The 54,759-nt window shown below is 73.0% G+C and carries 55 protein-coding genes (1 of these 55 running past the window's edge); 30 read left to right on the forward strand and 25 right to left on the reverse strand.

Annotated elements, in window-relative coordinates:
• Positions 1–660: the 3' portion of an LLM class oxidoreductase gene (locus PV342_RS00735; protein ID WP_500315557.1), read on the forward strand. The gene continues 330 nt to the left of window position 1, outside the view; 660 of the gene's 990 nt are visible here — the last part of the coding sequence; its start codon lies off the left edge, out of view; its stop codon occupies positions 658–660.
• Positions 661–720: 60 nt separating this feature from the next.
• Here PV342_RS00735 and PV342_RS00740 read toward each other — a convergent pair whose 3' ends face one another.
• From PV342_RS00740 to PV342_RS00760, 5 genes are all read right to left on the reverse strand, one after another.
• Complete coding sequence (locus PV342_RS00740) at positions 721–3,060, reverse strand: glycoside hydrolase family 65 protein (RefSeq protein WP_400797145.1); 2,340 nt, start codon at positions 3,058–3,060, stop codon at positions 721–723.
• Positions 3,057–3,800, reverse strand: coding sequence for an HAD family hydrolase (locus PV342_RS00745; RefSeq protein WP_391579781.1), 744 nt, complete (start codon positions 3,798–3,800; stop codon positions 3,057–3,059). Before PV342_RS00745 ends, PV342_RS00740 begins: the two co-directional genes overlap by 4 nt.
• A 271-nt stretch (positions 3,801–4,071) precedes the next feature.
• A complete protein-coding gene (locus tag PV342_RS00750) occupies positions 4,072–4,590 on the reverse strand; it encodes a YrhB domain-containing protein (protein WP_386993853.1) in 519 nt (172 codons plus the stop codon).
• Entirely contained in the window at positions 4,587–5,162 is a 576-nt protein-coding gene (locus PV342_RS00755; protein ID WP_500315558.1) for an SRPBCC family protein, read from the reverse strand. Before PV342_RS00755 ends, PV342_RS00750 begins: the two co-directional genes overlap by 4 nt.
• A 143-nt stretch (positions 5,163–5,305) precedes the next feature.
• Positions 5,306–5,968 (reverse strand): TetR/AcrR family transcriptional regulator, encoded by a 663-nt coding sequence (locus PV342_RS00760; RefSeq protein ID WP_360999440.1) that lies wholly within the window; start codon positions 5,966–5,968, stop codon positions 5,306–5,308.
• A gap of 71 nt (positions 5,969–6,039) precedes the next feature.
• Here PV342_RS00760 and PV342_RS00765 point away from each other — a divergent pair, with 71 nt between their 5' ends.
• Positions 6,040–6,840 carry an SDR family NAD(P)-dependent oxidoreductase gene (locus PV342_RS00765; RefSeq protein ID WP_500315559.1) on the forward strand — a complete coding sequence of 267 codons (801 nt, stop codon included), beginning with the start codon at positions 6,040–6,042 and terminating at the stop codon, positions 6,838–6,840.
• A gap of 113 nt (positions 6,841–6,953) precedes the next feature.
• Here the strand turns inward: PV342_RS00765 and PV342_RS00770 are convergent, their stop codons facing one another.
• On the reverse strand, positions 6,954–7,643 hold the full coding sequence (locus tag PV342_RS00770) for a FadR/GntR family transcriptional regulator (protein WP_500315560.1): 690 nt from the start codon (positions 7,641–7,643) through the stop codon (positions 6,954–6,956).
• Positions 7,644–7,838: 195 nt separating this feature from the next.
• Between PV342_RS00770 and PV342_RS00775 the strand changes: the two genes are divergently transcribed.
• The 5 genes from PV342_RS00775 (at position 7,839) to PV342_RS00795 (ending at position 12,872) form a co-directional block, all read left to right on the forward strand.
• Positions 7,839–8,432, forward strand: coding sequence for a hypothetical protein (locus tag PV342_RS00775; RefSeq protein WP_500315561.1), 594 nt, complete (start codon positions 7,839–7,841; stop codon positions 8,430–8,432).
• 2 nt (positions 8,433–8,434) lie between these two features.
• The gene (locus tag PV342_RS00780; RefSeq protein WP_500315678.1) at positions 8,435–9,106 is read left to right on the forward strand and encodes a DUF5987 family protein; all 672 of its coding nucleotides are present in this window, start codon (positions 8,435–8,437) and stop codon (positions 9,104–9,106) included.
• A complete protein-coding gene (locus PV342_RS00785) occupies positions 9,103–10,752 on the forward strand; it encodes an FAD-dependent oxidoreductase (protein WP_500315562.1) in 1,650 nt (549 codons plus the stop codon). The genes PV342_RS00780 and PV342_RS00785 overlap by 4 nt, the downstream gene beginning before the upstream one ends.
• 33 nt (positions 10,753–10,785) lie before the next feature.
• Positions 10,786–11,730, forward strand: a complete 945-nt coding sequence (locus PV342_RS00790; RefSeq protein ID WP_500315563.1) for a MerR family transcriptional regulator — start codon at positions 10,786–10,788, stop codon at positions 11,728–11,730.
• 164 nt (positions 11,731–11,894) lie between these two features.
• Positions 11,895–12,872: an ABC transporter permease gene (locus tag PV342_RS00795; protein WP_386993844.1), complete on the forward strand. Its 978-nt coding sequence runs from the start codon at positions 11,895–11,897 to the stop codon at positions 12,870–12,872.
• 19 nt (positions 12,873–12,891) lie between these two features.
• Here PV342_RS00795 and PV342_RS00800 read toward each other — a convergent pair whose 3' ends face one another.
• A complete protein-coding gene (locus tag PV342_RS00800; RefSeq protein WP_500315564.1) occupies positions 12,892–13,686 on the reverse strand; it encodes an SDR family NAD(P)-dependent oxidoreductase in 795 nt (264 codons plus the stop codon).
• A 55-nt stretch (positions 13,687–13,741) separates the two neighbouring features.
• Between PV342_RS00800 and PV342_RS00805 the strand changes: the two genes are divergently transcribed.
• Together PV342_RS00805 and PV342_RS00810 are read left to right on the forward strand one after the other, a co-directional pair.
• Entirely contained in the window at positions 13,742–15,148 is a 1,407-nt protein-coding gene (locus PV342_RS00805; RefSeq protein ID WP_392606595.1) for an amidase, read from the forward strand.
• Positions 15,149–15,153: 5 nt separating this feature from the next.
• The gene (locus PV342_RS00810; protein ID WP_018563802.1) at positions 15,154–15,723 is read left to right on the forward strand and encodes a TetR/AcrR family transcriptional regulator; all 570 of its coding nucleotides are present in this window, start codon (positions 15,154–15,156) and stop codon (positions 15,721–15,723) included.
• Positions 15,724–15,735: 12 nt separating this feature from the next.
• Here PV342_RS00810 and PV342_RS00815 read toward each other — a convergent pair whose 3' ends face one another.
• Entirely contained in the window at positions 15,736–16,296 is a 561-nt protein-coding gene (locus PV342_RS00815) for an ester cyclase (RefSeq protein WP_329183538.1), read from the reverse strand.
• Positions 16,297–16,427: 131 nt separating this feature from the next.
• On the opposite strand from PV342_RS00815, the gene PV342_RS00820 reads away from it, so the two are divergent.
• From PV342_RS00820 to PV342_RS00835, 4 genes are all read left to right on the forward strand, one after another.
• Complete coding sequence (locus tag PV342_RS00820; RefSeq protein ID WP_386993839.1) at positions 16,428–17,042, forward strand: TetR/AcrR family transcriptional regulator; 615 nt, start codon at positions 16,428–16,430, stop codon at positions 17,040–17,042.
• A gap of 146 nt (positions 17,043–17,188) precedes the next feature.
• A complete protein-coding gene (locus tag PV342_RS00825) occupies positions 17,189–17,458 on the forward strand; it encodes a hypothetical protein (protein ID WP_158689909.1) in 270 nt (89 codons plus the stop codon).
• A gap of 213 nt (positions 17,459–17,671) precedes the next feature.
• Entirely contained in the window at positions 17,672–17,818 is a 147-nt protein-coding gene (locus tag PV342_RS00830) for a hypothetical protein (RefSeq protein ID WP_386993838.1), read from the forward strand.
• A gap of 48 nt (positions 17,819–17,866) precedes the next feature.
• Positions 17,867–18,445, forward strand: coding sequence for a chloramphenicol phosphotransferase CPT family protein (locus PV342_RS00835; protein ID WP_500315565.1), 579 nt, complete (start codon positions 17,867–17,869; stop codon positions 18,443–18,445).
• Here PV342_RS00835 and PV342_RS00840 read toward each other — a convergent pair.
• Positions 18,435–19,274 (reverse strand): helix-turn-helix transcriptional regulator, encoded by an 840-nt coding sequence (locus PV342_RS00840; protein WP_386993836.1) that lies wholly within the window; start codon positions 19,272–19,274, stop codon positions 18,435–18,437. The genes PV342_RS00835 and PV342_RS00840 overlap by 11 nt on opposite strands.
• A 253-nt stretch (positions 19,275–19,527) precedes the next feature.
• Positions 19,528–19,920 (reverse strand): SRPBCC family protein, encoded by a 393-nt coding sequence (locus PV342_RS00845; protein WP_018563809.1) that lies wholly within the window; start codon positions 19,918–19,920, stop codon positions 19,528–19,530.
• A gap of 173 nt (positions 19,921–20,093) precedes the next feature.
• On the opposite strand from PV342_RS00845, the gene PV342_RS00850 reads away from it, so the two are divergent.
• A complete protein-coding gene (locus PV342_RS00850; RefSeq protein ID WP_391579766.1) occupies positions 20,094–21,074 on the forward strand; it encodes a D-cysteine desulfhydrase family protein in 981 nt (326 codons plus the stop codon).
• A gap of 13 nt (positions 21,075–21,087) precedes the next feature.
• Here the strand turns inward: PV342_RS00850 and PV342_RS00855 are convergent, their stop codons facing one another.
• Both PV342_RS00855 and PV342_RS00860 read right to left on the reverse strand, forming a co-directional pair.
• A complete protein-coding gene (locus tag PV342_RS00855) occupies positions 21,088–21,849 on the reverse strand; it encodes an alpha/beta fold hydrolase (protein ID WP_500315566.1) in 762 nt (253 codons plus the stop codon).
• A complete protein-coding gene (locus tag PV342_RS00860; protein ID WP_500315567.1) occupies positions 21,846–23,036 on the reverse strand; it encodes an MFS transporter in 1,191 nt (396 codons plus the stop codon). The genes PV342_RS00855 and PV342_RS00860 overlap by 4 nt, the downstream gene beginning before the upstream one ends.
• Before the next feature lie 72 nt (positions 23,037–23,108).
• Between PV342_RS00860 and PV342_RS00865 the strand changes: the two genes are divergently transcribed.
• Both PV342_RS00865 and PV342_RS00870 read left to right on the forward strand, forming a co-directional pair.
• The gene (locus PV342_RS00865; protein ID WP_329183524.1) at positions 23,109–23,867 is read left to right on the forward strand and encodes a DeoR/GlpR family DNA-binding transcription regulator; all 759 of its coding nucleotides are present in this window, start codon (positions 23,109–23,111) and stop codon (positions 23,865–23,867) included.
• A gap of 4 nt (positions 23,868–23,871) precedes the next feature.
• The gene (locus tag PV342_RS00870; RefSeq protein WP_500315568.1) at positions 23,872–24,471 is read left to right on the forward strand and encodes an HAD family hydrolase; all 600 of its coding nucleotides are present in this window, start codon (positions 23,872–23,874) and stop codon (positions 24,469–24,471) included.
• Between the two features lie 41 nt (positions 24,472–24,512).
• On the opposite strand, the gene PV342_RS00875 is transcribed toward PV342_RS00870, so the two are convergent.
• The 3 genes from PV342_RS00875 to PV342_RS00885 form a co-directional block, all read right to left on the reverse strand.
• Positions 24,513–24,950 (reverse strand): Fur family transcriptional regulator, encoded by a 438-nt coding sequence (locus PV342_RS00875; RefSeq protein ID WP_500315569.1) that lies wholly within the window; start codon positions 24,948–24,950, stop codon positions 24,513–24,515.
• A gap of 78 nt (positions 24,951–25,028) precedes the next feature.
• Positions 25,029–25,238 (reverse strand): DUF2180 family protein, encoded by a 210-nt coding sequence (locus PV342_RS00880; protein ID WP_329183520.1) that lies wholly within the window; start codon positions 25,236–25,238, stop codon positions 25,029–25,031.
• A 256-nt stretch (positions 25,239–25,494) separates the two neighbouring features.
• Positions 25,495–25,983 carry a carboxymuconolactone decarboxylase family protein gene (locus PV342_RS00885; protein WP_500315570.1) on the reverse strand — a complete coding sequence of 163 codons (489 nt, stop codon included), beginning with the start codon at positions 25,981–25,983 and terminating at the stop codon, positions 25,495–25,497.
• Between the two features lie 125 nt (positions 25,984–26,108).
• Here PV342_RS00885 and PV342_RS00890 point away from each other — a divergent pair, with 125 nt between their 5' ends.
• Positions 26,109–27,035, forward strand: coding sequence for a pirin family protein (locus tag PV342_RS00890; protein WP_018563819.1), 927 nt, complete (start codon positions 26,109–26,111; stop codon positions 27,033–27,035).
• A 55-nt stretch (positions 27,036–27,090) separates the two neighbouring features.
• On the opposite strand, the gene PV342_RS00895 is transcribed toward PV342_RS00890, so the two are convergent.
• On the reverse strand, positions 27,091–27,942 hold the full coding sequence (locus PV342_RS00895) for a formate/nitrite transporter family protein (RefSeq protein WP_500315571.1): 852 nt from the start codon (positions 27,940–27,942) through the stop codon (positions 27,091–27,093).
• A gap of 531 nt (positions 27,943–28,473) precedes the next feature.
• Between PV342_RS00895 and PV342_RS00900 the strand changes: the two genes are divergently transcribed.
• Positions 28,474–29,313 (forward strand): IclR family transcriptional regulator domain-containing protein, encoded by an 840-nt coding sequence (locus PV342_RS00900; protein WP_500315572.1) that lies wholly within the window; start codon positions 28,474–28,476, stop codon positions 29,311–29,313.
• 44 nt (positions 29,314–29,357) lie between these two features.
• On the opposite strand, the gene PV342_RS00905 is transcribed toward PV342_RS00900, so the two are convergent.
• Genes PV342_RS00905 through PV342_RS00915 form a run of 3 tightly spaced genes read right to left on the reverse strand, consistent with a single transcriptional unit; the run spans position 29,358 to position 32,231 of the window.
• The gene (locus PV342_RS00905; RefSeq protein ID WP_433427892.1) at positions 29,358–30,215 is read right to left on the reverse strand and encodes a dioxygenase family protein; all 858 of its coding nucleotides are present in this window, start codon (positions 30,213–30,215) and stop codon (positions 29,358–29,360) included.
• A gap of 2 nt (positions 30,216–30,217) precedes the next feature.
• Positions 30,218–31,048: a citryl-CoA lyase gene (locus PV342_RS00910; protein ID WP_386993828.1), complete on the reverse strand. Its 831-nt coding sequence runs from the start codon at positions 31,046–31,048 to the stop codon at positions 30,218–30,220.
• On the reverse strand, positions 31,041–32,231 hold the full coding sequence (locus tag PV342_RS00915; RefSeq protein ID WP_386993827.1) for a CaiB/BaiF CoA transferase family protein: 1,191 nt from the start codon (positions 32,229–32,231) through the stop codon (positions 31,041–31,043). The genes PV342_RS00910 and PV342_RS00915 overlap by 8 nt, the downstream gene beginning before the upstream one ends.
• Before the next feature lie 256 nt (positions 32,232–32,487).
• Between PV342_RS00915 and PV342_RS00920 the strand changes: the two genes are divergently transcribed.
• The 5 genes from PV342_RS00920 to PV342_RS00940 all read left to right on the forward strand — a co-directional run bounded on the left by PV342_RS00920 (position 32,488) and on the right by PV342_RS00940 (position 38,907).
• Positions 32,488–33,939 carry an amidohydrolase family protein gene (locus tag PV342_RS00920; protein ID WP_400797080.1) on the forward strand — a complete coding sequence of 484 codons (1,452 nt, stop codon included), beginning with the start codon at positions 32,488–32,490 and terminating at the stop codon, positions 33,937–33,939.
• Between the two features lie 46 nt (positions 33,940–33,985).
• Positions 33,986–34,513, forward strand: a complete 528-nt coding sequence (locus PV342_RS00925) for a DoxX family protein (protein ID WP_400797077.1) — start codon at positions 33,986–33,988, stop codon at positions 34,511–34,513.
• A 105-nt stretch (positions 34,514–34,618) separates the two neighbouring features.
• On the forward strand, positions 34,619–35,836 hold the full coding sequence (locus PV342_RS00930; RefSeq protein WP_386993823.1) for a phospholipase D-like domain-containing protein: 1,218 nt from the start codon (positions 34,619–34,621) through the stop codon (positions 35,834–35,836).
• A gap of 211 nt (positions 35,837–36,047) precedes the next feature.
• Complete coding sequence (locus PV342_RS00935; RefSeq protein ID WP_500315573.1) at positions 36,048–37,511, forward strand: amidase family protein; 1,464 nt, start codon at positions 36,048–36,050, stop codon at positions 37,509–37,511.
• A gap of 355 nt (positions 37,512–37,866) precedes the next feature.
• Positions 37,867–38,907 (forward strand): serine/threonine-protein kinase, encoded by a 1,041-nt coding sequence (locus tag PV342_RS00940; protein ID WP_500315574.1) that lies wholly within the window; start codon positions 37,867–37,869, stop codon positions 38,905–38,907.
• A gap of 4 nt (positions 38,908–38,911) precedes the next feature.
• On the opposite strand, the gene PV342_RS00945 is transcribed toward PV342_RS00940, so the two are convergent.
• Positions 38,912–40,063, reverse strand: a complete 1,152-nt coding sequence (locus PV342_RS00945) for a right-handed parallel beta-helix repeat-containing protein (protein ID WP_500315575.1) — start codon at positions 40,061–40,063, stop codon at positions 38,912–38,914.
• 236 nt (positions 40,064–40,299) lie between these two features.
• On the opposite strand from PV342_RS00945, the gene PV342_RS00950 reads away from it, so the two are divergent.
• Positions 40,300–40,710 carry a DUF3662 domain-containing protein gene (locus PV342_RS00950; RefSeq protein ID WP_360999384.1) on the forward strand — a complete coding sequence of 137 codons (411 nt, stop codon included), beginning with the start codon at positions 40,300–40,302 and terminating at the stop codon, positions 40,708–40,710.
• 28 nt (positions 40,711–40,738) lie between these two features.
• On the opposite strand, the gene PV342_RS00955 is transcribed toward PV342_RS00950, so the two are convergent.
• Together PV342_RS00955 and PV342_RS00960 are read right to left on the reverse strand one after the other, a co-directional pair.
• Complete coding sequence (locus PV342_RS00955; protein ID WP_386993818.1) at positions 40,739–41,209, reverse strand: winged helix-turn-helix transcriptional regulator; 471 nt, start codon at positions 41,207–41,209, stop codon at positions 40,739–40,741.
• An 84-nt stretch (positions 41,210–41,293) separates the two neighbouring features.
• A complete protein-coding gene (locus PV342_RS00960) occupies positions 41,294–42,013 on the reverse strand; it encodes an SDR family oxidoreductase (protein ID WP_400797063.1) in 720 nt (239 codons plus the stop codon).
• Positions 42,014–42,133: 120 nt separating this feature from the next.
• Here PV342_RS00960 and PV342_RS00965 point away from each other — a divergent pair, with 120 nt between their 5' ends.
• The 6 genes from PV342_RS00965 (at position 42,134) to PV342_RS00990 (ending at position 50,762) form a co-directional block, all read left to right on the forward strand.
• On the forward strand, positions 42,134–42,682 hold the full coding sequence (locus PV342_RS00965; protein WP_433427876.1) for a GNAT family N-acetyltransferase: 549 nt from the start codon (positions 42,134–42,136) through the stop codon (positions 42,680–42,682).
• 57 nt (positions 42,683–42,739) lie between these two features.
• Positions 42,740–43,705: a WGR domain-containing protein gene (locus PV342_RS00970; protein WP_500315576.1), complete on the forward strand. Its 966-nt coding sequence runs from the start codon at positions 42,740–42,742 to the stop codon at positions 43,703–43,705.
• A 74-nt stretch (positions 43,706–43,779) separates the two neighbouring features.
• The gene (locus tag PV342_RS00975; protein WP_500315577.1) at positions 43,780–46,167 is read left to right on the forward strand and encodes a SpoIIE family protein phosphatase; all 2,388 of its coding nucleotides are present in this window, start codon (positions 43,780–43,782) and stop codon (positions 46,165–46,167) included.
• A 326-nt stretch (positions 46,168–46,493) separates the two neighbouring features.
• A complete protein-coding gene (locus PV342_RS00980) occupies positions 46,494–48,788 on the forward strand; it encodes an FdhF/YdeP family oxidoreductase (protein ID WP_500315578.1) in 2,295 nt (764 codons plus the stop codon).
• Positions 48,776–49,615 (forward strand): formate dehydrogenase accessory sulfurtransferase FdhD, encoded by an 840-nt coding sequence (fdhD, locus tag PV342_RS00985; RefSeq protein WP_018563840.1) that lies wholly within the window; start codon positions 48,776–48,778, stop codon positions 49,613–49,615. Before PV342_RS00980 ends, fdhD begins: the two co-directional genes overlap by 13 nt.
• Positions 49,616–49,844: 229 nt before the next feature.
• On the forward strand, positions 49,845–50,762 hold the full coding sequence (locus PV342_RS00990; protein WP_018563841.1) for a LysR family transcriptional regulator: 918 nt from the start codon (positions 49,845–49,847) through the stop codon (positions 50,760–50,762).
• Between the two features lie 108 nt (positions 50,763–50,870).
• Here the strand turns inward: PV342_RS00990 and PV342_RS00995 are convergent, their stop codons facing one another.
• Genes PV342_RS00995 through PV342_RS01005 form a run of 3 tightly spaced genes read right to left on the reverse strand, consistent with a single transcriptional unit; the run spans position 50,871 to position 54,744 of the window.
• Positions 50,871–52,538: a glycoside hydrolase family 13 protein gene (locus tag PV342_RS00995; RefSeq protein WP_500315579.1), complete on the reverse strand. Its 1,668-nt coding sequence runs from the start codon at positions 52,536–52,538 to the stop codon at positions 50,871–50,873.
• Complete coding sequence (locus PV342_RS01000; protein WP_500315580.1) at positions 52,535–53,731, reverse strand: Gfo/Idh/MocA family protein; 1,197 nt, start codon at positions 53,729–53,731, stop codon at positions 52,535–52,537. Before PV342_RS01000 ends, PV342_RS00995 begins: the two co-directional genes overlap by 4 nt.
• On the reverse strand, positions 53,728–54,744 hold the full coding sequence (locus PV342_RS01005) for a glycoside hydrolase family 130 protein (protein WP_500315679.1): 1,017 nt from the start codon (positions 54,742–54,744) through the stop codon (positions 53,728–53,730). The genes PV342_RS01000 and PV342_RS01005 overlap by 4 nt, the downstream gene beginning before the upstream one ends.
• Between the last annotated feature and the right edge of the window lie 15 nt (positions 54,745–54,759).

Genomic DNA, 54,759 nt, shown 5'->3' on the forward strand with positions numbered 1-54,759 from the left:
CTGCCGCTGCGCAGCCCCCTGCACGTCGCCAAGGCCGCCGCCACCGTCGACGTGCTCTCCGGGGGACGGCTCGTCCTGGGCCTGGCCAGCGGGGACCGCCCCGTGGAGTACCCACTGTTCGGCGCCGACTTCGACGGCCGCGGGCAGGCCTTCCGCGACGGCGTACGGACCCTGCGCGCGGCCTGGGCCACGCCGGCACCCGGGCTCGGGCTGACCCTGCCCGGCACCGGACTACGGGCCGAGCGCCGGATCGACGTCCTGCCGAAACCCGTGGGCGGCGCGATCCCTGTCGCGGTGGCCGGCAGCGCCCGCCAGAGCCCGGAGTGGATCGCGGAGCACGCCGACGCGAGCCTGAACTACCCGCGCCCGCTCGGCGCCCTGGGGGGCGACGTCCGCCGGTGGCGGGAGCTCACCGGCGGACGGGACAGGCCCTACCTGACGCCCATGCTGCTCGACCTGCTCGCCGACCCCGCGGCCCCGGCCGAGCCGATCCGCCTCGGTCTGCGCACCGGCAGCACCGCCCTCCTCGACCATCTGGCGGCGATGACGGACCTGGGTGTCGCCCATGTCTCCCTCAACCTCCGTCCGGGGGACCGCCCGGTCGCCGAAGTGCTGCACGAACTCGGCGAGGAGGTCCTGCCGCACTTCCCCGGCCGCTGACCCCGCCGCCAGGCACCGGGCCCCGGTCGCGCGGACCGCGGCACCGGCAAGGCGACCGGGTCAGCGGTGCCGGGGGCTGCGGCTCGGCGGTTGCTCCGGGGCAGTACGCGCGGGGAGGGTCGGCACCTTGCGCGTATGCGGGTGGTCGATGCCGATGGTGAACAGGTCGTCGTAGTGCCGCAGCTCCAGCGGCTCCCCCTCCAGCAGGGTGTACGTCGCCGCCGCTCCGGTGATCTCCACCCGCAGCCGCCGTCCCCGCACCTGCACCGTGAAGGCGAGCCGCCGCAGCTTCTCCGGCAGCCGGGGCGCGAAGGCGGCGCAGCCGTTCCGGTACCGCATCCCGCCGAAGCCGCCGACCAGGGCGGCCCACGTGCCGGCGAGGGAGGCGATGTGCAGCCCGTCGCGGGTGTTGTTCTCCAGGTCGTGCAGGTCCATCAGCGCCGCCTCGCCCAGGTAGTCGTAGGCGAGGCGCAGATGGCCGACCTCGGCGGCCATGATCGCCTGCGTCGACGCCGACAGGGACGAGTCCCGCACCGTCAGGGGCTCGTAGTAGGCGAAGTTGCGGGCCTTCTGCTCGTCGTCGAATGCCTGCGGCTGCTTGACCATCGCCAGTACGAGGTCCGCCTGCTTGACCACCTGCCTGCGGTACAGGTCGAAGTAGGGGAAGTGCAGCATCAGCGGGTACTGGTCGGGCTGCGTGGCGGCGAAGTCCCACACCTGGTGCCGGGTGAAGCCCGCCGACTGCTCGTGGACGCCGATCGCGCTGTCGTACGGCACGGTCATGGCCGCGGCAGCGTCCCGCCATGCCGCCGTCTCCTCGTCGTCGACTCCGAGGGCCGCGCCCTCCTTCGTGTGGCGTTCGACGATGTCGGCGGCGGCCCGCAGGTTCGCCTGGGCCATCAGGTTGGTGTACACGTTGTCGTCCGCGATGGCGCTGTACTCGTCGGGCCCGGTGACCCCGTCGATGTGGAAGTTCCCGTGCGGGTCGTGGTGGCCGAGCGAGTGCCACATGCGCGCGGTCTCCACCAGGATCTCCACGCCCGTCTCGCGCTCGAAGTCCACGTCGCCGGTGAGGGAGACGTAGAGGATGACGGCGTCGGCGATGTCCGCGTTGATGTGGAACGCGGCCGTGCCCGCCGGCCAGTAGCCGGAGCCCTCCGAGCCGTCGATGGTGCGCCACGGGAAGGCCGCGCCCTTGAGGCCGAGCTGGTGGGCGCGCTCCCGGGCGGCGGGCAGTGTGGCCTGGCGCCAGCGCAGGGCCTCCGCGACGGACTCCGGAGAGGTCAGGGTGAGCAGCGGCAGGACGAAGGTCTCCGTGTCCCAGAAGGAGTGCCCGTCGTAGCCCGAGCCCGTCAGGCCCTTCGACGGGATCGCCCGCTGCTCGGCGCGCGCGCCCGCCTGCAGGACGTGGAACATGGCGAACCGGACCGCCTGCTGGATCTCGGCGTCGCCGTCGATCTCCACGTCCGCCCGCGACCAGAAGGCGTCGAGGTAGTCGCGCTGCTCGTCGCACAGCCCCTGCCAGCCGGTGCTGCGGGCACCCGCGAGCGCCGCCTCCACCTGGTCGCGCACGGCGGGCAGCGAACGGACCTGGGACCAGCCGTAGGAGACCATCTTCTCCAGGCGCAGCTTCTCCCCGGCCGCCAGGGAGCTGGTGACGGTGAGCCGACTGGTGTCGTCGCCGCTCTCGCTGAAGCTCCGCGTCGACGGCGGCCCCTCCACGGCGTGGTCGGCCGCCACCGCGACCCGCAGACCGGTGACCGACGTGGAGTGCACCAGGCGCAGCCGGTTGTTCAGCGCCTGGTTCTCCTCCGGCTGCAGGGGGGAGTCCAGCACGGCCGAGACCCGGGGGTCTCCCGACGTCCTCGGCAACTGCTCGTTGGCCACCAGCTCGGACTGGACGACCAGCCGCACGTCGTCCACGGCCTCGACCTCGTACACGACCGCGGCGATCGACCGCTGGGTGAGCGAGATCAGACGGGTCGAGGTCACCCGAACGGTGCAGCCCGCCGGCGAGGTCCATTCGCAGGTGCGGCGCAGATGTCCGGCGCGCAGGTCGAGGACGCGTTCGTGCGAGACGAGCCGCCCGTAGCGCACGTCGAAGGGCTCGTCGTTGACGAGCAGCCGGATGATCTTTCCGTTGGTGACGTTGATGACGGTCTGGCCGGCCTCCGGATAGCCGTAGCCCGCCTCCGCGTACGGCAGCGGATGGCGCTCGTGGACACCGTTCAGATAGGAGCCGGGCAGCCCGTGCGGCTCTCCCTCGTCGAGGTTGCCGCGCCAGCCGACGTGGCCGTTGGACAGGGCGAACACCGACTCGCTCTGGGCGAGCACCTCGAGGTCCAGCTCGGTCTCCCGCACGCACCACGGCTCGACCACATAGGAGGAGTGGCTGATCACGCGTCGGCCTCCAGCAGCTCGGCGAGGTCCCGTACGACGATGTCCGCGCCGTGCGCGCGCAGCGCGTCGGCCTGGCCCACCCGGTCCACCCCTACGACGTAGCCGAAGTGCCCGGAGCGGCCGGCGTCCATGCCGGCCAGCGCGTCCTCGAAGACCACCGCGGCCTTCGCCTCCAGGCCGAACTCGCGCGCCGCCTCCAGGAAGGTGTCCGGGTTCGGCTTGCCCGGGAGCTTGCGCTCGGCGGCCACCACGCCGTCGATGCGCACGTCGAAGAGGTCCTCGATGCCGACCGCGACCAGCACGTCGCGGCAGTTGGCGCTGGACGACACCACCGCCGTCCGCAGGCCGGCGGCCCGCACGGCGTTCACGTAGCGGACGGAACCCGGATAGGCCTCGACGCCCTCGGTGCGGATCTTCTCCAGCAGGATCTCGTTCTTGCGGTTGCCCACCCCTTGCACGGTGTCGCGCTCCGGCGGGTCGTCCGCGGAGCCCTCGGGCAGCTCGATGCCCCGGGAGGCCAGGAAGGCCCGCACGCCGTCCGCGCGTGGACGGCCGTCGACGTACTCGTCGTAGTCGGCCACCTTGTCGAAGGGGCGGAAGTCCGCACCCTCCCGGTGCCGCAGGAAGTCGTCGAACACCTCCTTCCAGGCGGCGGCGTGCACGACCGCGGTCTTGGTCAGCACTCCGTCGAGATCGAACAGGCAGGCCCGGATGCCCTCCGGGAGACCGGTCTTCGTCATGCAACGCGCTTCCCCGCAGCAGGCCACCGGCATGCCTTCCACGGCCGCGGACCACCGGGACGCGGGAACAATCCGGGCAAGTGCGTGGTTACACAGCACATGCGGGTGCCGTGAGTGGGCCAGTGACCCCGGGCCTCATCCCTTCGCCCGTGGGGACGATCGTTCGGCTGAAGCCCCACGGAGCCCCTTGCCGGGGGCGACCGCCACCGCGGCCCCGCACATCGAACCGGCGCCGGTCAGGTTTCCCCCGTCCTGGCCGGCGTCTTCGTGTTCACCCGGCGACCGTCTTGACCACGGGCTCCCGGTACGGCAGGAGCGTCTCGGTGACGACGGCGAGCGGACCCCGCGGAGCCGCGCTTCCGCCCTGAAGGGCCGTCACGTAGGCCAGCGCTTCGGCCGGGCCGAGCGCCGGTATCCGTTCCCGCAGCTCGACCATGGCGAACACGCGGCCGCGAGCGGCCGCCGACGCGCGGACCCGGTCGTCCAGCTCGTCCACCGCGGTCCGTACGGGCATCCCGCGGACACGGGCCCGGTACTCCTCCTCCCATCCGCCCATGAGGTAGTCCACCGGACCGATCGTGTGCATGCTGCCGTCGGCGCGATCCACGAGGTAGGGCCCGTTGCCGGCCAGCAGGTGGCGCGAGTCCCCGGTCCTGACGTACTCCGCGGACTGGTAGAGGACGATCCACGCCAGCTCGTGCTCCTCGGCCTCCACCACCGCCATGCGCCCCGGGAAGTGCAGGTCCAGGTGCTCCTGGACCCTCCGGACCGCTTCCTCGCGCTCGATCATGGGGTGAGCATCCCGCGATCGGCCCGGGCCGGGCCAGTCGTCCCATCGTCACGGGTCCCGGCGGGGGCGAGGCCCCGGCCCTCCTCCGCGGCGGCCTTCAGCATGCGAAGTATCTCCTCGTGGCCCCGGCGGAGCCGGGCACTGTCGTAGAAGAGCGAGAGCAGGGGCCCGGAGAGCGACTCCTCGATCGTGACGACCGTCCGGCTGTCGTCGGTGGGCGCCATCCGCATCCGGTCGACCGCCTTCATCCACCCCATCGCCACACCGGTCCAGCACAGCTCCCGCTCGGGCGCCACCACGGCGAAGGAGGACGTGATGGGCGTCCCCCGGAGTTTCCAGCGGAAGCGTGCGTCCGGTTCGACGGCCCCCAGCTCGACGACGCGGGCGTCGGAGCGCCACGTGTCCCAGGCGCGCAGGTCGCTGATCAGCCGCCAGACCTCGGCGACCGGTGCGTCCACGGTGACCGAACTCGTCGAGGCGACCGGTGCGCGCTCGTCCAGCCGGCCCTTCTTGGCGTACTCCTCGTGCAGTTCCCGCAGCGACGGGCCCGCGTAGAACAGCTTCATCATCATCCCCCATGGAGAGCACCGCTTACTGACGAGAGCAATGCTCTCTCTTTCGTGAGGTGCGGTCAAGACCCGTTGGGAGGCATGCGTGGGTTGCCCGTCGGCATCCGGCATTTCCCGGAACGGGGCGGTGTTGGGGGGGGGCGGGGTCAGCGAGGGGTGCTCGTGCCCTGCGGGGGCGTCGTGGGCTCGGCGATCTCCAGGCGCGCGGGCGGCGGTTCCGGCAGCGGGCCGGCGTCGGTGGCGACCAGCCCGTCCAGGGTGAGCGCAAGGTAGCGGCGCCACGCCTGCGGCTGCTCGGGCAGCAGCGGTGCCGCCGTCTGGTGGATCCCGCCGAGCAGCAGGACGACGTCGGTGCCCGTGATGTCGCCGCGCACGGCGCCTCGCTCGCGCGCCCGGGCCGTGAGGGCCTCGGCCGCGTCGCAGAGCAGGGCGATGCGGTCCCGGACCTCGGCGTGCTGCAGTGACGGGCGGCCGATCACCTCGCAGAACGCCCGGTCGGCGGCGAGCACCTCGACGCCGTCGCTCATGAACTCCCGCAGCGCCGCCGCCGAGTCGTCGGCCCCGAGAAGGCGGTCCGCCGAGTCGATGAGCCGGTCGAGCATCTGGAGCATGATCGCCGCGAGGAGGTCCTCCTTCGAGGCGAAGTGCCGGAAGACCGTGCCCTTGGCGAGGCCGGCGCGCTGGGCGATCTCGCCGATCGGCACGTCCACCCCGCGTTCGGCGAACGCCGCCGTCGCCGCCTCGAGCAGCAGGCGTCGATTGCGCACCATGTCCGCCCGCTGGCCCGGAGTGGCCGTCGTCCCGCTCATCCCTGCCTCCTCCCAGGTGTGGAGCCTATCACCAACGTGACCGGGTGGTCAGGTTAGCTGTTACGCTCAACATGACCCAGCGGTCACCTTCTGCCTGGGTCACGTACCGGCACCATCGACTCCTGGAGAACAACATGAGCGGCACCCTCGAAGGCAAGGTCGTCCTCGTCACCGGCGCGTCCTCGGGCATCGGCAGGGCCACGGCCCTCGCCCTGTCGGAGGCCGGCGCCCGGGTCGCGGTCGGGGCCAGGCGGGCCGACCGGCTGAAGGACCTCGTGCGGGACGCCCCCGGCGAGATGCTCGCCCTCGACCTGGACGTCACCGACCAGCAGTCGGTGCAGGACGCGGTGGCGGCGACCGCCGAGCGTTTCGGGGGTCTCGACATCCTGGTCAACAATGCGGGCGTCATGCTCAGCGGCCCGATCCTCGACGCGGACACCACGGAGTGGACGCGCATGGTCGAGACCAACCTGCTCGGCTCGATGTACGCGGTCCACGCCGCACTGCCCCACCTGCTCGAGCGCAAGGGGGCCGTGGTCCAGGTCTCCTCGACCTCGGGGCGCACGGCGACGGCCGCGAGCGGCGCCTACTCGGCCACCAAGTTCGGCGTCACCGCCTTCGCGGAGTCGCTCCGGCAGGAGGTCACCGAGCAGGGCGTCCGGGTCGTCCTCGTGGAACCCGGCTTCGTCTCGACCGAGCTGACCAGCCACATCACGCACCCGGGGATCCGGGCCATGGCGAAGGGCATGGCCGACTCCATGCGGACCCTCCAGCCCGAGGACATCGCCGCGGCCGTCCTGTACGCGGTCACCCAGCCCGACCACGTCGCGGTCAACGAGATCCTGATCCGCCCCACCGACCAGGCCCGCTGACCCCGCCGCCCGCGAGTCCCGCGCGCGAGTCCCGCCCCTGCCGCGGACCGGGCACAGGCAGAGCCGCTTCCCGGGCGGCCCGGTGCGGCCCGGTGCGGCCCGGTGCGGCCCTCCTACGGTTCCAGCGCCTCCAGCATGATGCGCTGCGTCTCGGCGAGGTACGCCTGCGCCGCCGTGCGGGCGGCGGTCGTGTCCCCGCGGATGACCGCCGTGACCAGGGGGTCCAGGCGGGCGGCGGCCTCGGCCGGGTCGCGGAAGGGGGCGACGAGGCGGGCGCGCAGGGGCAGGTAGGCGGCGAAGAGGGTGTTGGTGAGGAGTACGTAGACGCGGTTGCCGGTGGCCCGGGCGAGGGCCCGGTGGACCTCGGCGTCGGCCAGCTGGACGGCGTCGGGTCCGGCGGCCGCGGCGACGGCGTCCAGGAGGGTGCGCAGCCGGGTGCGTTGCGGGGGAGTGGCCTTCGCGGCCGCGCGTTCGGCGATCAACGCGCCGACGCCGGCGCGGACCTCGAAGATGTCGGCCAGCCATTCCGGGTTGTGCCGCACGAGCATGGGCAGCAGGTCCGCGCCGCCCAGGCGCAGGTAGTCGCGGACCCGGGTGCCGACGCCGTGGCGGGTCTCCAGGAGCCCGGCCTGGGTGAGCCGGCCGAAGGCGTGCTTCACCGTGGTGCGGGTGACGCCGTACCCCTCGGCCAGGCGCTGTTCGGGGGGCAGCAGGCTGCCGGCGGGGTGGGTGCCGTCCAGGATGTCCTCCTGCAGGCGGCGTTCCAGTACGTCGACGATGGTCTCGCGGGGCAGTGGCTCCACCGTGGTCGTCCTCTCGAAGCGGTCCGGCCCCAGCCCACCGGGCAGGGGGGCGGCGCGTCAACATACTCAGGCAGTGGATGAGCCACTCATTCAATGAGTCTGTGTGCAACCCCTTGCCCTGATGTCCCGTCAGCGGCATCCTGCGTGGTGCCCAGGCCCCGTACGCCCCGCCCCCACGACCGCCGGAGTCTGCCCATGCCCCGCTTCCGCCGTCCCTCACGCCTGCTCACATCCGCCCTGGCCGCCCTGCTGGCCGCGACCGCGGCCACCGCCGTCGCCACACCGGCCTCCGCGAACGCCCCCGATCCGTACACCGAGCCGCCGTTCGCGGCCGCCTGCGACTGGCACGCGTACGGCGAGGGGGAGACGCCCGACCCCTGGCTGTGGCTCTCCGACCCGGTGTGCGTGGAGTACTCCAAGCGCGACATCACGCTCGACAGCGGCGGCGCCGTTCGCTTCCTGCTCGCCGAACCCGCCCGGTTCGCGCTCGCCCTCCCCGTGTGCCGCTACTACCAGCGCGACCACTGGAGCGTGCAGTCCACCACCGGAGCCGTCCCGTACGTCTCCTGGGACGGCCGCTACTGGTTCGACAAGCGCGGCCGCCGCGCGGCGATGCTCCTGACGAACTTCAAGGTCGGCGGGGTCACCGCGGGAATCGGCGACCTGGTGGCCGCGCTGCGCCCGCACGTGCCCGAACTCGCCGACGTCCTCGAGGCCTACGGCGACGAGGCGGGCGAGACGGGCCTGGCCGTCTCCCTGCCCTTCAGCCTGCTCTGCGCGGGCCGGTGACGATGCCCCCCGCCCCGGACATCGACCGGCGTGCCGTGCTGCGCGGCCTGGCCGCCGCCGTCGCGGCGCTGCCCGCGCTGGGCACGCTGGCGGCGCCCGCCGCCTCCGCCACCTCCGCCACCTCGCTCGGCTCCTGGCCGGTCTCCACCCTCGAGGCCTTCGCCGACACCCTCGTGCCGGGGGAGCGACGTTCGTCCTCCGACCGCGCCATCGCCGGTGCCGCACCAGGCCCCGGAGCCGTCCAGGCCGGCGTGATCGCCCTCCTCACCTCCCCCGAACTCCCGCTGAACCCGCTCCTGCCGGGCATCGCGGCACTGCTGGACGCGCGTGCCACCGTCTACGCGGTCGGCAAGCTCATCCTGCTCCCCATCGACCGCCCGCCCTTCGTCGGCCTCTCCTTCGACCACCGCACGACCCTGGTCGCCAGGCTCTTCCAGGCCGACGACCTCGACCGCGCGATCTGGCAACTCCTCGCCTTCCTCGTCGGCCTGGCTTTCGACACCGCCGCGCACCGCCACACCGCGCAGGCCCTCGCCGAGGGCCACCCCGGCCTGGTCTGGACCGGTTTCCCGCCGCCCGACGCCGACGGCCTGTGGCGTTACCCCGCCCACTCCTACGGCACGGCCCTCGCCGGGCCGCATCCCGCCACCACCCCCTCCGGGAGCCCCGCATGAGCCCCCAGACCACCGATGTCCTCGTCATCGGCAGCGGTTTCGGCGGCGCGATACCCGCCTACCACCTCGCCGCCGCGGGAGCCCGGGTCACCGTCCTCGAACGCGGACCGCGCCTCGCCACCGAGGACTTCACGCACGACCTCGACCTGGGCGCGTACCCCCGCATCGTCGACGTGATCAAGGGCGACGGCATCTCGGTCGTCGCGGGCAACTGCGTGGGCGGCGGCAGCGTCGTCTACTTCGCCGCGTCACTGCGCGCGCCGTCCTTCGTCTTCGACCGGCGCGACGCGGCCGGACGGCGGCTGTGGCCCGCATCCCTCAGCCGCGCCGCCCTCGACCCCTGGTACGAACAGGTCGAGCAGGCCCTGCCCGTGACGAAACTCGACTGGCCCGACGTCTCCTACGCCGGCGGTGTGCTGGCCGCGGCCTGCGACCGCGCCGGGCACACCTGCAACCCGGTGCCCGTCGCCGTCGACCGGGCCCGCTGCACCGACTGCAACTGGATGCTGTCCGGCTGCCGCTTCGGCGCCAAGCGCTCCATGCTGCTCAACTACCTGCCCGCCGCCGAGGCCCACGGCGCCGAGATCCGGCCGCTGCACGAGGTCCAGCTGATCCGCCCGTCCACGGTCCCCGGCTACCGCTACGCCGTCGACCACATCACCCTCGACCCGTCGGACTACACCTGCCCCACCGGAGCGGGCACCCTCCACACCAAGGTCCTGGTGCTGGCGGCGGGCGCCGTCGGCACACCCGTCCTCCTCCAGCGGTCGGCCCTCGCCCTCGGCGGAGTCCCGCCCGCCGTCGGCGGCTACTTCTCCGGCAACGGCGACCGGGTCAGCGTCGCGGAGATGGACGAGGGCAAGGTCCGCTCCCTGCTCGGACTGTCACGCAGCGTGACTGTGGCGTACGAGGCGCTGCACATCGGGATGCCGATCACCGCGGCGTCGTTCGACCGCCTCGACGCGAGCGCCCCGCAGTTCTCCCGCTTCACCCTCCAGCAGATCTACTTCCCGGCCGTCACCAACACCCTCGCCCAGACGGCGGGGCAGCGCTGGTCGGGCGTCGCCAAGAAGCAGATGCGGGCCCGCTGGCGCTCCTGGCTCACCGTGCTCGCCATGACGGAGGACGAGGCCGAGGGCAGCTTCGGCGTGCCGCCCCTCACCGGCAGCTTCACCCGGCTCGCCAACGGGCTGGGCCTGGGCACCATGCGGTTCACGCCGACGTCCGGCACACGGCGCGGCTGGGCCGAGGCCGACGCCCACACCCGGGCGGTGCTGGAGCGGGACGGCCTGGCCACCGTCCGTCCGTGGAGCGAGGACGTGGCGGGCACGGTGACCGCCCACCCCCTCGCCTCCTGCCGGCTCGGCGACTTCGCCGCGATCTCCGCGCTGACCGAACTCAACGAGCTGCGCACTCACCCGGGGCTGTTCGTCACGGACGGCTCGGCCGTCCCCACCTCCCTCACCGTCAACCCCTCCCTGACCATCGCGGCCCTCGCCGAACGCGCCTGCCCCGCCATCGCCGCCCGCTGCGCCCAGTACGGCGCCGCCGTGCGCTACGCCCCGAGCGATCCGCTCACCGGCGCGACCCGCCGGGGCGAGGTCGCGCGGGCGGCACGGGCCGTGGCGGTCCGCGCGGGGGCTTGAGTCTCCCTCAGGGGGAGACGGAAGAGTGGAGGTGTGAACGGCGACGCGCGCTATTCGATCGGAGACCTGGCCCGGCGCACCGGGCTGACGGTCAAGACCATCCGCTTCTACTCGGACCGGGGCATCGTGACGCCGGCCGGCCGCAGTCCGGCCGGCTACCGGCGTTACGACGGCCCGGCCCTGGCCCGGCTGGAGCTTGTGCGGACCCTGCGTGACCTGGGACTCGACCTGGCGACGATCCGACGGGTCGTGGACCGGGAGCTGTCCCTGCCCGAGGTCGCGGCGGCCCACGCCGCGGCCCTGGAGGCGCAGATCCGCACGTCACGGCTGCGGCACGCGGTGCTGACGGTCGTGTCCCGGCGCGGATCCACCCCGGAGGAGACGGAGCTCATGCACGAACTGGCCAGGCTGTCCGCGCAGGAACGCGGCCGGCTCGTCGACGACTTCCTCGACGCCGTGCTCGGCGCGCCGGACGGCCTCGCGGACGATCCCGCGCTCGCGGGCCCGCGCCGCACCCTCACCCCCGTGCTGCCCGACGACCCCCACCCGGAGCAGCTCCAGGCCTGGGTGGAGCTGGCCGAGCTCTCCCGTGACCCCGGATTCAGGGCGGTGATGCGCAGGGCGGCCGAGGAACACGCCGCCGACCGCGCGCGTGCCGGGACCGCGCCGCCGCGCCGCGATGTGGTCGCCTCGGCCGGAGAACGGGCCCTCGCCGCCGTGGCCGCCGGAGTCGACCCCGCCTCCGAGCGAGCACGTCCGGTCGTCGCGGCCGTCGCCGCCGAGTACGCCGACCAGCTCGGCGTCGCGGACGGCGCCGAGCTCCGGCGACGGCTGCTGACCCGTCTGCGGACCGCGTCAGACCCGCGCCGGGAGCGGTACGCCCGGCTGCTCGCTGTGATCAACGGCTGGCCCGCGCCGGTGAGCCGCGGACCCGCCCTGGACTGGGCCGTCCGGGCCCTGGAGGCAGGCCGCATGTGAGCCGACGGCCACCGCGCCGGCCCGCCGGGGCCGAGCCCCGTCAGGTAGCGGGGGGCGATCACCGGCAGTAATTTGGGCGGCGGGTTCGCCCCACAGCCCAGGCCCTGCCGCGACGCGGCCGGGACGGGGCCCGGCCTTTCGGAGGGCGCGATGAGGGTATGCCGATGACTCACCCCTCCGGGCTGTCACGTTACCGGCCTGCCGCGGTCATCGTCCTGCTGCTGGCGGTGGGAGCGGGCCTGTTCGCCGGCTCGTACAGCTTCGCCATGGCGCACCCGACGCCGCATCACGTCCCGATCGGCGTCGTCGACGACTCCCCCCAGTTGCAGAAGTTCGTTGCCGGCATGGACTCGGGCCTGAGCACCGAACTGGTGCAGCGCCGCTTCGCCACGCGCGCGGCCGCCGTCGACGCCGTCGACCGGCAGCATGTGTTCGCCGTGGCGCAGACCAGGGCCGGGGGCGGCACCGTCTCGTTCGACCTGGTACCGGCCGCGGGGGCCTCGGTGGCGCGTGTGCTGGCGGCCGCCGCCCCGGTGGCGGCCTCGCAGGCGGGGGTGCGGCTCAGCCTGGGCGACCTCAGACCGCTGCAGCCCGGCGACCCGCAGGGACTCGCGATCTTCTACATCACGCTGGCCGCGGTCATCGTGGGCTTCCTCGGCGCGGTGCAGCTGACCGTGCACGCGTCGGAGCTGAGACCGCTGGAGCGCTTCGCGACGATCGTCGTGTACTCCGTGCTCGGAAGCCTGTCCATCGTCGCGGTGGTGGACTGGGGGCTGCAGGTGCTGCGGCTGCCCTTCCTCCAGTCCTGGGCGATCCTGACCCTCACGATGGTGACCTCGGGGCTGGTGTTCACGGCGTTCTACATGCTGTTCGGCAAGTGGGCCATCCTGCCGACGTGGTTGCTCATGGTGCTGCTGGGCAATCCGTCCTCGGGCGGGGCGGTCTCCTGGCTGCTCCTGCCCCAGCCGCTGGGGGCCGTCGGCCGCTGGCTGCCGCCGGGGGCGTCGGTGAACGCGCAGCACAACGCGATCTACTTCTCGGGCAACCAGTACGCCTTCCCCTACCTGGTGCTCTTCGGCTGGGCGGTGGCCGCCGCCGCGGTCGCGTGGACCTGGCGGCGCCGCCGGTATCCGCAGCTGTGAACCGCCCGGCGGCGGCCGCTCAGCGGCGGTGCCGCTGGGCCGTCACGATGTCCCGCGTCGCGCGCTCCGCCGAGCCGCTGAGCCGCTGGACGCGGGCCGCGAACACCGGGAACTGCCCGGCGACGGCGGTGAGCAGCCGCAGTTCGGGCGGAGCCACGTTCACCTCGCCGAGGTTGCGCTCGACGGCCCGTACGACCCCCGCCGTGACCTGCCGAGGCGTCACCGTACGGGCACCGGCCGGTGCCTTGGCGCCGGTGTCGGCGAACATGCCCGCGTCCCGGACGAAGCCGGGCTGGACCAGCGACACCCCGACGCCGGTGCCGTGCAGGTCCTCGCGGAAGCCGTGGGCGAAGCCGCGCAGGCCGAACTTGGTCGCGTTGTAGAGGGAGGTGGACCGCGAGGCGGCCTTGCCCGACAGCGATCCGATGAGGACGATGTGGCCCCGCCCGGCCTCGACCATGGCCGGCGCCAGCAGCCGGGCCAGCAGCACCGGTGCTCGCAGGTTCACCATCAGGGCCCGGTCGAGCTCGTCGGGGGCGTAGTCCAGCAGGTCGCCGCTGCTCGGCAGGGCGGCGTTCGCCACGAGGACGTCGACGCCCGCGCACTCGGCGGCCAGCCTCTCCACGTCGGACCGGACCGCGAGGTCGGCGGGGACGGTCCTCGCGTCCAGGCTCCTCGCCAGCGGTTCGAGGACGTCGGCTCGGCGCCCGCTGAGGGTCAACCGTGCACCGCTGGCCGCGAGTTCGCGAGCCATGTCCTGGCCGAGCCCGCCCGTGGCGCCCGTGAGCAGAACAGTTGCACCGGCGATCCGCATCGGTCTAACCTCCCGACTTGTTCGTTCGAACGAACAATAGGGAGAGGGGGCGGCCGTGTCCACTGCCCGAACCGAGGGGCTGGCGGCGCAGGCGCGTGCGCTGCGCGAAGGCGATGTCACCGCCGCGGAACTGGTCCGCAGGACGCTCGAACGCGTCGACGCCACCCAGCCGACCGTCAACGCCTTCCGGCGCGTCCGCGCCGAGGCGGCCCTGGCGGAGGCCGAGGAGGCCGACCGGAGGCTGGAGCGCGGCGAGCGGCTGCCGCTGCTCGGCGTCCCCGTCGCGATCAAGGACGACACGGACCTGGCGGGCGAACCCACCGCGTTCGGCTGCGCGGGGGAGTTCCCGGCCAAGCCCCGGGACGCGGAGGCGGTACGGCGCCTGCGCGCGGCCGGCGCGATCGTCGTCGGCAAGACCAACACCTGCGAGCTGGGCCAGTGGCCGTTCACCGAGGGGCCCGCCTTTGGTGCCACCCGCAACCCGTGGGACCTCGGGCACACGCCCGGGGGTTCCTCCGGCGGTGCCGCGGCGGCGGTGGCGGCGGGAGTGGTCGCCGCGGCGCTCGGCTCGGACGGGGCGGGCTCGGTCCGCATCCCCGCGGCGTGGACGCGGCTGGTGGGCATCAAGCCGCAGCGCGGCCGGGTCTCCACCTGGCCGGACGCCGAGTCCTTCCACGGCCTGACCGTCAACGGCCCGCTCGCGCGCACCGTGGGCGACGCCGCGCTGCTGCTGGACGCCGCCGCCGGGCAGCACCCGGGCGACGTCCACCGGCCCCCGGGCATCGACGCCGTGGAGGCGGCCGGACGCGAACCGGGCCGGCTGCGGATCGCGGTGTCCTGGCGGCCCCCGTTCGTCGCCGCCCGCGCACCGCTCCATCCCGCCGTACGCCGCGCGGTGGGCGACCTGGCCGACGCCCTCGCCCGGCTGGGCCACGAGGTGGAGGAGGCCGAGCCGCGTTACGGCCTGATCGGGCTGAGCTTCCTGCCCCGCGCGTTCGCCGGCATCAGCCAGTGGAGCGACCGCGTCCCGGACCGTACGCTTCTCGACCCCCGCACCCTGGCCGCCTCGCGGAACGGGCGCCTGCTCGCCGGGGCCGCCCTGCGCCGGGCCCGCCGGGCGGAGGGCGGTCAGCACCGCCGGATAGGGGAGCTGTTCTCGCGCTTCGACGTGCTGCTCACCCCCGCCACCGCCACCCCGCCCCCGGCCGTCGGGGCCATGACCGGGCTGTCCGGCCGGCGGACCGACCAGGAGGTGATCGCGGCCTGCCCGTACGCCTGGCCCTGGAACGTGCTCGGCTGGCCGGGCATCAGCGTCCCGGCGGGCTTCGGCGACGGACTGCCGGTCGGCGCCCAGCTCCTCGGGCCGGCCCACAGCGAGCCCCTGCTGATCTCGCTCGCCGCGCAGTTGGAGAGCGATCAGCGCTGGTACGAGCAGCGCGCCCCGGCCGCGGTGACAGAATGACGGACATGCCCAACCCCGCCGGCACCCGCCAGAACATCATCAGCGCCGTCCTGCGGATCATCGGTCAGGACGGTGTCGCCGCGGTCACCAACCGGCGTATCGCCCAGGAGGCCGGGGTGTCCCTCGGCTCGGTGACCTACCACTTCGCCACGCAGCACGACCTGTTGCGGGAGAGCCTGCTGCACTTCGTGGAGGAGGAGACCGGCCGCTTCACCGAACTGGCCGCTCGGGGCCGGCAGGAGGGCATCGACCTCAAGGGCGCCGCCGCGCTGGTCGGGCAGGTCGCCGAGGGGGCCGGTTTCGACAGCACGCACCTCGCGCCCTTCGAGCTGTACGTCCAGGCAGGCCGCGACCCCGCGCTGCGGGAGGCCGCGGCCGAGTGCTTCGCCGCGTACGACCGCCTCGCCGCGTCCGTCCTGACCGCCCTCGGTGTGCCGGACGCCGAGGAGGCCGCCTCGACGGTCGTGGCCCTGGTGTTCGGCATGCAGATGCGCCGTCTGGCCACCGGCAGCTCCGCCGAGAGCCTGGTCGACGCGCTGCTCCTGCTGGCGAGGGGCGCCTCGGGCGCCCGCTGAGGCACGGCAGGCTCAGCCGCGCGCCTGCCCGGCCGCCTCGGCGGCGAGCTTCGTGACCTCGTCGGCGGCCCGCTTGGCGCGTCCCGAGACCTTCCAGGCGACCATGCGCAGGGCGACAGCCGGCGACGGGGGGAAGACGCCGAGCTGGCCCAGCATCGTCATGTCGTCGCGCAGCGCCTCGTGGCGGACGACCTTGCCGTCGCGGAGGTCGAGCAGGTGGACCTGCTCGAAGTCGACCTCGCGCCCGGTGGGAGGGATCGCCTGGTCGAGGACGCCGTCACGGAAGCGTACGAACGCGCCGGTGTGCCGTCCCTGCATGCGCAGCCGGATCCAGACCTGGTCGTCGTTGCGGGCGATGCCCAGCACCGGGAAGCGCAGGTCGCTGAAGGCCGAGCGGAGCCACGCGCCCGAGGCGAGCGTTCCCGCCGGGCCGGGTGTCGAACAGGCCGCGGGCGAGACGGCCGCCTCACGGTTGTGGTTGTCGGGGCCCACGACCTCGTGGGCCAGTGCCGCATCGCCCGTCTCCAGGATCCGGAACAGCCCCTCGGCCAGGTCCTTGGCGTCCATCGCCATCGTTCCCACCTTTCGCCCGCCCGCCTCGCGGGCCGGTCTCACCGGACGCGCGCGCCGCGCATCCGATATTGAGGTTATAGAGGACCGATTGGATAGGTCAAAGCGGAACGGATATCGCATAGGATGCCGCCATGTCCACCAAGCGCGCCTACGTCTCCCCGCTCCGAGAACAGGCCGCGGCGCGGACGCGCGCGCTGATCCTCGAACAGGCCGAGCTGCTCTTCGCCGAACGCGGCTACGGGCGGGTCACCGTCGCGGACATCGCGGCGGCGGCCGGGGTCGCGTCGAAGACGGTCTTCGCCAGCGTCGGCAGCAAGTCGGACGTCCTCGACCGGATCGTCGACAAGGCCGTGGTCGGGTCCGGATACGAGCGGGCCGTCGCACGCATCATGGACGTGCGGACGCCCGACGGTGTCCTCCGGGCGCTCGCCCGCGGTACCCGGGCGGGAAACGAGAGCCAGTTCAAGGCGCACGAGGCGATTCGCAAGGCGCTGCCCGTGCACGAGAACGGCGAGGCGTTGTGGGAAAGGGCGACGGCCGACTACCGGGAGGCGCTGCGCGCGGTCGCACGGCATTTCCTGGAAGTCGGCGCACCCGCCCGGCGGTACTCGGCGGAGGAGACCGCCGACCTGCTCTGGTTCTGGTTCGGCCCGACCGGCTGGCGCACGCTCGTGGTGGAGAACGGCTGGTCGTGGGACCGGGCTGAGGAAGTCCTCTACCGCACCGCCGCGTCCGCCCTCGCCTGAGACCGCGGCTCGCGTCCGCGCCGCAATTCGGGCGAAGGGCGTGATGAGACGTCACAAACCCGCCCGGCCCGTCACTCGTTAAGGCGATCCGTGGATTGACGGATGTTCACCGGGGAATGCGTTCTTCCGAAAGGGAGTGATTCTTCATGGATTTGAAGATTCGCAGGCTCGTTTTCGGTGCGGGAATGCTGGGAATCGTGCTGGGCGCCGTGGTCGGGGTGATCTCGGCGGGCACGTTCTACAGCGTCGTCGTCGGTGCGTTGCTGTGCGCGGCGGCCGGTGTCGTCGCCGTCCTCTACTGGGGTGAGCACGGGGGTGCCCGGCGCCGCCGTGCCCGGTGGGCCCAGCGGCCGGAGCAGATCCCGCATCCGCGCCGCTTCGGGCGGCTCGACGGCCCCGACGCCTTCCGCTACTGAACCCACGGGCGCCGCGCCCGGGACCGTGACGCGAGAGCGTGCGTTCCCGGGCGCCCCCATACAACGCCCGAAGCGGGGAAGGCGGGCCTTCGACGCCGAAGTGGAGGTGCCCATGTCCCCCGTGTCCCACCGTGTCAACGTCCGCCGCCGCCATCCCTCCGACACCGTCGCCCGCTGCCGGCGAACGCCCCTGCCGCACACGGAGGATCCGCGATGATCGCCGCGCTGGTGCTCGGGCTGCCGGTTTTCCTGCTCGGGCTGATGCTCGTCCTGTCCGCGGTGGAGGACCGGATCGTGAGTCCTCCCCCCACCCCCCAGCCGTCGGCGGCTCCCAACGCGCCCGGCACGCAGGCGCCGTAGGGCGCCCGCCCACCACGGCCGCGGAGGTCCGGCGGCGGAGGAGGCACGTTGCCCGAAGCCGAAGCCGAAGCCGAAGCCGGGTCCGGCGGCCTCATCGTGTTCCTCAACGGGACGTCCAGTTCGGGGAAGTCGAGCATCGCCAGGGAACTGCTGCTCACCCTGGACGGCACGTACTTCCACATGCCCGTGGACGCCTTCCACGCCATGCGGTCCCGTCGCGCGGTGACCCCGGAGGAACTTCCGGACGTGCTGCGGCGCACCTGGCGGGGCTTCCACCGGGCGGTGGCCGGCATGGCCGCCGGAGGCAACAACGTCGTGGTCGACCATGTGCTCAGCGAGCCGTGGCGCCTGCGGGACTGCCTCGCGCTGTTCCCGGCGAGGGACGTCGTCCTGGTCGGGGTGCACTGCTCGCTCGCGGAACTGCGGCGGCGCGAGCGGGAGCGCGGGGACCGTCCCGCGGGTCTGGCGGCCCGCCAGTTCGGCCTCGTCCACGCCCACGGCCGGTACGACGTCGAGTGCGACACGACTGAGGCCTCTGCGGCGGAGTGCGCCCGCCTCATCCGCGACTTCCTGCCCCGCAGGACGTTCCCGACGGCCTTCGAGCGGCTGGCGGCCGTCAGCCGGTGAGGGCCTGGGTGCCGAGGACGGTGAGCAGTGCCAGACGGTCGGCGTCCTCGCTGCCCGGTTCCGCGGTGTAGACCATGATGCGCAGGTCGCTGCCCGTCACGGTCAGCACGTCGCAGTCGAGGGTCAGCGGGCCCACGCGCGGGTGGTCGACGATCTTGCGTGACGCCTCGTGCCGGCCGACCGCGCCGGCGTCCCACAGTTCGGCGAAGCGGTCGCTGTGCGCGCGCAGGTCGGCGACGAGCCGGCGCACCTGCTGGTCGGACGGGTAGCGGTCGGCGGCGGCGCGGAGGTCGGCGACGAGCGCCGACTCGAAACCGGCCAGGTACTCCCGGGTGCGCCGGATCCGGCCGGCCCGGCCGACGAAGTGGTTCCACACCCCGTTGCGCTCGTTGCCGCGCCATCCGGAGGGATCGCCCATCAGCGCCGCGTACGGGGGGTTGGCCACCAGCAGCGTCCAGGAGGCGTCGTAGACGGCCACCGGTGTCCCGGTCAGCCGGTCGAGCAGCCGCTGGACGCTGGGGGTGATGTACGCGGGGACGGTGTCCGGCCCCGGGGGCGCCAGACCGGCCAGCTGGAACAGGTGCCCGCGCTCCTGCGGGGACAGCCGCAGCGCCCTGGCCAGGGCTTCCACGACCTGGGCCGAGGGATGGGAGGCCCGGCCCTGTTCGAGCCGGGTGACGTAGTCGACGGAGATCCCCGCGAGCTGGGCCAGTTCCTCCCGGCGCAGTCCCGGGGCGCGCCGGTGCCCGCCGACCGGAAGCCCGGCCGCCTCGGGCGTCACCCGTTCACGCCACCGCCGCACCGCTCTGCCGAATTCCGTCGCCGCCATCTCCTCAGTGTGCTGCGCCGGACGCGACGGTGCCTGGTACCCCGAGTCCCAGGAAGTCCGGGGGCTGCGGCGCCCGGCCGTCCCGAACAGCAGCCGACATTTGACTCAGTCCAAACTGGGATCTACGTTGGGGTGGAGCGGAGGGAGGGCTTCCGGGTCCGCAGGGACGTGCGCTGCCCGGGAGCCGGCCCCTCGCACCGGCGGAGCGGTCCGTGCCGACAGTTGGCCCCGGCGCGCGGCCGCCCCGCCGGACTCATGAGGTCACGATGCCCGACAGACGGTGCAGGCTGTCGTCCAGTGCCCGGTCCACGACGCCCTCGGGCGGCGCGATGCTCTCGTCGGTGAACGACAGGTGGATGGTCACCTCGCTGGTCCGCTCGCCGGTCCGGTCGACCTGCAGCCAGCCCGCGTAACGGTCGTCCTCGCGGGTGCCCCACTCCAGCCGTCTGTGCGCGCGGTCGGCCCGGAAGAGCGCGGCCGCGTCCCGTCCCGTGTCGTCGTCGTGCACGGTGACGGCGGGCGGTTCGGCGGCACGGACGTGCAGCTCGTCGGGCAGCCACGACTCGATGCGGTCGAGGTCCTCCGCCCGGTCGAAGACACGGTCCGCGGAGGCCGTCATGTTCATGGAGCGCTCGAACTCGCTCACGGCGATCCCACCTCCTCAGAGGGACACTTCGAGTGTCCCTCCGCCCTGTCACGGCAGCCACCGCGCCCTCTCCCGCCCTCCCGGACCGGCGGGGCCCGCCGGGAGCCCACAATGGAGTCCACCGGTGTCCCGCAGCGCCGGTCACCGTCGCCGTAGAACCTGGAGCGCAGCCGATGCCCGGCAAGATCACGCTGTCCGCCTGGCCCACCCCCGTCGAACCCGTGCCCCGGCTGGCCGCCGCCCTCGGCCTGGACGCGGACGACCTGTGGATCAAGCGTGACGACCTCATGGGACTCGGTGGTGGCGGCAACAAGGTCCGCAAGCTGGAGTGGACGGTCGGCGAGGCACTCGAAGCCGGTGCGGACACCCTGGTGACGGTGGGCGCGGCGCAGAGCAACCACGCCCGCCTCACCGCCGCGGCCGGGGCGCGCCTCGGACTCGACACCGTCCTGGTCTTCCCCGGCAAGGAACCCGAGGCCGGGTCCGGCACCGGCAACCTCGTCCTCGACGGACTCTTCGGCGCCCGGGTCGTCTGGGCCGGTGACGCGGAGCCCGCCGAACTCGCGGGCGCCGCCGAGGACGTCTGCGGGCGGCTGCGACGCGAGGGAGCGCGGCCCCATCTGATCCCCTTCGGAGGTTCCAGCGCCACCGGTGCCCGCGGCTACGTCGAGGGCGGCGAGGAGCTCCATGCCCAACTTCCCGACGTCGCCCATGTGGTGGTGGCCCTCGGCTCCGGCGGCACCATGGCCGGTCTCGTCGCCGCGCTGGGCGAGGAGCGGGTGCTCGGCGTCCACTGCGGCGCCGTGACCGAGCCGGCCGCGATCGTCGCGGACCTGGCCGGGGCGGTCGCCCGCCGTGCCGTCTCCCCGGACGCGCTGCGCATCCGCACCGACCAGGTCGGCGCCGGCTACGCGACGCTCCACGAACCGGTCCTGGAGGCGATGCGGACGGCGGCGGCCACCGAGGGCATCGTCCTGGATCCCACCTACACCGGCCGCGCCATGGCCGGTCTGGTCGCCGCCGTACGAGACGGCGGCATCCGCCGCGGGCAGCGCACCGTCTTCCTGCACACCGGCGGCCTGCCCGGGCTCTTCGGGCACGCCGAGGCCGTGCGCCGTTCGGTCGCCGCGCTGCGATCGTACGAACGGGGTTGACGGGCGCGGACGTTCACGCCCCGTCGTGCAGGACGGCGTCGACGAAGCGGCCGCGCGGCCGGGCGTTGCCGGTGAACCACAGGGCGAGCCGGTGCTCCGCGTCCGGGTAGGTGAGCCGGGTGAAGCGGGCGCGGGAGCCTCCGAGCGCGGTCGCGACGGCCTCGGTGACCGCCGGCGGGATCACCGCGTCCGCGGCCGGCGCCGCGAGCACCGCCCGGCCGGACAGGGACCGGAAGGTCTCGAGGGCGGAGGAGGTGCGCCAGCTCTCAGGTGTCCGGATGATCTCGGTGAAACCCGCCCCGAACGGCACCGTCCACGCCTCGGCCGCGTAGACGGCGGGCGCGCACAGGCCGACGGACGCCACCCGGGCACCATAGTGCCGCGCGAGGTCGGCGACGGTCTGCCCGCTCATGCTGAAGCCGATCACGGCCAGCCGGTGCCGGTCCGGGACGTGCCCGTCGATGACGGCCCTGGCCTGCAGGAACCGCCGTCTCAGGCTGGACTCGGCGAGCCGACCGGTGCTGTCGCCGTGCCCCGAGAAGTCGAGGGAGAGCGCGTGGTGACCCCGCACGGCGACGTCGGTGAGCACTCCGGTGAGCCGCTGCCGGTCGCTGGTTCCCGCTCCGTGCAGGACGACGGCCGTCAGCGGGGCGGCCGGGCTCCGGTCCGCCGTGCCCGGGTGCGCCGCCGAGCAACCGAGGGTCTCGCCGTCGCAGTTCACGGTGAAGGACTCGATCGCGGCGGGGACCGTGCCCGTGGGGTCGGTGCCGGTCATGCCGTCGGTACCTCCTGGTGTGCCGCCGGGGCGGTGCGCGCGGGCGGGCGCAGGATGCCGGCCGTCGCGGCCGCGACGGCACAGCATGCCACGGGCAGCAGGAAGGTGAGGTTGAGCGGCATCAGGTGGGTCAGCGGGCCGATGACCGCCGGCCCCGCGAGCATGCCGAGGTAGCCGAGCCCGGCGACCCGGGAGACGTTGGCGCCCGCGGCGGCGGGATCGGCGTGACCCGCCGCGCTGAACAACTGCGGTACGCAGCCCGACAGTCCGGCGCCGAACACGGCCCAGCCGGCCACGGCCAACGGCACCCACGGCGACAGGGCCGCCGCCAGCAGTCCGGCGGCGGCCACCGAGGCGCCGCCCCGCAGGACCGCCAGGGGGCCGACCCGCGCCGCCAACCGGTCCACGACGAAGCGGCCGACGGTCATGGCGGTGGCGAAGGCCCCGTAAGCGAGCGCGGCGGTGGCGGCCGGTGCGTCCAGCACGGTGCTCAGGTGGAGGGTGCTCCAGTCGTTGGCCACTCCCTCGCACATCATGATCATCAGCGCGAGTACGGCGAGCGCCCAGATGCGCCGAGGCGTCTTCCTGCGGGCCGGCGGTCCGGCGTCCACCGCCTTCGGGGCGCGGGCGGCGGGCCGCAGCAGTGCGGGTGCCGCCGCGACCGCGGCGACGACGCCCAGCGCCGCCACCACCCCGAGCGTCGCCGCCGGGCTCCAGCCCTGGCTGAGGGTGCGTGCGCCCACCAGCGCGGCAAGGACGCCGCCGACGGAGAAGGTGGCGTGGAAGGCCGACATGACGGGCCGGCCGTACGCCTGCTCGACCTGGACGGCGTGGGCGTTCATGCTCACGTCCAGACAGCCGTTGCCGATGCCCAGCAGCAGGAGGCCCGCTCCCAGCGTCCATGCGTTGCCGGCCAGACCCGGCAGGACGACGGTGGCGCTGCACAGCGCCGCGCTGACCGGCACGACCGTACGGGCACCGAGACGGTCGGTGAGCGGGCCGACGATCTGCATGCCCGCGAACGCGCCCGCGCCGAGCAGCAGCAGGAGCCAGCCGAGGGTGGCGTGGCCGATCCCGGTGCGGTGCTCGATCTCCGGGATGTGCACGATCCACATCCCCAGCAGGAAACCGTTCAGCACGAAGTAGGCGAAGGTGGCCGTCCGGGCGGCCCGAGGTGTTCCGTTCACGCATCGAACATAGCGAACAGAAATCGGTTTCGAAACCTTGCCTTTCAAACGTTGAAGATGTTCAATGCGGTCATGGCTGGCATCGACCGACTCAGGCAGATCACCGAGGCCGTACAGGAGGCGGGGCGCCTCGGCGTCGCCGAACTCGCCGCGCTCACGGGCGCCTCGGAGATGACCGTCCGACGCGACCTGGAGGCGCTGGCCGCCCAGGGCGTCCTGGAGCGCTATCGGGGCGGCGCGCGGAGTCTGCTGCTGCGGGGCGAGGAGCCGCCCTTCGGGCTCAGGTCCCAGGAGGGGCAGGAGACCAAGGCGCGCATCGCCGCGGAGGTCGCCGGGCTGATCGCCGACGGCGAGGCCGTCGTGCTGGACAGCGGTACGACCTGCCTGGAGGTGGCCAGGGCGCTCGAACAGCGCCGGCTGACGGTGATGCCGCTGTCCCTGCACTCCGTCAACGCCCTGACCGGTGCCCCGCACCTGACCCTGCTCGTCCCGGGCGGGCGGCCGCGGCCCGGCGAACTGGCGCTGACCGGGCCGCTGACCGAGGCCTCACTGGCCGCGCTGCGCTTCGACACCGCCGTGATCGGCTGCTGCGGGCTCAACGCCGCCAACGGCCTCACGGCCTACGACCTGGACGACGCCGCCGTGAAGCGGGCCGCGATCGCCTCCGCCCGGCGCGTCATCGCCGTGACCGAGGGCGCCAAGCTCTCCCGTACCGCCCTCGCCTTCGTCGCCCCCGCCGCCGCGCTGCACGCGGTCGTCACGGACGGGTCGGCGCCGCAGGACGCGGTCGGCGCGCTGTCCGCGGCGGGCGTCACGGTGCGGCAGGTGTGACCGCGTGCCCGGCACCGTGCTGTTCGACCTCTTCGGCGTCATCGCCTGCCCGCAGTCCGCGGAGGGCAGGGAACGGCTGCACCGTACGGCCGGGGTGCCCGCCATCGGTTTCTGGGAGGCCTACTGGGGTCTGCGCCCCCCGTACGACCGAGGTGAGCTGACCGGACCCGCTTACTGGAACGGTGTGGCGGCGGCCCTCGGGACCCGCTTCGACGGTCGGCGGACGGAGGCGCTCATCGCCGCCGACGTCGACAGCTGGAGCGGTGTCGATCCCTCGATGGTCGCCCTTGTCGAGGAACTCGCCTCCCTGGGCTGCCGCATCGGGCTGCTCTCCAACGTCCCCGAAGAACTGGCCGCCCACTACGAGGCCCGCCACGCCTGGCTGCGGCACTTCCATGTGTGCGCCCTGTCCTGCCGCACCGGCCACGCCAAACCCGACCCGGCCGCCTACCGCTGGTGCCGGGACGCGCTGCGGGAGGACCCGGCCCGGATCCTCTTCGTGGACGACCGCCCGGAGAACATCCGCGCGGCGGAGGCGGCCGGCATGCGCGGCCACCTCTTCACCGGCCCGGCCGGGCTCAGGGAGCGCCTGTCACGCTTCTGACGGCGTGCCGGGCCCGGGCGAGGGTGTCGCCGTATCCGCGCTCACGCGCCCGCGGTCGCCTCCTGGCACTCGGCGCACAGACCCCACCAGGTGATCTCGGCCTCGTCGACGGCGAAGCCCTTGGTCTCCACGGGGTCCAGGCAGGGCGCCGCGCCGACCGTGCAGTCGACGTCCTCGATGCGGCCGCAGTCGCGGCACACCAGGTGGTGGTGGTTGTCGTCGACGCGCAGTTCGTAGCGCGCGGCGGATCCCGCGGGCTCGATGCAGCGGATGAGCTGTGCCCTGGTGAGGTCGTCGAGCACGTTGTACAGGCCCTGCTTGGACAGTCCTCCCGCGCCCGGGGTGCCGACGCCGATCCTCGCCTCGAGCTCGGACGCGGTGGAGTGGGGGTGGCCGTGCAGGGCGGTGAGGATGGCGCGGCGCTGTGCCGTGCTGCGCAGCCCCTTGCTCTTGAGCAGGTCGCCGGCCGACTGCTCCATGGCCGCCGTCACGCTCCTTCCCGGGTGTGCACGACATTTGAAGGAGTCAATTCTATTCGAGTGCGGTCGTGACCGCGCTCACTCCGCGGTCTCGGCCGTGTGGCAGGTGCCGCAGACGACCCGGCGCGCGTGCAGGCGGCTCGTAGCCCTGCCGAGGCCCTTGGGCTGGTGGACCGGGAGGCGGACGACACGTGAGTGGTCCGCGCAGGTGAACAGGCCGCAGCGGGTGCAGACGCCGATGCCTTCGCTGTCGTGGCGCGCTTCCTGGACGCAGTCGTAGCACTTCACGCGAGTTCGCTCCGGGGGTGGGGGAGGGGCGCGGCTCTCATCGCCCGCCCCTCGAACGTAAGGGCGAGAATTGACCGAGTCAAATCTTGACGTCGCCACGCTCGACGAGGTCAGCCTGCTCGCGCGGAGTACATCGAGCGGGTGCAGTCCGGCCCGGGTCCGGTGCGGAAGGTGAACGGCTGACCCCGCCGCGCGCGAAGGGTGCGGCCCCGCCGTCACGGACGGCGCGGCCGCGTCCTTCGCGTACGGGACCTTCTCACCGCTTCGGGCCGGGGCGGACCGGGTGCTTGCTCAGGATGGAGACCCGGTTGAAGGAGTTGATGGTGATCGCCACCCAGATGAGGGCGGAGAGCTCGTCGTCGCCGAACACCTCGCGCGCGGCCTGGTAGGCCTGCTCCTGGGCGGTGGCGTCGGTGGGGTCCGTGGTCACCTCGGCCACCGCGAGCGCGGCGCGTTCGCGCGCGGTGAACAACTCGGTGTCGCGCCAGGCGGGCAGCACGGTCAGCCGCTGCGGCGTCTCGCCCTCGTCGAGGGCGGCCCTGGTGTGCCGGTCGAGGCAGAAGGCGCAGCCGTTGAGCTGCGACACGCGTATGTTCACCAGCTCCACCAGGTCCCGTTCGAGCCCGGCCTCGGCGGCCACGGCCCGTACGGTCTCGGCGGCGGCCACCATCGCCTTGTAGGCCCGCGGGCTCTGCTTGTCGATGAAGATCCGCCTGCTCGGCCGAACCACCGTGGGGTCGCTCACCAGCACTCCTTCGCCGGGCCGTCTCCGGCCGCCATGGGATGCCCCGTCGTCCGTCGCGGGCATCGCCGTATCATCATCACCATGATTGTTGAAATTCGAAGCACTCGTTGTGTGAGAAGCGCGACATGAGCGAGTCCCAGGCGGAGGCCGCCGTGGAGATCCTGTCCGCCCGCGACGTCCCGCTCGGCGGTCCCCGCGCGATGACGGTGCGGCGCACCCTGCCGCAGCGGAACCGCTCGCTCATCGGCGCCTGGTGCTTCGCCGACCACTACGGTCCGGACGACGTCTCCGACACCGGCGGCATGGACGTCGCGCCCCACCCCCACATCGGGCTCCAGACCGTGAGCTGGCTGTTCAGCGGCGAGATAGAGCACCGCGACAGCCTCGGGACGCACGCCTACGTGCGGCCCGGCGAGCTCAACCTCATGACCGGCGGGCACGGCATCAGCCACTCCGAGGTCTCCACCGAGCGCACCACGGTCCTGCACGGTGTCCAGCTGTGGGTCGTGCTCCCCGAGCGGGACCGTGACACCGCCCCCGCCTTCCAGCACTACGTCCCGAGGCCCGTGGCGCTCGGCGGGGCTGTGGTGCGGGTGTTCCTGGGGTCCCTGGCCGGCGACACCTCGCCGGTGGCGACCTTCACCCCGCTGCTCGGCGCCGAACTCGCCCTCGACCCCGGCGCGACCGTCACTCTGGCGATCGACCCGGCCCACGAGCACGGCCTGCTCGTCGACAGCGGCGACGTCGAGATGGCCGGCACACGGCTGAGCCCGGCCGATCTCGGCTACCTGGCTCCCGGCGGCGACACCCTGACCCTGACCAACCACGCGGACACCCCCGCCCGGGCGGTGCTGCTCGGGGGTCCGCCCTTCGGGGAGCGGATCATCATGTGGTGGAACTTCATCGGCCGTACGCAGGAGGACATCGAACAGGCCCGAACCGACTGGATGACGGGCACCCGGTTCGGTGAGGTCGCGGGCTACGACGGTGACGCGCTGCCCGCGCCGGAACTGCCGCACGTGCCCCTGAAGTCGCGGGGGAACACGCACTGACCGGCGCGGTCCGGCGGTGGCCCTCCGGGTCCGCCGCCGGACCGGCCCGTGCCGCTCAGGCCGTGACCGACTCCGGAGCCTCGACGGGTGCGGCCTCGTCGGCGGGCCTCCCCGGCCTGCCGCGGCCCAGGAAGGCGTACGCGGCGCCGACCAGCAGGCCGCCGCCGACGAGATTGCCGAGGCCCACGAACAGCAGGTTGCGCGCGAATCCGGCGGCCGTCGCCTCCGGCACGTGCTCGAACATCCCCAGCGAGTAGTACGTCATGTTGGCCACGACGTGCTCGAAGCCGGAGCCGACGAACGCCAGCAGGGCCCAGAAGATCACTGTGATCTTGGCGCCGTCCGACTTGGTCCGCGCGGCCATCCACACGCCCAGGCAGACCAGGAAGTTGCACAGCACACCGCGGAAGAACAGCGCCGAGCCGGACTCCGCGGCCTTCGTCTTGAGCAGGGTGGTGAGCAGAGCGAGGGCCGGCGCGGTGTGCCCGGGAGCGGCACCGGCGCCGATGACCCCGCTGCCGTGCACCACCAGGGCGAAGAGGACGGACCCGATGAGGTTGCCCACGAACGAACCGACGATCAGGGCGGCCGCGTTGGCACCGCTGATGCTGCGGACGAGGACGCCCTGGACGCTCGTCATCATGTTGCCGGTGGCGAGTTCGGCGCCGGCGAAGACCACCAGGATGAGCCCCACGGCGAAGAGCAGGCCCTGGACGAGCTTCGTGAACGGCGACCCCGCGGCCGCCAGCGGTCCGGTGACCGTGAGCAGCAGCACCGCCGCGATCCCGATGAACGCGCCGGCCAGCAGGGAGCTGACCAGATAGCGGCCCGGGCTGAGGAGGCCGACGGCCTTGTCGGCGGCGGTCCGCCCCTGCTCGTCGAGGGCCTGGGACACGGGGATCGGCATGGTGTCACCTCTTCACTGATGTACCGGAATGTCCGTCCTGCATTTCTCGATGCTAGGTCGGAGGAGGCGTCGAAAAGGAAAAGGAGTTGCACGTCACAAAAGGAAAGGTGATTTCTCCCATCGATGGGCAATCCATGACGCAAGCCCGGGTCAACGGGAATTCAGCCATCGGTAAAGTGGCGCTCTGTTACGGATGGAGCCGCAGATGGGGCGGGTGTGAGGGGCGCGGTGGAGGGGGGCGCCGAATGCCGTCCCGTATTGTCCTTCGCTGGTGGGTGGCACAGGAAACTACCGACCGGCCGCCTCTGTCCGTGGAGTGCCGGCAGCCGCGCGTGCGGCCGAAGTGCGCCCGGGTCCTTCCGGGCCAGGGGCAGTCGCGGACGATCGTCCGTATAATGGCCGCCGAAAGGATGCCCGCGCGGTCGGGGCCGGCGAAGGGGAACGGGCGCAGGCGCGACGCCGTCTGCGGGCGGTCCGCCCTGCGGTCACCGGTGGAGCGGGCATAGCCGACGTGGACGCGGGAGGCATCGGATGGCAGGGCGCGGAAGCGGTCCGGACTTCGTGGAGGCACTGGCCCGCGGGCTGGACGTGCTCGGCTGCTTCGACGCCCGGCACCGCCGGCTGACGCTCAGCGAGATCGCCGCCGCCACGGGGCTGGCGCGGCCGACCGCGCGGCGTCTGCTGCTGACGCTGGAGGAGCTCGGCTACGTCCGCACCGACCAGGGCGCGTTCACCCTCACCCCGCGCGTGCTGCGGCTGGGCATGTCCTACGTGGGCGCGCTCGGCCTGTGGGACGTGGCCCGTCCCCACATGGAGGCGCTGGTCGCGCAGACCGGGGAGTCGTCCTCGATGGCGCAGCTGGACGGCTCGGACATCGTCTACGTGGCCCGGGTCTCCGTGCCGAAGATCATCGCGCTGCGGGTGGACATCGGCACCCGGTTCCCCGCCCCGCAGACCTCCCAGGGCAAGGTGCTGCTCGCGGCCCTGGGCCCGGAGGAACTGGAGGCGGTCCTGGCCGAGCCCAGCCGCTCCGGGCTTCCCGGCTTCCCGCGGCCGACGCCCGAGGAGTTCGCCGCGGAACTGCGCACGGTCCGGGCCCGCGGCTGGGCGCTGGCCGACGAGGAACTCGCGCCCGGCGTACGGTCGGTCGCCGTGCCCGTGCGGGACGGCGACGGGGCGGTACGCGCGGCGATGAACGTCACCGTGCACGCAGCCGAGACCGGGGTGGACGTGCTCACCGGCACCTACCTCCCCCTGCTGCTGCGTGCGGCCGGGAACGTCTCGGCGGACTGGGCGCTGTGGCAGAGCCGCCCGCACGGCGAGGTCCGGCCGGCCGCCGCGCCGGCCCCCGGCGCCACCGCCGCGGGCTGACGCGTCCGGCATCCGCCGTCCGGCGGCTGGTGCGGGCCGGTCCGTCAGGCGGGCTGCAGGACGAAGTCGAACTCGGCCAGCAGATACGGGACGTCGAGCGTCGTGCCGTCGGGGGCGGGTCCCGCCGGCCGTTCGGTGAACCGCACCACCAGCGCTTCCTTGGTGCCGAAGACGACGTCGCTGTCCAGGTACTCGCTGCCCTCCTGGAACAGATGGGTGATCAGCTTCTCGTACCCGGGCTCGTGGATCAGGAAGTGGACGTGCGCGGGGCGGAAGTGGCTGATGTCGGTGGTGCTGATCAGGTCGCCGACCGGTCCGTCCATGGGGATCGCGTATCCGCGGGGGGCGATGGTGCGGACGCAGTAGGTGCCGTCCTCCCGGGCCCGGTACTTCGCGCGCAGGCGGGCTTCGTCGATCTCGGGGAGCTGCGCCTCGTAGGCGCCGTCGGCGTCCGCCTGCCACACGTCGAGGACCGCTCCGGGGACGGGCTTGCCCTCCAGGTCGGTGACCTTGCCGGTGACGAACAGCGGTGTTCCGGGGATGCCGTCGGACATGTCGAAGCCGTACGGGGCGGCGGGCGATCCGTCGATGTGGAACGGGCCGAGGACGGTGGCGGGGGTGGCCTGGGGCGCGAACCTGTTGTTCAGCTGCACCACCAGCGTGCTCAGCCCGAACACGTCCGAGGCGAGGATCAGTTCCTGGCGCTTGGCGTCGCTGATCCGGCCCGCCTCCGCCAGCCACTGGATCGCGGCCATCCACTCGTCCTCCCCGAGCTCCACCTCGCGGGCGAACGCATGGAGATGGCGGACCAGGGCGGACATCAGCCGCGCCTGGCGCGGGTCGTGGGAGGTCGCCCAGCGCTGGGCCGCCAGCTCGGTGAGGTTGTCCTCGTTGACGAACATGGTCACTCCTTGGTGTTCCCTGCGGATTCGGTGTCCGGCTGGGGCGGGACGGGCCGGTTGTTCAGGTCGACGGAGAGGAAGATGTCGTTCGCGACCGGATTGCGCATCTCCTCGGCGAGCTGGCCGATGAGCCCGGCGGTGCGTGCGAGCAGGGCGAAGCCGCGCAGCAGCGGCAGCGGCAGTCCGAGGTCGGCGAGTGCGGCCCCGCAGACGCCCGCGCCGTTGAGCGGCAGGGTCTTGCCGAGGACCTGGGGGTGCACCCGGCCGATGGCGGCGAACAGTGACAGGTGCGGGCCGAACAGGCCCTCCTCGGAGGCGATGTCCATCAGCCGGGGCGTGCGCGGGTCGCCGTCCTTGTGCACGTGGTGGCCGAGGCCCGGGACGAACCGGCCGGCCGCCCGCTGCTCGCGGACCAGACGCAGCGCCAACTCGTCCCAGCCGGTGTCGTCGCGGGGCGGTTCGCCGTGCGCGGCCAGCGCCTCGTGCAGGAAGTTCCCGGTGTCCTCGGTGACGCCGAGGAAGCGGGAGCCGCCGCCGAGCAGGCCCGCGGCGAGCGCGCCCTGGACGGAGTCCGGCGCGGACAGGTACGTGAGCCGGGTGACGATGGCCGTGGGCGTGAAGCCGTGGTCGGCCAGGGCCGCGAGAACGGCCTCGAAGACCCGGGTCTCGCCACGGCTCGGGCGGCGCTGCGTCGCCAGCCAGAAGGCGAGTTCACCGAAGCCGACCTCGCCCATGACGTCCTGGGCGAGGTCCTGCCCGAGCAGGGTGATGCGGGTGCGGTCCGAGGCGCCCAGCGCGGTGGGGTAGCCGCCGGGCGCGGACGGGTCAGTCACGGGTGTCCTCCGGGTCCCGGGCCAGCCACGCCCGCAGTTCTGCGCCGTGCTCGTCGAGCCCCGGAGGCGGCAGCCGGTAGACGGCCGGCGTGGCCGAGAAGGTGACCGGGTGGCGGGTCGTGGGCACCGCGCGCTCTCCTTCACCGACGGTGACGACCGGGTCGAGCCCGAACCGCTCGGCCATGGCGAAGCCGCCGTCGATGGTGTTGATCGGCCCGCTCGGCACTCCTGCCTCGACCAGCAGCTCGAACCATTCGTTCGCGCCGCGCTTGACCAGCTGCTCCACGAGCAGCGGCCGCAGCTCCTCCCGGTTCGCGGTGCGGTCGGCGTTGCGCGCGAACCGCGGGTCGTCGGGAATCCGGGGGATGCCGAGGACCTCGCACAGCTTGCGGAACTGGCCGTCGTTGGCGGCGGCCACGATCAGGTCGTTGTCGGCCGTGGGGAGCGGCTCGTACGGGAAGACGCTCGGGTGCGCGTTGCCCATCCGGTACGGGACCTCGCCCCCGGCCACGTAGGCCGAGCTGTGGTTGACCAGTCCGGTCAGCGCCGACGACAGCAGGTTGACCTCGACGTGCTGGCCCTCGCCCGAGGCGTCGCGGTGACGCAGGGCGGCGAGGATGCCGATGGCGGCGTGGTTGCCCGCCATGACGTCGAAGACCGAGATCCCGGCCCGGTACGGCGGGCCGCCGGGCTCCCCGGTGAGGCTCATCAGCCCGGAGACGGCCTGCACCATCAGGTCGTAGCCGGGCACGTCGCGCCCGGCGCCGGAGCCGAAGCCGCTGATGGACGCGTAGACGACGGCCGGGTTGCCGGTGCGCACGGACGCGTAGTCCAGGCCGTACTTGACGAGGCCGCCGGGCCGGAAGTTCTCGATGACGACGTCCGCCCGGCGCGCGAGTTCGCGCGCCGCCTCCCGATCGGCCTCGTCGCGCAGGTCAAGCGCGACGGAACGCTTCCCGCGGTTGATGCCGAGGTAGTAGGTGGACACCCCGTCGCGTACCGGGGGCGTCCAGCTGCGGGTGTCGTCACCGTGCGGACCCTCGACCTTGACGACGTCCGCGCCGAGGTCCGCCAGCAGCATCGTGGCGTAGGGGCCGGCGAGGATCCGGGAGAAGTCGGCCACCAGCAGCCCTGACAGCGGGCCCGCCGGGCCCGGTCGCGCGGGCGCGGTGCTCTCTGACATCCAGTGTCACCTTTCATCTGACCGCAGGACGGACAGCCGTCCGTACCCGCGATTCTGTTGCGGAAAGCCGGGGGCGTCAAGGCTGATCTGCAACGCCATGGCCGGTTAGAGGCCCTGTTGTTGCTGCGGTGTCTCGTTCTGCGACAGGGTCTGGGCCGCTTCGGGGGCGCATGGCTCCCGAACCGCGTCTGAAGGCTAGCGCTCGGTTCGATGGCCGAATAGCGTACTCGTGTCCGTCAAGCGGCCAAGGGAGTTCATGATGGATAAGGTCGAGGCATTCAGCCCGGGGCGGCCCATTGTTCTGCGCGGTGGGACCGTGCTGCCCGTCAACCGTGAGCGCGAGGTCCTCGCGGACACCGATGTGCTCGTCGTCGACGACCGGATCGCGGCGGTCGGTCCGCGACTCGCCGTGCCCGACGGGACGGTGGAGATCGACGCCACGGGCGGCGTCGTCATGCCGGGCATGATCGACACGCACCGGCACATGTGGCAGACCGCGATGCGCGGTTACGGAGCAGACTGGACCCTCACGCAGTACTTCGTCTGGTACTACCTGGAGCACGGCAGGAAGTTCCGCCCCGAGGACGTGCACGCCGGCAACCGGCTCGCCGCGGTGGAGGCCCTCGACGCGGGCGTCACGACCGTCGTCGACTGGTCCCACGGCCTGCAGACCGTCGACCACGCCGACGCCGCCGTCGACGCCCTGCGGTCCGTGCCGGGCCGTTTCGTCCTGGCGTACGGCAACATCCAGCAGGCGCCCGCGGAATGGACCGCGGCGCCGGAGTTCCGCGACTTCGTCAGCCGCCGCGTCGACGGCGACGACATGCTCGGATTCCAGCTCGCCTTCGACGTCACGGGTGACCCCGCCTTCCCCGAGAAGCCCGCCTTCGAGGTGGCCCGCGACCTGGGCGTCGCCGTCACCACCCATGCCGGGGTGTGGGGTGCCACCAACGACGACGGCATCCGCCTGATGTACGAGAACGGCTTCATGACCCCGCAGACGGTGTACGTCCACGCCTCCACGCTCAGCGCCGACTCCTACCACCGCATCGCGGCCACCGGCGGCTCGGTCTCCGTGTCGACCGAGAGCGAGCAGAGCGCCGGCCAGGGCTACCCGACGACCTGGGCCATCCGCTCGCACGACATCCCCGTCTCCCTGTCGATGGACACCAGCGTGTGGTGGAGCGGCGACCTCTTCTCCGCCATGCGCACCACCCTCGGCGCCGACCGAGCCCGCGCGCACCTGGAGGCGCACGCCAAGGGCGAGACCGTCACCCACTGCGCGCTGCGCGCCGACCAGGTGGTGGAGTGGGCCACCCTCGGCGGAGCCCGGGCCCTCGGCCGCGAGCGGGACCTGGGCAGCCTGGAGGTTGGGAAGAAGGCCGACATCGTCCTGCTGAAGAACGACCACTCGCCGGTCTCCTTCCCGCTGCTCAACCCGTACGGGCAGGTGGCCTTCCAGGCGCAGCGCGGCGACGTGCACACCGTGCTCGTCGACGGACGGGTCGTCAAGCACGAGCACCGCCTGCTCGGCGTCGACCTGGCCGCGGTGCGGCGCGAGGTTGAGCAGACCGTCGACCATCTGCGGTCCGCCATGGGCGAGGAGGAGTGGCGCAAGGGGATGAACCCCGACGTCCCCGAGACGAAGGTGCTCGACAACCCGTACACCTACACCGACTACCGCAGCGCCTCGACGCACGGCCGGTGACCCGGGTGACAGCGGGGGCACGGGTGACACGAAGGAGAACCGAGAGATGAACCTGGGGCTGCTGCTGCTCCGACTGCTGCTCGCCGCACTGCTCTTCGGCCACGCCACGCAGAAACTGCGCGGCTGGTTCGGCGGGTCGGGCCTGGCCCGCACCGGCGCCGTGTTCGAGGGCTACGGAGTCGTCCCCGGGCCGCGGATGGCGCTGGTCGCCGGGGTGGCCGAGCTGACCGGCGCGGCGTCGGTCGCGACCGGACTGCTGACACCCGGCGGTTGCGCGGTCGTCGTCGGCACGATGACGGTGGCCGCCGCCTCGACGGCGCCGAACGGCTTCTGGGCGCTCAAGGGCGGCTGCGAGGTGCCGTTCCTCTATGGCGCGATCGCCGCGTGCCTCGGCTTCACCGGGCCGGGGGAGTGGTCGCTCGACCACGTCCTCGGCCTGAGCTGGCGGCCCGCCCCCGCCTGGGGCGCCGCCGCGCTGGCGGCCGGGCTCCTCGCGGCGACGGTGCCGCTGGCCGGCCGCGCCAGGGTGCTGCGGAGCAGGAAGGAGTCCCGCGAGCCCCACGAGAACGCGTAGTCACTCCGGATAAGCCGCCTCCGGCCGGGCATACGGCTGGAGTACGCCACGCGACGCCGCGGCCGGACGGGCCGCGGCGGAACAGGAACCGGGGGGCACGACGGCATGGGCGCTTCGCTGGAGGAGACCGACCGCGCGGACGGAGACCGGCCGGAGCGCTCCGCCGCCGACCGCAAGCAGGAGCTGCGCCGCCGCCTCGAACGGCTGATCGGCATCGCCGCGACCGAGGGCAACTGCCTTCAGGCGCTGCGGAACGGGGACGAGATCTTCCCCGCGATGCTGGACGCGATCCGCGCGGCGAAGCACACCGTCGACATGACCACCTTCGTCTACTGGCGCGGCCAGATCGCGCGCGACTTCGCGCACGCGCTGGCCGCCAAGGCGGCGGAGGGGGTGCGGGTGCGGTTGCTCCTGGACGGCTTCGGGGGGCGGCTGATCGAGCAGGAACTGCTCGACGGTCTGGACCGGGCCGGCGTGGACGTCGCCTGGTTCCGCAAGCCGGTGCGGCTCTCGCCGTTCAAGCAGAACCACCGCTGCCACCGCAAGGTCCTCGTGGTCGACGCCGAGGTGGCCTTCACCGGCGGCGTCGGCATCGCCGAGGAGTGGTGCGGCGACGCCCGGCACCCCGGGGAATGGCGGGACACCCATGTCCGGGTCACCGGCCCCGCCGTGGACGGGCTGGCCGCGGCCTTCGCCCAGAACTGGGCCGAGTGCCGGCGCAACGGGCTCTTCGACGCACGCGACCGCTTCGGCGAGCACGAGCAGAGCGGAGGCGCGATCGTCCAGGTCGTCCGCGGCTCGGCGAGCGTCGGCTGGCAGGACATGCGCACCCTGCTCCGTGTGGTGATCGCCTCCGCGGAGCAGCGCATCCGGCTCGCGACCGCCTACTTCGCGCCCGACCCGTACTTCGTCGGCCTGCTCTGCCACGCGGCGGCGCGCGGGGTGGACGTCGAGATCCTGCTGCCCGGCCCGCACACCGACAAGCGCGTCTGCCAGCTCGCCGGGCAGCGCTACTACCAGCGGCTCATCGACTGCGGCGTGCGGATCTGGCACTACCAGCCGACGATGATGCACGCCAAGGTGATCACCATGGACGGGGTGGCCACCCTGATCGGCTCGACCAACTTCAACCGCCGCTCCCTCGACCACGACGAGGAGGTCATGCTGGCGGTGCTCGACGAGTCCTTCACCTCCGTCCTCGACGCCCACTTCGACGAGGACCTGCTGCGCAGCGAGCCCGTGGACGGCACCCGCTGGCGCGACCGGTCGGCACTGGAGCGGGCCCAGGAGGCGGCGACCGCGCCCATCCGCCGCTTCCTGTGAGGAGGGCGAGGATGATGGTGACGCCCCGCAGGACGGCAGCGCGGGGCGTACGCACCCCGGTCGCGTCAGCGCACCGTTCACCCTGGAGGGCGACATCGACGTCAACACCGGCACCGAACCGGCTGCGCCAGACAGCCGGACCGACGCGGCGCGGCACGAGGCGTTCCCGGCCGACCTGGAGGTCGCGACGGTCGCGGAGCTGTCCGCCCTGATGGCCTCGGGCCGCATCACGAGCGTTTCCCTCACCCGCGCCTACCTGCGGCGCATCGAGGACCTGGACGTCGGCGGACCGGCCCTGAACGCGGTGCGCTGCGTCAATCCCGCCGCCCTGGAGGAGGCCGCGGCGGCCGACGCCCGCAGGGCCGGCGGCGGCCCCGGCGGGCCGCTGCTGGGCATACCGGTGCTCGTGAAGGACAACATCGACGTCCTCGGCATGCCGACCACGGCCTGCTCGGTGGTGCTCGCCGGCTCGTACCCCGCCCAGGACGCCCCGCTGGTGACCCGGCTGCGCGAGGCGGGGGCGGTGATCCTCGGCAAGGCGAACCTCACCGAGTTCGCCAACTACCTGACCGTCGGCATGCCCAGCGGTTACAGCTCGCTCGCCGGCCAGGTGCTCAACCCGTACGACCTGAGCGAGACGCCGAGCGGCTCCAGCGCCGGTTCGGGGGTCGCTGCCGCGGCCGGACTGGCCGCCGTCACCCTCGGCACCGAGACCGACGGTTCCATCCTCAGCCCGGCGTCGGCCACGTCGGGGGTCGGGGTGAAGCCCACCCTGGGCCTGGTCAGCCGCACCGGCATCGTGCCCATCGCCTCCAGCCAGGACACCGCGGGCCCGATGACCCGGACCGTCGCGGACGCCGCCGCCCTGCTCACCGTCGTCACCGGCACCGATCCCGAGGACCCGGCCACTGCCGGCAACCCCCTCGAAGGCCACGACTTCACCGCCGACCTGTCACCCGACGCCCTGCGCGGCGCGCGCATCGGTGTCGTCGCGGAACAGACGCCCGAGGACGGCACGGACGAACGCGCCCTGTGGGACGCGGCCCTGGACGCGCTGGCGCGACGCGGCGCCGAACTCGTCGACGTCGGCATCGAGGCGCGCCGCCGGTACGACGTCGCCTCCCCCGTGCTGAGCCACGAGTTCAAGCGCGACCTCAACGCCTACCTCGCGCGGCTGCCCGAGGGCGCGCCGGTGCGCACCCTCGCCGACGTGATCGCCCACAATGAGGCCCACGCGGGCCTCGCCCTGAAGTTCGGGCAGACGCTCGCCCTCGCCGCGCAGTCCAGGGACCTCGGGCCGGACAGCGCGGACACCGTCGAGTACAAGGCCGCCCGCGCCCGGGATTTGGCGGAGAGCAAGGACCGCATCGACGCCCTCATGGCTGAACACGACGTCACCGCCCTGCTGTTCGTGAACAGCGGCAGCTCGTCCATCGGCGCCAAGGCGGGCTACCCCTCGGTCACCGTCCCCGCGGGCTACCTGGCGGCCAACCGCAGGCCGTTCAACATCACCTTCCTCGGACGGGCGTGGAGCGAGCCGCTGCTCCTCGGCTACGCGTACGACTACGAGCAGGCGACCCGGCTGCGCAGGCCGCCGTCCGCCGTCAACCCCACCCTGCTGCACCGCCGTTCGCCCGCCGTGCCGGCGCCGAGAGCGGCGGACGCGGAGCGCTGACGGCGCCGGCGTGTGGGACCGCCCCGCGCGAGCGGGGCGGTCCCTCCCATGAGCGGCCGGCGTGTGATCCCGAGGGACGGGGAAGGCTCGTGCACCGAGGTCGCAAGCGCGCGGGGTACGGCGGGCGCCGGCACGACCGGCTGCGGCGTGACCGGCGTACGGCGGGGCCGTGCGCGCGTGATCGCGGACCTCAGATGGGCAACGTCCACCTCTGTCGGAGACGACAGGACCCGGGAACCGTTCCTCGGCCTGCCGGGGAAACGCGTGGACGCGAAGTGCCCGGGCCCGCTCGATACACTTCAGGAGAGGGGCGGGGAAGTCTCTCCGGTGTCCGGCCGCGTGGCGGTGGTACGCGATGAACTCGATTCCGCATGACGTGAGCGTGTACGCCGGGCGGTCCTCCGGGCTCATCGGGGCCCAGATCGCCGGGTACCGCGTGGAGCGGGAGATCGGCCGCGGCGGAATGGCCGTGGTGTACTGCGCCCGGGACCTGCGGCTCGACCGCATGGTGGCGCTGAAGCTGCTCGCCCCCGAGCTGGCCCGCAACGACACCTTCCGCCGCCGTTTCACGCACGAGTCGCGGGTGGCAGCCGCCATCGACCATCCCCACATCGTGCCGATCTTCGAGGCGGGGGAGACCGACGGTGTCCTCTACATCGCGATGCGTTACGTGTCGGGTCTCGATCTGCGGGCGCTGTTCGACCGCGACGGTCCGCTCCCCGTCCCCACCGCCCTGCGCATCGCAGCGCAGGTGGCCTCCGCGCTGGACGCGGCGCACGAGCACGACCTGGTGCACCGGGACGTGAAACCGGGGAACGTGCTCGTCGCCAAGGGCACCGACAGCGACCACCCCGAGCACGTCTATCTCACGGATTTCGGGCTGACGAAGAAGTCGCTGTCGCTGACCGGATTCACCACCGTCGGCGAGTTCGTCGGCACGCTGGACTACGTGGCACCGGAGCAGATATCGGGGCGCCCGGTGGACGGCCGCTGCGATCAGTACAGCCTGGCCTGCGTCGTCTACGAGAGCCTGACCGGGGGCCTGCCCTTCGAGCGCGAGGAGGACATGGCCCTGCTGTGGGCGCACCAGTACGACCAGCCGCCACCTCTGACCGAGCGGCGGCCGGACATCCCGCCGGGCATGGACGACGCGATGGCCAAGGCGCTCGCGAAGGTGCCCGAGGACCGTTTCGAATCCTGCCTGGAGTTCGTGGGCGCCCTGCGGGCGGCCGCGGCCGTGGCCGGGCCGGACGTGGCGGCCCGGCGGAGCGGTTCTCCCGACGACCAGGTCACCCGGGTGACGCCCCGGGCGGCGGCGGTCCCCGCGCCGCCGGGACCGCCGCCGGACCCGCCGATGTGGGCCCGGGCGGTCTTCCGTCGTCTGTCGGGTCTCTAGGACGTCAGCTGCTGGGGGCGACGCTGGGTGCGGTGCTCGGCGCGACGCTGGGCGAGCTGTTGGGCAGTTGCTTGGGCTCGGTGGTCTCCATCGTGTTGTTGACGAACGTGTTGCCCTTGCCCTTGAGATCGCGGTTGGCGAGGTCGGCCGGCTTGTTGCCGCGGGCGACGTTGTCGCGGATGGAGTTGTCGGAGTTGGACGTCCCCACGACGCTGCCGAAGAGCACGATGCCCCCGGACATGGGGGACTTCCCGCTGTTGTCGCGTACGTCGTTGTTGGTGACGACGGTCTTCTCGACGCCCGTGAGCAGGATGCCCGTGCCCTGAATGAACGGCAGGCGGGCGCTGGCCGCGCAGTACTTGTTGTTGCCGGTCACCGTGTTGTGGGTGACGGTCAGCGCACCGCCGCGCGGGACGCCCTCGTCGCCCACGACGAAGACGCCGCCGCAGTTGCCGGTGATCTGGTTGTTCTCGACCTTGACGCCCCGGACGCGGCGCAGACCGACGCCGATCCGGTTCTCCGACAGCTTGTTGCCCTCGATGACGGCGCCCTTGGTGTCGAGGGCACCGCCCTCGGTGTCCATGGAGTTGGCGAGGAAGATGCCGGAATCGGCGTTGTTGCGGGCGGTGTTGTCACGGAAGACGGTGCGGACCGACTTCTCCACGAGGATGCCCTGCACCTTGTTGTCCCGCGCCGTGACGCGGAGGACCTGCAGTCCGTCGGCCCCCGTCGCGTGGATGCCGGCCTTCTTGAACCCGGCGACGGTCAGCGACTCCAGCGTCACGTCGGAGGGCTTCTTCTGCGCCGTACCGCTGACGCAGATCCCCTTGCCCGCCTTGGCGCAGGCGTTCTCGTCGCCCTTCGCGCTCGGGGAGATGACGGTGCCGGCGCCCGCCCCGCGCAGCGTCAGCCGCGGCGTGCTGATCTGGACGCTCTCGCGGTACGTGCCGGCCGCGATGTCGATGACCTGGCCGGGCTCGGCACGGTCCACCGCCGACTGGATGGATTCCCCCGCGCGGACGGAGATCTTCTTCTGCGAGGCCGCGGACTGCGAGGCCGTGGGCTGCGACTCGCCGCCGCACGCGACCGCGCCCCCCACGATGGTCGCCGTGGCGGCCGCCGCGACGACGGCCCTGCGGGACCGACAGAGCTTCATGTGTGTGCACCTGCTTCCCGTGATATGTGATCAGCATCAGCCGGAAACAGACGCTATGGACGGATGTGACACCTCGCCACTCCAGAGCGCACGGCACGCGGGTGACGATGCCCTGATCGGCCGATGGGCCCGGGAGCCATGGGGGCGCCGGGTCCGGTGGCCGGGAATCGACCCCGTACGGCTGATGGGGTGGCCGCACCGGCATCAGGGCCCGCGCCCCGGGCAGGCGCATCGTCATGGGAACTCTGACGCGATGGGAACGGGTGATCGAGCACTGGGAGCGGGCGCTGGTGGCGAGGGTGCGCCGGCGGGAGCCGGTGGAACTGCTCGACGCCCTGCGCCGCGAGTGTGACGGACGGGCGGTGGTGTGCGGTCCGACCCGTGTGGTGGTGCCGAACGTGTACACGGTCGAACTCGCCGACACCCCGCACCGGGAACTGGTTCCGCACCGGGCCCGGGTGGGGGAGGCGCTGACGGATTCCCTGCTGCGGCACGCGGACCGGCGCGGCTACGAGTGGGCGGGCCCGGTCACCGTGCGCATCGTGCGGTCCGCCCACGTGCCCAACGGGCGCTACCGGGTGAGCAGCAACCCCATGAGCCGGATCCGTGCGGACGCGCTCGCCCGGATCGCGCCCGGGCTGCCGTGAACGACCTGCCGTGTGCGGTGGGCCGCGGTCAGCGCGTGCCGCCCTGTGAAGGGGTGAACTCCACTTCCGTCAGCGGGAGTACGGTGCCCGCGTCGTCGACGAAGGCGACGCTGACCGGGCGGCCCCCCGTCCCCGAGCGGCGCAGGTGGCCCGGGCCTCGCGCGGGGGTCCGGTGTACGTCGCCCCACTGCTGGAGCGCCGCGAGGATCAGTCGCAGCTCCTCGCCCGCCGGTGTCAGGTGGTAGCTGTACCGGGTGCGGCTGCCCGGCTCCCGGTACGGCCGCTTCTCCATGATCCCCTCGGTCACGAGCGAGCCCAGGCGGCCGGTGAGCAGATCCGGGGCGATGCCGAGCTCCCGGCGGAAGTCCGCGAAGCGCGTCACTCCGCGCAGTGCCGCCTCGCGCAGGACGAGCAGCGTCCACTTGTCCCCGACGACCTCCAGGGTCCGGGCGATCGAGCAGACGGTCTCTTCGCCGCCGGTGGTGTGGGCGCTGGACATGTCCCGATGCTACCTCTGGCTTGACATTTCCCATTCAGCCGTCGTCGCGGCGGTGGCCGGCGGGTGACCGGCTCCCGTCCCGGATCAGAGGGCCTTCGGTGCGGGCAGATCGGGGTAGAGCAGTTCGAGACCGCCCGACAGCGCCGCCCTGACGGCGCGGCTCCGGTCGCCGACGACGACTTCCAGCGCCCGCTGCTCGATGCCGTCCAGGGCCAGGCCCGCCACCCATGCGGGGTCCACCTTGTCTTCGGGGGCGACGTAGTCGGCCATCTCCGTGTCCATGTAGCCGACGTGGAGCGCGGTGACGTCGATCCCGGAGGGCGCGAGCTCCCGCCGTACGACGTTGGTCATGGCCAGCTCGGCGGCCTTGGCCGCACTGTAGCCGCCGTATCCCGGCAGGTGGATCCAGGACAGGATGGACAGGACGTTGAGGAGGGCCCCGCCGCCGTTGGCGGCGATCACGGGTGCGAAGGCCCGGGTGACGCCCAGGGAGCCGAAGAAGTGGGTCTCCATCTCCAGGCGGATGTCCGCCATGTCCCCGTCGGCCAGTCCCACGTGGGTGCTGATCCCCGCGTTGTTGATCAGGAGGGTGGCGTCGGCGGCGGCCCGGGCCGCCCTGACGACCGATTCGGGGTCGGTGATGTCCAGCCGGAGCGGTTCGACGCCCGGCAGGTCGAGGGCGTCGGGGTTGCGGACACCCGCGTAGACCTTGGCGGCGCCCCGGTCCAGCAGCTGGGCGGCCAGGTGGCGGCCGAGGCCGCGGCCGGCTCCGGTCACGACGGCGACGGAGTTCTTGATGTCCATGGGGGCGCTCGTTCCGTTGTGCTGGGTAGGTATCTCCAATCTAGGTCAGCTGAATTTAGAAAAGCAACTCAGCTGGAAAATCCCTTGCACGCGGGCCGTGGCTCCCGTTGGCTGGGCGGCGTGATCGAACTGCGCACTGAACGCCTGCTCCTCCGCCGCTGGCACGACCGCGACCTCGCGCCCTGGGCGGCGATGAACGCCGACCCCGAGGTGCGCGAGCACCTGGGGGAGCCGCTGACCCGGGAGCAGAGCGACGCCTCCGTGGCCCGGTTCCTGGCCGAGTTCGACGAGCGCGGCTACGGCTGGTGGGCCGTCGAGGTCCTGGCGAGCGGGGAGTTCGCCGGCTTCGCGGGCCTGGACCGGGTGGACGACGGCCTGCCCTTCACCGGAGTGGAGATCGGCTGGCGCCTGGCCCGTGGGGCGTGGGGCAAGGGCTACGCCACCGAGGCCGCCCGGGCCGTCCTGGCCTTCGGCTTCGGCACCCTCGGGCTTTCCGAGATCCTCGCGGTGACCACCGCCGGGAACCTCCGTTCCCAGGCCGTCATGGACCGTATCGGCATGACCCGCGACCTCGCGGGCGACTTCGACGACCCCACCGCCCCCGCGGGGCCGCTGCGCCCCAACGTGCTGTACCGGATCGCCGCCGGCGCGCCCGGCGCGGCGCCCTAGCATGGCCGCCGTGAGGCGGCGCGGAGCCCAAGGCCCGCCGCGGACGCTGGAGGACCGATGACGAGGTGGCGACGGTTCGAGTCCCCGGGAACGGGAAAGCCCGAGTACCGGGAGATCCGCCAGGAGGGGATCCGCTGCTTCCTGCGCTGGGGCCAGGTCGGCGGGAGGGGCAAGGGGAGCACCTCGACGCTGAACGACGAGGAGCACGCCCGGCGCCATGCCGCGCGCAAAATCGGCGAGTGGCTGCGCAAGGGCTTCACGGAGGTCGACCCGCCGCACGACGAGGCCGGACCCGACCCGGAGGCGAAGGTCCTCGACGTGCTCCGGGCGGGCGCCCGGCCGCACGCCCCGGCCTCGGAGTACCTGCCGGTCGAGGGCTTCGAGGAGGTGTACCGCCACGTGATCGCGCCCGGCCGGCCGGGGGGATTCCACGAGTACGTGGTCCTGCGCGACGACGGGCGCAGCGCCGTCCGCTTCACGGTACGGGCCGACCGGAGCGACGCGGCGGCGGTGTCCGCCTTCCTGGGCTTCGTGTCCACCCGTCGTGACCTGGCCTTCGACGGGAGCTCGCACCACAAGGTGCCCCTGCCGGAGCCGGTCGGGGCGTTCACCCACGCACTGCTGTGCGCGCCGGCGCTCGGACAGGGCTGCGTCGCGTACCCCGCCATCGCCGACCGCGTCGCCGCGGCCTTCCCGGTCTTCGACTGCGAGATCGGCGACGCGGATCCCGAGGTCCTGGTCGACGCGCGGATCCACGGGCACGGCTCGCTGCCCCACGCCGACTGGGCCCGGGCGCCGCAGCCGGTCGTCGATCTCCGTTTCGACGTCCGGCCCTCCCCTTACCGGGGGACGCGGACGTTCAAGGTCTTCGGCACGGCCGATCTCGAGGCCCTCATGGCGGCCCTGCCGGGTGCGGACCCCGCGAGCTGGCTGGACGTGCGCTCGTTCCGGGGAGAGATCCGCAGCCTCACACCCGCCGAGGTCCCGTCCCTCGCCGAGATGAGGTCCTTCCTGCAGGGCTGAGGCGGCTTCGAGTGGTGACCTCGCCCCCCTGCGCAACACTGGGAACCGGAGGACCGGAACGTGATGGGACGGTCATGGACACTGGGGCATCGCGAGGACACGGCGAAGAGGGCGAGGAGCCGGCCGGACGCAGCGCGGCGCGGTTGGTGATCGACGCCCACGGCACCGTCGTCGCGTGGAGCCCGGGGGCGGAGCGGCTCCTCGGCCACCTCGCGGGCGACGTGCTCGGCCGGCCGGTGTTGGACCTGCTCGCCCCGGATCCCGGCACCGGTCCCGGCGGCGACGGCACCGGCACCGGGTACGGATGCGTCCTCCTGAGGCACCGCGACGGCAGCGCGGTGGCCTGCCGGCCGGCCCTGCGGACCGTATGCGACGACCGGACGGGCCCGCGCCTGACCGTCGACCTGCTCACCGGGGCGGTGGGGCTCACCCCGGACATCGACCGCGCCCTCCTGGAGGCCCTGTTCACGCGCTCACCCATCGGCCTGTTCGTGCTGGACCCGCAGCTCAGGCTGATGCGCTTCAACCCGGCGGCGGAGGGCATGCAGGACCACCGGTCGCAGCTCGCCCTGGGGCGGCGGCCCACCGAGGCCTGGCCCGACTTCAGCGCGGAGCTCGCCGAGCGGGTGATGGGCCGGGTGCTCAGGACGGGCGAGGCCGCGATCTCGTTCGAGAAGCACGGCCGTCCGCCCGGCGACCCCGGCCGAGAACACGTCTACTCGGCGTCCGCCTTCCGGCTCGAGGCGGAGGACGGCCGCATCCTCGGCGTGGCCGACGCCGTGGTCGACGTCACCGAGCGCCACCTCGCCCAAAAGCGCCTGGCCCTGATGGCCGAGGCCGGCCGGACGATCGGTACCACACTGGACCCGATCCGCACGGCGCAGGAGCTGGCCGAGGTGGCCGTACCCGGGCTCGCCGACTGCGTGAACGTGGATCTGCTGGCCCCCCTCCTCGGCGGCGAGGACATGGCGGCGGGCCCCGTGGAGGACGACACCGGGCTGCGGCGCGTCGCGACCTCCGCCCGTTGCGGCCAGACCGGCCCGTACACCACGGGTGCCGTGGGCACCCACCTGGCGCGAACGCCCGCCCTGCAGGTGCTGGCCGACCACGAGCCGCGCCTGGTTCCGCGGCTCGCCGAGGACGGCGCCTGGATCCGGGACGACCCCGTGCGGGGCGGCAGGATGCTGGAGGAGCGGGTGCACTCCCTGATGGTGGTGCCGCTGCTGGTCCGCGACTGCGTGCTGGGCCTGGTCACCTTCCACCGGTGGGACCCGGGCCTCGGGCCCTTCGGCGACGACGACCTCTCGCTCGCCGTCGACCTCGCCGGTCGAGGCGCCATGGCGCTGGACAACGCCCACCGCTACGTGCGCGAGCGCAACGCGGTCCTCACCCTGCAGCGCGGCATGCTGCCCCAGCGGCTGCCCGCGCCCAGCGCCGTGGAGTGGGCCCACCACCTGGTGCGTTCCGGTGCCGGCGGCGACTGGACGGAGGCCATCCCGCTGCCCGGTGCGCGGGTCGCCCTCGTCAGCGGCAGCACCCCCGGCCGCGGCATGCGTACCGCGGCCACCATGGGCCGGCTGCGGGCGGCCGTGCACACCCTGGCCAACCTGGACCAGGCGCCGGACGAGGTCCTCGCCCGCCTGGACGACCTGGTGCGCAACCTCGCCGACGAGCACGCGGGAGAGGGCTCCGGTTCCCCGGTGGGCGCCACCTGCCTCTACCTCGTCTACGACCCCGTGACCCGGCTGAGCACCATGGCCTCGGCCGGACATCCGCCGCCGAGCGTCGTCCACCCCGACCACACCGTGCTGACCCCGCAGGCCCCCCAGGGCGAGCCCCTCGGCCGCCCCGGGCCGCCGTTCGGGATGGCGACCCTCGAACTGCCCGAGGGGTCCATGCTGGTGCTCCGCACCCCCGGGCTCCTGCAGAGCCGGCCGGAGGGGACCGGGCAGGCGGAGTTCGAACGGCTGCTGGCCACGCCCTGCGAGTCCCTGCAGGACATGAGCCTGCTGCTCACCGAGGCCCTGGTCCCCGCGGACCCGGACCGCGACGCCTCCGTGCTGGTGGCCCGCCCCCGTCCCCTCGGCTCCGACCACGTCGTGACGTGGGACCTGCCCTGCGACCCCGCCGCGGTGGCCACCGCCCGTACGCTGGCGACGCGTCAGCTCTGCGCGTGGGCCCTGCAGGAGGAGTGCTTCGCCACCGAACTGATCGTCAGCGAGCTGGTCACCAACGCCATCCGGTACGCGGCACCTCCCATCCAGCTGCGGCTCATCCGCGACCGGGCGCTGACCTGCGAGGTCTCCGACACCAGCAGCGCCGCCCCCTTCCTGCGGCACGCCCGCACCACCGACGAGGGCGGCCGCGGCCTGCTGCTGGTCTCCCAGTTCGCGGAGCGCTGGGGCACCCGCTACCGGGAGCGGGGCAAGACCATCTGGACCGAGCAGACGATCACCGTCTAGGCATCCAGGGGTCGTGGACGCGCGGACTCCATGGTGCCGCGCCGGTGCTGAATTCTCGTGACCGGTGGAACAGACGGCACCGGGAACCGGGAAAATCTCCGGATATTGCGGCCATGCTTTTTTGCACGCGCCTTCAGCCGTGTTTCCCCGGATCTGAACAGTGCTGTGCCGAACAGGGAGTTCGTCCATGGATTCCTTCATCGGCGCCGCCTATCAAGCACAAGGAACGGCCTCTTTGACGGGCCGGTGAAGCGGGTTTAGCTTTTCTGCGAATCGGTATTCGCGGCGGTTTCCGCGGAGTCGGAGACCGGGAAGGCAGGGCAGGCATGAGCGCTCTGGAGGACCCAACGGACGAGCACCTGGAGATCACCCCGCCCAAGACCTGGGCGACCGGTCTCCCCGCGGTCGCGCACGCACTGCAGTACTCGCTGGGCCAGACCTCGCCCCGCCGGACCATGCTGACCCTGCTGAACATCAACCAGCCCAAGGGCATCGACTGCCCCGGCTGCGCCTGGCCCGAGGCGGCGCCGGGCAAGCGGCACATGAACGAGTACTGCGAGAACGGCGCCAAGCACATCAACGACGAGGCGACGTCGCACCGCGTACGGCGCGAGTTCTTCGAGCAGTACACCGTCGACGAACTGGGCCGCAAGTCCGACTACTGGCTCAACCAGCAGGGCAGGCTGACCGAACCGATGGTCAAGCGGCCGGGCGCGGAGCACTACGAGCCCATCTCCTGGGACGACGCCATCGCGCTGATGGCCGGGGAACTCCAGGCCCTGGACTCCCCGGACGAGGCCCTGTTCTACACCTCCGGCCGGGTGGGGAACGAGGCCGCCTTCCTCCTCCAGCTCTTCGCCCGCGCCTACGGCACCAACAACCTGCCGGACTGCAGCAACATGTGCCACGAGTCCAGCGGCGCCGCGATGACGGAGACGCTCGGCGTCGGCAAGGGCACCGTCAGCCTGGACGACATCCACGAGGCCGACCTGATCTTCGTCGTCGGCCAGAACCCCGGCACCAACCACCCGCGCATGCTGTCCGCACTGGAGGAGACCAAGCGGAACGGCGGAAGCGTCGTCGCCGTCAACACCCTCCCCGAGGCCGGGCTGATGCGCTTCAAGCACCCGCAGAAGGCACGCGGCGTCGTCGGGCGCGGCACGGTCATCGCCGACCAGTTCCTCCACATCCGCGCGGGCGGCGACCTCGCCCTCTTCCAGGCCCTGAACCTGCTGCTCCTGGAGGCCGAGGACGCCGCTCCCGGCACGGTCCTGGACCACGACTTCATCCGCGAGCACAGCACGGGCTTCCAGGAGTTCGCCGAGCAGGCGCGCAAGACGTCGTGGGACGACGTGCTGACGGCCACCGGCCTGACGCGCGAGGAGATAGAGCAGGTCCACGAGCGCGTCCTGGCCGCCAAGAGCGTCATCGTCTGCTGGGCCATGGGCGTCACGCAGCAGAAGCACGGTGTGCCGACCATCCGCGAGATCGTCAACTTCCTGATGCTGCGCGGCAACCTGGGCAGGCCCGGCGCCGGGGCGTGCCCGGTGCGCGGCCACAGCAACGTCCAGGGCGACCGCACCATGGGCATCTGGGAGAAGATGCCGCAGAGTTTCCTCGACGCCCTGGGACGGGAGTTCGGCTTCACGCCCCCCGCCAGGCACGGCCACGACTCCGTCAACGCCATCCGTGCCATGCGCGACGGCGAGGCGAAGTTCTTCCTCGGGGTGGCGGGCAACTTCATCCGGGCCACGCCCGACAGCGATGTCACCGAGCAGGCGATGCGCCGCTGCCGCCTGACGGCGCACATCTCCACCAAGCTCAACCGGTCGCACACCGTGTGCGGTGACACCGCTCTGATCCTGCCCACCCTGGGCCGCAGCGACCGGGACATGCAGGCGGGCGGCGAGCAGTTCGTCACCGTCGAGGACTCCATGAGCATGGTGCACGCCTCCCGTGGCAAGCTGGCACCCGCCTCTCCCGACCTGCTGAGCGAGGTGGCGATCATCAGCCGGCTGGCCCGGGCCACCCTCGGCGGGACCCCGGAGATCGGCTGGGAGGAGTTCGAGGCCGACTACGGCACCGTCCGGGACCGGATCTCCCGGGTCGTGCCGGGGTTCGAGGACTTCAACCGGCGCGTCGCCGAACCGGGCGGATTCCAACTGCCCAACCCGGTGAACGCGATGACCTTCCGGACGCCGAGCGGCAAGGCCGTCTTCACCCGCAACGACTTCGAGATGCCGCTCGCTCCCAAGGGCCACCTCATCCTGCAGTCCCTGCGGTCGCACGACCAGTGGAACACCATCCCGTACGCCATGGACGACCGCTACCGCGGCATCCGGGGCGGCCGCCGGGTCGTCATGGTCAACCCCGAGGACATCGAGGCCCTGGGCCTCACCGAGACGCGGATGGTGGACCTGGTGAGCGTCTGGACCGACGGCAGCGAGCGCCGGGCCGAGTCCTTCCGCCTGGTGCCCTACCCCACCTCCCGCGGGTCGGCCGCCGCGTACTACCCGGAGACCAACGTCCTGGTCCCGCTCGACAGCGTCGCGGACGTCAGCAACTGCCCCACCTCCAAGGCCGTCGTCGTACGACTGGAGGCGGCGGCATGGGCCGGGTGACCACGCGGCGGCGGGTGCTGCGGATCCGGGACGGGGTGCCCGGGCACCGCTCGGACACGCTGGCCGCCGAGGAACCGATGGAGATCCGCGTCGGCGGCCGCGCGCTGACGATCACCATGCGCACCCCGGGCAGCGACTTCGACCTCGCGGTGGGCTTCCTCGTCAGCGAGGGCGTCGTCCACGGACCGGACGAGGTGCTGGGCATCCGCTACTGCGCCGGCGCCACGGCCGACGACGGCAACACCTACAACATCGTCGACGTCGTCCTCGCGCCTGGTGTGCGGCTCCCGGACGTCTCCCTTGAGCGTAACTTCTACACCACCTCCTCCTGCGGTCTGTGCGGCAAGGCGAGTCTGGACGCGGTGCGGACCACTCAGCACTGGAGCGTGGCGGGCGACGACACGGAGATCGACTCCGAGGTGCTCTTCACCCTCCCCGACCGGCTGCGGGCGGCGCAGCGGGTCTTCGACAGCACGGGCGGGCTGCACGCGGCCGGGCTGTTCACGACGGACGGCGAGATGCTGTGCCTGCGTGAGGACGTGGGCCGCCACAACGCCGTCGACAAGGTGGTCGGCCACGCCCTGCAGGAGGGGCTGCTGCCGCTGCGGGGCACCGTGCTCATGGTCAGCGGGCGGGCGTCCTTCGAACTCGTACAGAAGGCGGCCATGGCGGGCATCCCGGTGCTGGCCGCGGTGTCCGCGCCGTCCTCCCTCGCCGTGGACCTGGCGGCCGAGACGGGGATGACCCTGGTGGGCTTCCTGCGCGGCCGCTCGGCCAACGTGTACACAGGCGCCGAGCGGTTGCGCGCGGGCGAGCCCGTCGCCTGACGCGGGGCGGTGGGCGTGCTCCGCACGGGCGCGCCGCCGTTCCGCGCGCGGACCGCATCCACGACTCGCCCCGCACGGCACCCACCGGTTCACTGGGAGGAGGAGCGCGCCGGGTACTTCACGCAGGTGGGCGCCGTCGGCCCTTCGGGAGCGACTTGGTATACAGCTCGGAACCGGCAACAACTCCGACGCGTATCCCGGCCGGCGGAATCGTGAGAGGTGCTCAGCCGTGCTCTTCCGGCAGCTCGAATACCTGGTGGCCCTGGCGCAGGAGGGGCACTTCGCCCGTGCCGCGCAGAGCTGCGGGGTCTCCCAGCCCTCGTTGTCCGAGGGCATCCGCAAGCTGGAGGAGGAGATGCGGGTCCCGCTGATCCAGCGGGGCCGGCGGTTCGACGGCCTCACCGCCGAGGGCGAGCGCGTCGTGGTGTGGGCGCGGCAGATCCTGGCCGACCGGGACGCCATGGAGGGCGAGGTCGCCGCCATGCGCACCGGGCTGAGCGGCCGTATCCGCATCGGGGTCGTGCCCAGCGCCGCCACCGCCGTGCCGCGCCTGGTCGACCCGCTGTGCACGCGGCACCCGCTGCTCACCGCACACATCGTCAACGACCTGACGTCGAGCGACATCCTCACGATGCTCAGGGACTTCACCCTCGACGCCGCCGTCACCTACCTGGACGACGAGGTGCGCGCCGCCTTCCGTACCGTGCCGCTGTACCGGGAGAAGTACGCGCTGCTCACCGACGCCTCGTGGGCCCCGGTCGGCGGCGCCACGGTGTCCTGGGCGGAGGCGGCGGCCCTGCCGCTGTGCCTGCTCACACCGACCATGCGGGGACGGCGCACCATGGACGCCCTCTTCGCCGCGGCCGGGGCCGAACCGGTGGCGAGGGTGGAGACCGACTCTTTCGCCTCGCTGATCGCGCACGTCGTGCCCGGGCGGTGGGCCGCGATCGCCCCTCTGGCGTGGATCCACGCCCTCGGAGTGCCGCCCGGGGTCCGGGCCGTCCCGATGGTGGCGTCCGCCCGGGCCGCCGAGATCGGGCTGGTCGCCTTCCGCCGGGATCCCGAGTCCGTGATGGTGCAGGCGCTGGTCGCCACCGCGCAGCACGCCGACTTCAAGCCGCTGGAGTCGCTTCCCCGGACGCAGTGAGACCGGTGCCCGCGGCCGGGGGTGCCGGACGGCGGCAGGCCCGCGGACGCACGTCGCCCGTGCCCCCGCGAGTCCCGGACCGCCCTGGTGCCGCCGGTCAGGACGCTGTCAGGACGCGGTCGCGGTCGTGCCTCCGGCGGTGCGGATCCAGACGGTGGTGTCCGCGGGCACCGTGCGGCCGTCGAGCGGGGCGCTGGCCAGCAGCACCTCGTCGCCGTCCGCGAGGGGCAGCGGATCGGGGCCGAAGTTGGCCAGGCACCGCAGCCCCGGCGCGCGGTCGAAGGCGAACCAGGAACCGTCCGCCGGCCCCTCCGGTGCCGCCATCGCGTCGGCCGGGACCGGCGCGGCGCGGCGCAGGCGCAGCGCGGCGCGGTACAGGGCGAGCATCGAGGCTGGGTCGTCCTCCTGGGCCCGTACCGTGAGGTCCCCCCAGTCGTCCGGCTGCGGGAACCAGCAGGCGTCCGGGGCGGCGGTGCTGAACCCGTACGGTGCCGACGTGCCCTCCCAGGGCAGCGGCACGCGGCAGCCGTCGCGGCCGCGCTCGCGGTGGCCGGAACGCTCCCAGAGCGGATCGCGCAGCCGGTCGTCCGGCACGGGGGCCTGCGGCAGACCCAGTTCCTCGCCCTGGTATACGTAGGCGGCACCGGGCAGCGCGAGCATGAGCAGCGCGGCGGCCCGGGCACGGCGGCGCCCGTGCGGCCCGCCGCCGTACCGGGTGACCGGGCGGACCGCGTCGTGGCTGGAGAGGACCCAGGTGACCGGCGCCCCGACGGCGCGCATCGACGCGACGGACCGCTCGATGACCGCGCGCATCTCCGCCCCGTCCCAGGAGGACTCCAGGAAGGCGAAGTTGAAGGCCTGCTGCATCTCGCCGGGACTGACGTACCGGGCCAGCCGGGCCGGTTCGAAGACGGCGGCCTCGGCCACCATCACCCGTTGCCGCGGAGGGACCGCCCCGGGCGGCGCCGGGTGGGTGTCCAGGAGCCGGCGCCAGGTACGGAACAGCGGGTGCAGTTCCTCCTGGTCGTGGTAGGGCATCAGGTGGTTGCGCAGGATGTCCTGGTGCTGCCCGGGCCCGGCGTCGGGGAGGCCCGGCGCCTTGAACAGGGTGTGGGCCACGTCGATGCGGAAGCCGTCGACGCCGCGGTCCAGCCAGTGGCGCAGGATCCGCTCGAAGTCCGCGACGACCTCCGGGTGCCGCCAGTCGAGGTCCGGCTGCTCGGGCGCGTGCAGGTGCAGGTACCACTCGCCCGGGCCGCCGTCCGGCGCGGGGACCCGGGTCCACGCCGGGCCCCCGAAGGCCGACTGCCAGTCGTTCGGGGGGAGTTCACCGTCCGCGCCGCGCCCGGGGCGGAAGAGGTAGCGGTCCCTGGCCGCGCTCCCGGGGCCGGCGGTCAGGGCCTCCCGGAACCAGGGGTGCGTGTCGGAGGTGTGGTTGGGGACGAGGTCGATCAGGACCTTCAGCCCCAAACCGTGGGCGCGCGCGACCAGGGCGTCGAAGTCCGCTTCGGTGCCGAGGTCGGGGGCTACGGCGGTGTGGTCGGTGATGTCGTAGCCGCCGTCGGCCAGCGGGGACGGGTAGAACGGCGTGATCCACACCGCGTCGGCCCCGAGTCGGGCCACGTGGTCGAGGCGGGCGGTGGCACCGGCGAGGTCGCCGACGCCGTCCCCGTCGCCGTCGGCGAACGCGCGCGGATGGATCTCGTAGCAGACGGCGTCCCGCCACCAGGGCGCGGCCGGCTCGGGACCGGTGGTGCTGCTCACGATGCTCCTCATGCTCCTGTTCGGTCCGAGGGGACTGGCAGGGTGCGGCCGGTCTGCGCGGAGCGGGTGGCCGCCTCGGCCACCGCGACCGCGGTCCGCCCGGACCGCGCGTCGGCAACCGGGGTGCCGCCCTTGGTCGCGCAGCGCAGCAGGTCGGTGAAGGCCGCCCGCACGCTCTCCGCGTACACGTGCTGCTTGCGCGCCTCGCCGCCCAGGTCGACCACGCAGGTCACCCGGTGCGGGACGCTGCGCTCGACACCGCGGCCGCGGGCGGGCGCCGCCGGTCCCGCGTCGCGTTCCACGGTGACGGTGATCCGCTCCTCGCCGTGCGGCCGGAGCCCGGGCACGGCCAGCAGACCGGCCGCACGCGCGGGCAGTTCCTCCCAGCGGCGGGCGCCCTGCTCGTCCGTCCAGGCCGTGACCGTCGCGTGGGCCGGGATCCAGCCGGTGACCCGGGCCTCGGCGAAGCCGTAGTCCAGGCGCATCAACTGCCGTTCGGCGCGGTGGGCGTGGGTGAAGGAGTGGGTGTGGGTCGCGACGGCGCCGCCCGGGTGGGTGGCGGTGGCCACGACGATGTCGACCGGGCCGCCCTCGCGGCGGACGGCGGTGCCGTGCACCTCGACGGGCTCGCTGCCCATGAGGGCGCGTGCGGCGTCGAAGAAGTGCACACCGTGCTCGACGTGGATGCCGCCGCTGCGGGCGGGGTCCCAGAACCAGTGGCCGGGGCCCAGGTCCTCGTCGGCGGCGTCGTTCTCGAAGGCGAAGCGCACCAGCGGGTCCAGCAGCCCTTCCGCGCGGAGCCCCTGCAGCATCCGCAGGACGGGGTTGTAGCGCAGGACGTGGTCGACGACGAGGACCCCGGCGGAGCGCTCGGCCTCGGCCTCGACCCGCAGGGCGTCCTCCAGCGTCACGGCCAGCGGCTTCTCGCAGAAGACGTGCCGGCCCGCGCGCAGCGCCTCGACGGCGAGTTCCGCGTGGGTGGCCGGCGGAGTGGCGATCGCCACGACGTCCACATCGGGGAAACCGGCCAGCGAAGCGGCGTCGGGGGCGACGGCGGCGCCGTGCCGCCGCGCGAGGGCGGCGGCACGGTCACCGTCGGGGTCGGCGCACGCGACGACGCGTACGCCGGGGAGGCCGGCCACGGCGTCCAGCAGGTAGGCGCCGAACGCACCGCAGCCGGCCAGGCCCAGACCGAGCGGAGTCACTCGGCACGGTCCAGGCGGGCGACACCGATGTGCGCGTCGGCCATGCCGTAGAACACGTAGCGGACGCCGTCGATCTCCTCGATCGCGGTCGGGAAGATGACGTTGGGCACCGTGCCCGAGCGCTCCTCCTCCGTCTCCGGCTCCATCAGCGGCTCGTCGGTGCGGGCCAGGATCCGGGCCGGGTCCTGCGGGTCGAGGATCATCGCGCCCGCCGCGTAGCTGACCTTCTGCTGCTGCGCGAAGGGGTCGTCGATCGTGCCGGACACGCCGTGGTGGATGAGCAGCCATCCCTCCTCGACACGGATCGGTGCCGGGCCCGCGCCGATCTTGAGCTCCTCCCAGGGGTGCTCGGACAGCGCGACCAGGCGGTGGTCACGGGGGCGGGCCAGTGCGCCGAGGTCCTTCTCGACCTCGGCGACGGGCACGTAGGAGATCCAGATGCCGGGGCGCTCGTCGGTCACGCCGGCCGGCAGGTGCACGCCCTCACCGGGGCGGAACCAGCCCAGGTCCCACATCGGCCGGTGCAGCATCGCGAAGCAGGGCTCGCCGTCCGGGCCCGGGACGGGCTCGGGGAAGTGCACCACGTCCTTGTTCGGGAAGAGGTTGAGGTCGGTGTCGAGGTCCGCCTGGTAGGCGAACTGGATCGGGCCCAGGCGCTCCCAGGTCACCAGGTCCTTCGAGACGGCCAGCGCCGGCTTGGGACCGAGCGGGCCGTAGGCGACGTACGACATGACGTGCAGCCCGAGCGCCTCGATCCACGTCGTGCGCGGGTCCTCCACGCCGGCGTTGTTCTTGCCGCGCTCCCAGCCGGCGTCGGGGGCGAGGACGACGCCGCGGCGCTCGACGCCGGTGGGCACGCCGTCCTCGATGACGACCTCGGCGAGGCCCACGCGGGAGACGTTGCCCTCCGCGACGAGGCGGGGCAGCAGGTGCAGGGTGCCGTCCGGGGTGCGGCCGGACGCGGGGTTGAGCACGCCCTCGGCCTCGTTGGCCTCGCCTGCCAGCGGGGACATCACGACGCCGACGCG

This window comes from Streptomyces sp. PA03-3a (genome assembly GCF_033792735.1).
GTDB lineage: Bacteria > Actinomycetota > Actinomycetes > Streptomycetales > Streptomycetaceae > Actinacidiphila.

What these genes read in the sequence shown, in the direction of transcription:
- PV342_RS00745 (WP_391579781.1), bottom strand. Translation starts at nt 3,800, where the DNA reads ATGACGAAGACCGGTCTCCCGGAGGGCATCCGGGCCTGCCTGTTCGAT.
- PV342_RS00750 (WP_386993853.1), bottom strand. Translation starts at nt 4,590, where the DNA reads ATGATCGAGCGCGAGGAAGCGGTCCGGAGGGTCCAGGAGCACCTGGAC.
- PV342_RS00755 (WP_500315558.1), bottom strand. Translation starts at nt 5,162, where the DNA reads ATGATGATGAAGCTGTTCTACGCGGGCCCGTCGCTGCGGGAACTGCAC.
- PV342_RS00760 (WP_360999440.1), bottom strand. Translation starts at nt 5,968, where the DNA reads ATGAGCGGGACGACGGCCACTCCGGGCCAGCGGGCGGACATGGTGCGC.
- PV342_RS00765 (WP_500315559.1), top strand. Translation starts at nt 6,040, where the DNA reads ATGACCCAGCGGTCACCTTCTGCCTGGGTCACGTACCGGCACCATCGA.
- PV342_RS00775 (WP_500315561.1), top strand. Translation starts at nt 7,839, where the DNA reads ATGCCCCGCTTCCGCCGTCCCTCACGCCTGCTCACATCCGCCCTGGCC.
- PV342_RS00780 (WP_500315678.1), top strand. Translation starts at nt 8,435, where the DNA reads ATGCCCCCCGCCCCGGACATCGACCGGCGTGCCGTGCTGCGCGGCCTG.
- PV342_RS00785 (WP_500315562.1), top strand. Translation starts at nt 9,103, where the DNA reads ATGAGCCCCCAGACCACCGATGTCCTCGTCATCGGCAGCGGTTTCGGC.
- PV342_RS00795 (WP_386993844.1), top strand. Translation starts at nt 11,895, where the DNA reads ATGACTCACCCCTCCGGGCTGTCACGTTACCGGCCTGCCGCGGTCATC.
- PV342_RS00800 (WP_500315564.1), bottom strand. Translation starts at nt 13,686, where the DNA reads ATGCGGATCGCCGGTGCAACTGTTCTGCTCACGGGCGCCACGGGCGGG.
- PV342_RS00810 (WP_018563802.1), top strand. Translation starts at nt 15,154, where the DNA reads ATGCCCAACCCCGCCGGCACCCGCCAGAACATCATCAGCGCCGTCCTG.
- PV342_RS00815 (WP_329183538.1), bottom strand. Translation starts at nt 16,296, where the DNA reads ATGGCGATGGACGCCAAGGACCTGGCCGAGGGGCTGTTCCGGATCCTG.
- PV342_RS00820 (WP_386993839.1), top strand. Translation starts at nt 16,428, where the DNA reads ATGTCCACCAAGCGCGCCTACGTCTCCCCGCTCCGAGAACAGGCCGCG.
- PV342_RS00825 (WP_158689909.1), top strand. Translation starts at nt 17,189, where the DNA reads ATGGATTTGAAGATTCGCAGGCTCGTTTTCGGTGCGGGAATGCTGGGA.
- PV342_RS00830 (WP_386993838.1), top strand. Translation starts at nt 17,672, where the DNA reads ATGATCGCCGCGCTGGTGCTCGGGCTGCCGGTTTTCCTGCTCGGGCTG.
- PV342_RS00840 (WP_386993836.1), bottom strand. Translation starts at nt 19,274, where the DNA reads ATGGCGGCGACGGAATTCGGCAGAGCGGTGCGGCGGTGGCGTGAACGG.
- PV342_RS00850 (WP_391579766.1), top strand. Translation starts at nt 20,094, where the DNA reads ATGCCCGGCAAGATCACGCTGTCCGCCTGGCCCACCCCCGTCGAACCC.
- PV342_RS00855 (WP_500315566.1), bottom strand. Translation starts at nt 21,849, where the DNA reads ATGACCGGCACCGACCCCACGGGCACGGTCCCCGCCGCGATCGAGTCC.
- PV342_RS00865 (WP_329183524.1), top strand. Translation starts at nt 23,109, where the DNA reads ATGGCTGGCATCGACCGACTCAGGCAGATCACCGAGGCCGTACAGGAG.
- PV342_RS00875 (WP_500315569.1), bottom strand. Translation starts at nt 24,950, where the DNA reads ATGGAGCAGTCGGCCGGCGACCTGCTCAAGAGCAAGGGGCTGCGCAGC.
- PV342_RS00890 (WP_018563819.1), top strand. Translation starts at nt 26,109, where the DNA reads ATGAGCGAGTCCCAGGCGGAGGCCGCCGTGGAGATCCTGTCCGCCCGC.
- PV342_RS00895 (WP_500315571.1), bottom strand. Translation starts at nt 27,942, where the DNA reads ATGCCGATCCCCGTGTCCCAGGCCCTCGACGAGCAGGGGCGGACCGCC.
- PV342_RS00900 (WP_500315572.1), top strand. Translation starts at nt 28,474, where the DNA reads ATGGCAGGGCGCGGAAGCGGTCCGGACTTCGTGGAGGCACTGGCCCGC.
- PV342_RS00905 (WP_433427892.1), bottom strand. Translation starts at nt 30,215, where the DNA reads ATGTTCGTCAACGAGGACAACCTCACCGAGCTGGCGGCCCAGCGCTGG.
- PV342_RS00915 (WP_386993827.1), bottom strand. Translation starts at nt 32,231, where the DNA reads ATGTCAGAGAGCACCGCGCCCGCGCGACCGGGCCCGGCGGGCCCGCTG.
- PV342_RS00920 (WP_400797080.1), top strand. Translation starts at nt 32,488, where the DNA reads ATGATGGATAAGGTCGAGGCATTCAGCCCGGGGCGGCCCATTGTTCTG.
- PV342_RS00925 (WP_400797077.1), top strand. Translation starts at nt 33,986, where the DNA reads ATGAACCTGGGGCTGCTGCTGCTCCGACTGCTGCTCGCCGCACTGCTC.
- PV342_RS00930 (WP_386993823.1), top strand. Translation starts at nt 34,619, where the DNA reads ATGGGCGCTTCGCTGGAGGAGACCGACCGCGCGGACGGAGACCGGCCG.
- PV342_RS00935 (WP_500315573.1), top strand. Translation starts at nt 36,048, where the DNA reads ATGGCCTCGGGCCGCATCACGAGCGTTTCCCTCACCCGCGCCTACCTG.
- PV342_RS00940 (WP_500315574.1), top strand. Translation starts at nt 37,867, where the DNA reads ATGAACTCGATTCCGCATGACGTGAGCGTGTACGCCGGGCGGTCCTCC.
- PV342_RS00945 (WP_500315575.1), bottom strand. Translation starts at nt 40,063, where the DNA reads ATGAAGCTCTGTCGGTCCCGCAGGGCCGTCGTCGCGGCGGCCGCCACG.
- PV342_RS00950 (WP_360999384.1), top strand. Translation starts at nt 40,300, where the DNA reads ATGGGAACTCTGACGCGATGGGAACGGGTGATCGAGCACTGGGAGCGG.
- PV342_RS00955 (WP_386993818.1), bottom strand. Translation starts at nt 41,209, where the DNA reads ATGTCCAGCGCCCACACCACCGGCGGCGAAGAGACCGTCTGCTCGATC.
- PV342_RS00960 (WP_400797063.1), bottom strand. Translation starts at nt 42,013, where the DNA reads ATGGACATCAAGAACTCCGTCGCCGTCGTGACCGGAGCCGGCCGCGGC.
- PV342_RS00970 (WP_500315576.1), top strand. Translation starts at nt 42,740, where the DNA reads ATGACGAGGTGGCGACGGTTCGAGTCCCCGGGAACGGGAAAGCCCGAG.
- PV342_RS00975 (WP_500315577.1), top strand. Translation starts at nt 43,780, where the DNA reads ATGGACACTGGGGCATCGCGAGGACACGGCGAAGAGGGCGAGGAGCCG.
- PV342_RS00980 (WP_500315578.1), top strand. Translation starts at nt 46,494, where the DNA reads ATGAGCGCTCTGGAGGACCCAACGGACGAGCACCTGGAGATCACCCCG.
- fdhD (WP_018563840.1), top strand. Translation starts at nt 48,776, where the DNA reads ATGGGCCGGGTGACCACGCGGCGGCGGGTGCTGCGGATCCGGGACGGG.
- PV342_RS00995 (WP_500315579.1), bottom strand. Translation starts at nt 52,538, where the DNA reads ATGAGGAGCATCGTGAGCAGCACCACCGGTCCCGAGCCGGCCGCGCCC.
- PV342_RS01005 (WP_500315679.1), bottom strand. Translation starts at nt 54,744, where the DNA reads ATGTCCCCGCTGGCAGGCGAGGCCAACGAGGCCGAGGGCGTGCTCAAC.